General features: G+C 71.0%; 53 protein-coding genes (2 of these 53 cut by a window edge). 29 read left to right on the forward strand and 24 right to left on the reverse strand.

Annotation, left to right across the window (positions count from 1 at the left end; translation table 11 throughout):
• Positions 1 to 560 carry the 3' portion of a phosphodiesterase gene (locus tag ABZU91_RS19060; RefSeq protein WP_355241797.1) on the forward strand. The gene continues 199 nt to the left of window position 1, outside the view, so the window shows 560 of its 759 coding nt (coding positions 200-759); the start codon falls outside the window, past its left edge; its stop codon occupies positions 558 to 560.
• Here ABZU91_RS19060 and ABZU91_RS19065 read toward each other — a convergent pair.
• Complete coding sequence (locus ABZU91_RS19065; RefSeq protein ID WP_355052232.1) at positions 527 to 745, reverse strand: hypothetical protein; 219 nt, start codon at positions 743 to 745, stop codon at positions 527 to 529. The genes ABZU91_RS19060 and ABZU91_RS19065 overlap by 34 nt on opposite strands.
• Before the next feature lie 271 nt (positions 746 to 1,016).
• Here ABZU91_RS19065 and ABZU91_RS19070 point away from each other — a divergent pair, with 271 nt between their 5' ends.
• The 3 genes from ABZU91_RS19070 to ABZU91_RS19080 all read left to right on the forward strand — a co-directional run bounded on the left by ABZU91_RS19070 (position 1,017) and on the right by ABZU91_RS19080 (position 2,886).
• A complete protein-coding gene (locus tag ABZU91_RS19070) occupies positions 1,017 to 2,120 on the forward strand; it encodes a 3-deoxy-7-phosphoheptulonate synthase (RefSeq protein ID WP_355241800.1) in 1,104 nt (367 codons plus the stop codon).
• A 296-nt stretch (positions 2,121 to 2,416) separates the two neighbouring features.
• Positions 2,417 to 2,641 carry a hypothetical protein gene (locus ABZU91_RS19075; protein ID WP_355241802.1) on the forward strand — a complete coding sequence of 75 codons (225 nt, stop codon included), beginning with the start codon at positions 2,417 to 2,419 and terminating at the stop codon, positions 2,639 to 2,641.
• Positions 2,642 to 2,691: 50 nt separating this feature from the next.
• Positions 2,692 to 2,886, forward strand: coding sequence for a hypothetical protein (locus ABZU91_RS19080; RefSeq protein WP_355052229.1), 195 nt, complete (start codon positions 2,692 to 2,694; stop codon positions 2,884 to 2,886).
• Positions 2,887 to 2,948: 62 nt separating this feature from the next.
• Here the strand turns inward: ABZU91_RS19080 and ABZU91_RS19085 are convergent, their stop codons facing one another.
• Genes ABZU91_RS19085 through ABZU91_RS19095 form a run of 3 tightly spaced genes read right to left on the reverse strand, consistent with a single transcriptional unit; the run spans position 2,949 to position 4,199 of the window.
• Positions 2,949 to 3,485: a DUF1360 domain-containing protein gene (locus ABZU91_RS19085; RefSeq protein ID WP_355241805.1), complete on the reverse strand. Its 537-nt coding sequence runs from the start codon at positions 3,483 to 3,485 to the stop codon at positions 2,949 to 2,951.
• Between the two features lie 49 nt (positions 3,486 to 3,534).
• Positions 3,535 to 3,861 carry a hypothetical protein gene (locus ABZU91_RS19090; protein ID WP_355241808.1) on the reverse strand — a complete coding sequence of 109 codons (327 nt, stop codon included), beginning with the start codon at positions 3,859 to 3,861 and terminating at the stop codon, positions 3,535 to 3,537.
• Complete coding sequence (locus ABZU91_RS19095; protein ID WP_355241811.1) at positions 3,861 to 4,199, reverse strand: DUF6158 family protein; 339 nt, start codon at positions 4,197 to 4,199, stop codon at positions 3,861 to 3,863. Before ABZU91_RS19095 ends, ABZU91_RS19090 begins: the two co-directional genes overlap by 1 nt.
• A gap of 130 nt (positions 4,200 to 4,329) precedes the next feature.
• On the opposite strand from ABZU91_RS19095, the gene ABZU91_RS19100 reads away from it, so the two are divergent.
• Together ABZU91_RS19100 and ABZU91_RS19105 are read left to right on the forward strand one after the other, a co-directional pair.
• Positions 4,330 to 4,752, forward strand: a complete 423-nt coding sequence (locus tag ABZU91_RS19100) for a hypothetical protein (RefSeq protein WP_355241814.1) — start codon at positions 4,330 to 4,332, stop codon at positions 4,750 to 4,752.
• Between the two features lie 26 nt (positions 4,753 to 4,778).
• The gene (locus tag ABZU91_RS19105) at positions 4,779 to 5,105 is read left to right on the forward strand and encodes a DUF3817 domain-containing protein (RefSeq protein WP_355241817.1); all 327 of its coding nucleotides are present in this window, start codon (positions 4,779 to 4,781) and stop codon (positions 5,103 to 5,105) included.
• A gap of 23 nt (positions 5,106 to 5,128) precedes the next feature.
• On the opposite strand, the gene ABZU91_RS19110 is transcribed toward ABZU91_RS19105, so the two are convergent.
• Positions 5,129 to 5,650, reverse strand: coding sequence for a DUF6232 family protein (locus ABZU91_RS19110; RefSeq protein ID WP_355241820.1), 522 nt, complete (start codon positions 5,648 to 5,650; stop codon positions 5,129 to 5,131).
• Between the two features lie 501 nt (positions 5,651 to 6,151).
• On the opposite strand from ABZU91_RS19110, the gene ABZU91_RS19115 reads away from it, so the two are divergent.
• Positions 6,152 to 7,129 (forward strand): NlpC/P60 family protein, encoded by a 978-nt coding sequence (locus ABZU91_RS19115; protein ID WP_355241822.1) that lies wholly within the window; start codon positions 6,152 to 6,154, stop codon positions 7,127 to 7,129.
• 71 nt (positions 7,130 to 7,200) lie between these two features.
• Here ABZU91_RS19115 and ABZU91_RS19120 read toward each other — a convergent pair whose 3' ends face one another.
• The 5 genes from ABZU91_RS19120 to ABZU91_RS19140 all read right to left on the reverse strand — a co-directional run bounded on the left by ABZU91_RS19120 (position 7,201) and on the right by ABZU91_RS19140 (position 12,531).
• A complete protein-coding gene (locus ABZU91_RS19120) occupies positions 7,201 to 8,190 on the reverse strand; it encodes a sigma-70 family RNA polymerase sigma factor (RefSeq protein WP_355241825.1) in 990 nt (329 codons plus the stop codon).
• Positions 8,191 to 8,589: 399 nt separating this feature from the next.
• The gene (locus ABZU91_RS19125; RefSeq protein ID WP_355241828.1) at positions 8,590 to 9,546 is read right to left on the reverse strand and encodes an N-acetylmuramic acid 6-phosphate etherase; all 957 of its coding nucleotides are present in this window, start codon (positions 9,544 to 9,546) and stop codon (positions 8,590 to 8,592) included.
• Positions 9,543 to 10,457 carry a MurR/RpiR family transcriptional regulator gene (locus ABZU91_RS19130; RefSeq protein WP_355241831.1) on the reverse strand — a complete coding sequence of 305 codons (915 nt, stop codon included), beginning with the start codon at positions 10,455 to 10,457 and terminating at the stop codon, positions 9,543 to 9,545. The genes ABZU91_RS19125 and ABZU91_RS19130 overlap by 4 nt, the downstream gene beginning before the upstream one ends.
• Positions 10,458 to 10,532: 75 nt before the next feature.
• On the reverse strand, positions 10,533 to 11,549 hold the full coding sequence (locus tag ABZU91_RS19135; RefSeq protein ID WP_355241834.1) for an NAD-dependent epimerase/dehydratase family protein: 1,017 nt from the start codon (positions 11,547 to 11,549) through the stop codon (positions 10,533 to 10,535).
• Positions 11,550 to 11,790: 241 nt separating this feature from the next.
• Positions 11,791 to 12,531, reverse strand: coding sequence for a thymidylate kinase (locus ABZU91_RS19140; protein WP_355241970.1), 741 nt, complete (start codon positions 12,529 to 12,531; stop codon positions 11,791 to 11,793).
• A 118-nt stretch (positions 12,532 to 12,649) separates the two neighbouring features.
• Between ABZU91_RS19140 and ABZU91_RS19145 the strand changes: the two genes are divergently transcribed.
• The 5 genes from ABZU91_RS19145 (at position 12,650) to ABZU91_RS19165 (ending at position 15,136) form a co-directional block, all read left to right on the forward strand.
• Complete coding sequence (locus tag ABZU91_RS19145; RefSeq protein WP_355241973.1) at positions 12,650 to 13,297, forward strand: nucleotidyltransferase; 648 nt, start codon at positions 12,650 to 12,652, stop codon at positions 13,295 to 13,297.
• Positions 13,294 to 13,569: a hypothetical protein gene (locus ABZU91_RS19150; protein WP_355241837.1), complete on the forward strand. Its 276-nt coding sequence runs from the start codon at positions 13,294 to 13,296 to the stop codon at positions 13,567 to 13,569. The genes ABZU91_RS19145 and ABZU91_RS19150 overlap by 4 nt, the downstream gene beginning before the upstream one ends.
• Before the next feature lie 10 nt (positions 13,570 to 13,579).
• Positions 13,580 to 14,356: a metallophosphoesterase gene (locus tag ABZU91_RS19155; protein ID WP_355241839.1), complete on the forward strand. Its 777-nt coding sequence runs from the start codon at positions 13,580 to 13,582 to the stop codon at positions 14,354 to 14,356.
• Positions 14,347 to 14,490 (forward strand): GPGG-motif small membrane protein, encoded by a 144-nt coding sequence (locus ABZU91_RS19160; protein ID WP_007464364.1) that lies wholly within the window; start codon positions 14,347 to 14,349, stop codon positions 14,488 to 14,490. Before ABZU91_RS19155 ends, ABZU91_RS19160 begins: the two co-directional genes overlap by 10 nt.
• Before the next feature lie 151 nt (positions 14,491 to 14,641).
• A complete protein-coding gene (locus ABZU91_RS19165; protein WP_355241842.1) occupies positions 14,642 to 15,136 on the forward strand; it encodes a TspO/MBR family protein in 495 nt (164 codons plus the stop codon).
• A gap of 48 nt (positions 15,137 to 15,184) precedes the next feature.
• Here the strand turns inward: ABZU91_RS19165 and ABZU91_RS19170 are convergent, their stop codons facing one another.
• Positions 15,185 to 15,958, reverse strand: a complete 774-nt coding sequence (locus tag ABZU91_RS19170; protein WP_355241845.1) for a peptidoglycan DD-metalloendopeptidase family protein — start codon at positions 15,956 to 15,958, stop codon at positions 15,185 to 15,187.
• Positions 15,959 to 16,207: 249 nt separating this feature from the next.
• Here ABZU91_RS19170 and ABZU91_RS19175 point away from each other — a divergent pair, with 249 nt between their 5' ends.
• The 5 genes from ABZU91_RS19175 (at position 16,208) to ABZU91_RS19195 (ending at position 22,441) form a co-directional block, all read left to right on the forward strand.
• Entirely contained in the window at positions 16,208 to 17,554 is a 1,347-nt protein-coding gene (locus tag ABZU91_RS19175) for an ABC transporter substrate-binding protein (RefSeq protein WP_355241848.1), read from the forward strand.
• Positions 17,555 to 17,624: 70 nt separating this feature from the next.
• Positions 17,625 to 18,671, forward strand: a complete 1,047-nt coding sequence (locus ABZU91_RS19180; RefSeq protein ID WP_355241851.1) for a sugar ABC transporter permease — start codon at positions 17,625 to 17,627, stop codon at positions 18,669 to 18,671.
• A gap of 1 nt (position 18,672) precedes the next feature.
• Positions 18,673 to 19,638, forward strand: coding sequence for a carbohydrate ABC transporter permease (locus tag ABZU91_RS19185; protein ID WP_355241854.1), 966 nt, complete (start codon positions 18,673 to 18,675; stop codon positions 19,636 to 19,638).
• Between the two features lie 67 nt (positions 19,639 to 19,705).
• The gene (locus tag ABZU91_RS19190; protein ID WP_355241857.1) at positions 19,706 to 20,752 is read left to right on the forward strand and encodes a LacI family DNA-binding transcriptional regulator; all 1,047 of its coding nucleotides are present in this window, start codon (positions 19,706 to 19,708) and stop codon (positions 20,750 to 20,752) included.
• Positions 20,753 to 20,785: 33 nt separating this feature from the next.
• Complete coding sequence (locus ABZU91_RS19195; protein ID WP_355241976.1) at positions 20,786 to 22,441, forward strand: glycoside hydrolase family 13 protein; 1,656 nt, start codon at positions 20,786 to 20,788, stop codon at positions 22,439 to 22,441.
• A 133-nt stretch (positions 22,442 to 22,574) separates the two neighbouring features.
• Here ABZU91_RS19195 and ABZU91_RS19200 read toward each other — a convergent pair whose 3' ends face one another.
• The 3 genes from ABZU91_RS19200 to xylA form a co-directional block, all read right to left on the reverse strand.
• Positions 22,575 to 24,008: an MFS transporter gene (locus ABZU91_RS19200; protein WP_355241860.1), complete on the reverse strand. Its 1,434-nt coding sequence runs from the start codon at positions 24,006 to 24,008 to the stop codon at positions 22,575 to 22,577.
• A gap of 91 nt (positions 24,009 to 24,099) precedes the next feature.
• Positions 24,100 to 25,518, reverse strand: coding sequence for a xylulokinase (gene xylB, locus ABZU91_RS19205; RefSeq protein ID WP_355241863.1), 1,419 nt, complete (start codon positions 25,516 to 25,518; stop codon positions 24,100 to 24,102).
• Between the two features lie 9 nt (positions 25,519 to 25,527).
• A complete protein-coding gene (gene xylA, locus ABZU91_RS19210; RefSeq protein WP_355241866.1) occupies positions 25,528 to 26,715 on the reverse strand; it encodes a xylose isomerase in 1,188 nt (395 codons plus the stop codon).
• A 78-nt stretch (positions 26,716 to 26,793) separates the two neighbouring features.
• Between xylA and ABZU91_RS19215 the strand changes: the two genes are divergently transcribed.
• Positions 26,794 to 28,032, forward strand: a complete 1,239-nt coding sequence (locus ABZU91_RS19215; protein ID WP_355241869.1) for an ROK family transcriptional regulator — start codon at positions 26,794 to 26,796, stop codon at positions 28,030 to 28,032.
• A 126-nt stretch (positions 28,033 to 28,158) separates the two neighbouring features.
• Complete coding sequence (locus tag ABZU91_RS19220) at positions 28,159 to 29,832, forward strand: PP2C family protein-serine/threonine phosphatase (RefSeq protein ID WP_355241872.1); 1,674 nt, start codon at positions 28,159 to 28,161, stop codon at positions 29,830 to 29,832.
• Between the two features lie 17 nt (positions 29,833 to 29,849).
• Here ABZU91_RS19220 and ABZU91_RS19225 read toward each other — a convergent pair whose 3' ends face one another.
• The gene (locus ABZU91_RS19225; protein ID WP_355241875.1) at positions 29,850 to 30,515 is read right to left on the reverse strand and encodes a MarR family transcriptional regulator; all 666 of its coding nucleotides are present in this window, start codon (positions 30,513 to 30,515) and stop codon (positions 29,850 to 29,852) included.
• Between the two features lie 57 nt (positions 30,516 to 30,572).
• Here ABZU91_RS19225 and ABZU91_RS19230 point away from each other — a divergent pair, with 57 nt between their 5' ends.
• Positions 30,573 to 31,703, forward strand: coding sequence for a PP2C family protein-serine/threonine phosphatase (locus ABZU91_RS19230; protein WP_355241878.1), 1,131 nt, complete (start codon positions 30,573 to 30,575; stop codon positions 31,701 to 31,703).
• Between the two features lie 10 nt (positions 31,704 to 31,713).
• Here ABZU91_RS19230 and ABZU91_RS19235 read toward each other — a convergent pair whose 3' ends face one another.
• From ABZU91_RS19235 to ABZU91_RS19265, 7 genes are all read right to left on the reverse strand, one after another.
• Entirely contained in the window at positions 31,714 to 33,198 is a 1,485-nt protein-coding gene (locus tag ABZU91_RS19235) for a sugar transferase (protein WP_355241881.1), read from the reverse strand.
• Between the two features lie 212 nt (positions 33,199 to 33,410).
• On the reverse strand, positions 33,411 to 35,144 hold the full coding sequence (locus ABZU91_RS19240) for a substrate-binding domain-containing protein (protein WP_355241884.1): 1,734 nt from the start codon (positions 35,142 to 35,144) through the stop codon (positions 33,411 to 33,413).
• A gap of 183 nt (positions 35,145 to 35,327) precedes the next feature.
• Positions 35,328 to 36,365 carry a lactonase family protein gene (locus ABZU91_RS19245; RefSeq protein ID WP_355241887.1) on the reverse strand — a complete coding sequence of 346 codons (1,038 nt, stop codon included), beginning with the start codon at positions 36,363 to 36,365 and terminating at the stop codon, positions 35,328 to 35,330.
• A gap of 113 nt (positions 36,366 to 36,478) precedes the next feature.
• A complete protein-coding gene (locus tag ABZU91_RS19250; protein WP_355241890.1) occupies positions 36,479 to 37,081 on the reverse strand; it encodes an ATP/GTP-binding protein in 603 nt (200 codons plus the stop codon).
• Entirely contained in the window at positions 37,062 to 37,448 is a 387-nt protein-coding gene (locus ABZU91_RS19255; protein WP_355241893.1) for a DUF742 domain-containing protein, read from the reverse strand. Before ABZU91_RS19255 ends, ABZU91_RS19250 begins: the two co-directional genes overlap by 20 nt.
• Complete coding sequence (locus tag ABZU91_RS19260; protein WP_355241896.1) at positions 37,438 to 37,860, reverse strand: roadblock/LC7 domain-containing protein; 423 nt, start codon at positions 37,858 to 37,860, stop codon at positions 37,438 to 37,440. Before ABZU91_RS19260 ends, ABZU91_RS19255 begins: the two co-directional genes overlap by 11 nt.
• Positions 37,860 to 40,277, reverse strand: coding sequence for a nitrate- and nitrite sensing domain-containing protein (locus ABZU91_RS19265; protein ID WP_355241899.1), 2,418 nt, complete (start codon positions 40,275 to 40,277; stop codon positions 37,860 to 37,862). The genes ABZU91_RS19260 and ABZU91_RS19265 overlap by 1 nt, the downstream gene beginning before the upstream one ends.
• Before the next feature lie 132 nt (positions 40,278 to 40,409).
• On the opposite strand from ABZU91_RS19265, the gene ABZU91_RS19270 reads away from it, so the two are divergent.
• The 6 genes from ABZU91_RS19270 to ABZU91_RS19295 all read left to right on the forward strand — a co-directional run bounded on the left by ABZU91_RS19270 (position 40,410) and on the right by ABZU91_RS19295 (position 45,163).
• A complete protein-coding gene (locus tag ABZU91_RS19270; RefSeq protein WP_355241902.1) occupies positions 40,410 to 40,583 on the forward strand; it encodes a hypothetical protein in 174 nt (57 codons plus the stop codon).
• Between the two features lie 114 nt (positions 40,584 to 40,697).
• Positions 40,698 to 41,297, forward strand: a complete 600-nt coding sequence (locus tag ABZU91_RS19275; RefSeq protein ID WP_355241979.1) for a hypothetical protein — start codon at positions 40,698 to 40,700, stop codon at positions 41,295 to 41,297.
• Between the two features lie 11 nt (positions 41,298 to 41,308).
• Positions 41,309 to 42,241, forward strand: a complete 933-nt coding sequence (locus ABZU91_RS19280; RefSeq protein ID WP_355241905.1) for a hypothetical protein — start codon at positions 41,309 to 41,311, stop codon at positions 42,239 to 42,241.
• Between the two features lie 432 nt (positions 42,242 to 42,673).
• Positions 42,674 to 44,332: a sodium:solute symporter family protein gene (locus ABZU91_RS19285; RefSeq protein ID WP_355241908.1), complete on the forward strand. Its 1,659-nt coding sequence runs from the start codon at positions 42,674 to 42,676 to the stop codon at positions 44,330 to 44,332.
• A gap of 15 nt (positions 44,333 to 44,347) precedes the next feature.
• The gene (locus ABZU91_RS19290; protein ID WP_355241911.1) at positions 44,348 to 44,656 is read left to right on the forward strand and encodes a hypothetical protein; all 309 of its coding nucleotides are present in this window, start codon (positions 44,348 to 44,350) and stop codon (positions 44,654 to 44,656) included.
• Positions 44,657 to 44,776: 120 nt separating this feature from the next.
• Positions 44,777 to 45,163, forward strand: coding sequence for a hypothetical protein (locus tag ABZU91_RS19295; RefSeq protein WP_355241914.1), 387 nt, complete (start codon positions 44,777 to 44,779; stop codon positions 45,161 to 45,163).
• A 127-nt stretch (positions 45,164 to 45,290) separates the two neighbouring features.
• Here ABZU91_RS19295 and ABZU91_RS19300 read toward each other — a convergent pair whose 3' ends face one another.
• Entirely contained in the window at positions 45,291 to 47,099 is a 1,809-nt protein-coding gene (locus ABZU91_RS19300; RefSeq protein WP_355241917.1) for a glycoside hydrolase family 6 protein, read from the reverse strand.
• Positions 47,100 to 47,678: 579 nt separating this feature from the next.
• On the opposite strand from ABZU91_RS19300, the gene ABZU91_RS19305 reads away from it, so the two are divergent.
• Both ABZU91_RS19305 and ABZU91_RS19310 read left to right on the forward strand, forming a co-directional pair.
• A complete protein-coding gene (locus ABZU91_RS19305; RefSeq protein WP_355241920.1) occupies positions 47,679 to 49,004 on the forward strand; it encodes a hypothetical protein in 1,326 nt (441 codons plus the stop codon).
• A 1-nt stretch (position 49,005) separates the two neighbouring features.
• The gene (locus tag ABZU91_RS19310) at positions 49,006 to 49,692 is read left to right on the forward strand and encodes a class F sortase (RefSeq protein ID WP_355241923.1); all 687 of its coding nucleotides are present in this window, start codon (positions 49,006 to 49,008) and stop codon (positions 49,690 to 49,692) included.
• Between the two features lie 72 nt (positions 49,693 to 49,764).
• Here the strand turns inward: ABZU91_RS19310 and ABZU91_RS19315 are convergent, their stop codons facing one another.
• A complete protein-coding gene (locus tag ABZU91_RS19315; RefSeq protein WP_355241926.1) occupies positions 49,765 to 54,846 on the reverse strand; it encodes an NAD-glutamate dehydrogenase in 5,082 nt (1,693 codons plus the stop codon).
• Positions 54,847 to 55,131: 285 nt separating this feature from the next.
• Between ABZU91_RS19315 and ABZU91_RS19320 the strand changes: the two genes are divergently transcribed.
• Positions 55,132 to 56,212, forward strand: partial view of a penicillin-binding transpeptidase domain-containing protein gene (locus ABZU91_RS19320; RefSeq protein ID WP_355241929.1) — the 5' portion only. It continues 884 nt past the right edge of the window; the window shows 1,081 of its 1,965 coding nt (coding positions 1-1,081); its start codon is at positions 55,132 to 55,134; its stop codon lies off the right edge, out of view.

Consider the following 56,212-nt stretch of genomic DNA (forward strand, 5'->3'; position numbering starts at 1 on the left):
GTGAGTACGCGGGCACGGTCCGCCTGTCCCGTGGGACGCCCACACCGGGCGGGTGGCCGGACGTGCTGGGCCTGGCGCTGCGCGTGCACTCCGGGGCGGGGCATCCGTTCGACCTGCTGGTCAGCTCCAGCGGGGCGCCTCCGGTGCTGCGGAATCTGCCCCTGCCCCGCCGCGGCTTCTCCGGGACGTACAGCACGATCATGGGCTATCGCACGGACCGACGCCGACTCTGGTTGGCCGCGTTGGCCGACCCGGAGTCGGTCGACCTCGGCCGCACCCTGGCCGCCGTCACGGCCGCGGCCCGGGCGGACGCGCCGCGCCTGGTGCTCGCGGTCGCGTCCGCCGTCGGGCCGTGGCGGCCGGTCGGCCAGGTCGGCATCGGCGTCCCGCTCGACGCCCGTCAGGACGCCGCGCTCGCGTTCGACCCCGTGCGCAACCTGCCGGCCGGGCTGCGGGCGGCAGGCCCCCTCACCTGGCTGCGCGAGCAGACCTACCGGGGATCACGCCGGGCCCGTGGTGCGACGGTTCAGTCCGGCGGTTCGACCGCGACCACGGTCTGATCGGAGGTACGCCGTTCCAGCACCGTGTCCGGGGCCGCGTTCTGGTCCGCCTCGCGGAGGTCCGACTCGGCGAGGATGGCCTCCGCCTGCGCCTGCGGATCGTCGCTGCCTGCCGCCACCTCCTCGGGAAGGAGGTGGTGCGCGCGGGACTCCGCCCGCTCCTGATCGCTCTGCTCGTCAGTCATGGCACCCCTGTTACCCCGGGCCCGGCCTCGGCACGCGACGTTCCCCCCGCATCTTGGGACGAGGGGCGGGGGACGTCCGCCCGGTCGGGTACGCTGGCCCGGTGATGAGGACGTATCGATGGTTTAGACAGCCGGCTCACGCCGGTGACTTCACCATGATCTGACGTCACCAAGGACCGAGCCGGCCGGGCAGGAGCTGTCGTTCCCGCCCCTCTGCGTACGAGCAGCCGGCTCGTCCCGGGCACCGGCCCCGGGCACGGTCGGCGAAAGGATGCCCACCGTGACGACCCCGGAGACCGATCGGGTCAGCGACCAGCGGATCGACCGCGTCGTGCCGCTGACCACACCCGCCCTGCTGCACCACGAGTTGCCCCTTCAAGCCCCACTCGCCGCGGCCGTGCTGAAGCACCGCCGCGCGGTGAGCCGCGTTCTCGACCGCGAGGACGACCGCCTGCTGGTGGTGGTCGGCCCGTGCTCGGTGCACGACCCGGCCGCCGCGCTGGAGTACGCCGAGCGCCTGCGCGCCGCCGCCGACCGGCTCGCCGACGACCTGCTCATCGTCATGCGGGTCTACTTCGAGAAGCCCCGCTCGACGGTCGGCTGGAAGGGCCTGATCAACGACCCCGGGCTGGACGGCAGCGGCGACGTCAACACCGGTCTGCGCCGGGCCCGGGCGCTGCTGCTCGACGTCCTGCGCCTCGGCCTGCCGGTGGGCTGCGAGTTCCTCGACCCGATCACCCCGCAGTACATCGCCGACACAGTCGGCTGGGGCGCGATCGGTGCCCGCACCGTGGAGAGCCAGGTGCACCGGCAGCTCGCCTCCGGCCTGTCCATGCCGATCGGCATGAAGAACCGCCCCGACGGCAGCATCGGCACGGCCGTGGACGCGATCCGCGCCGCCGGGGTGCCGCACGTCTTCCCGGGCATCGACTTCTCGGGTACCCCGGCGATCATGCACACGCGTGGCAACACCGACGGTCACCTGGTGCTGCGCGGCGGTGGCGGTCGGCCCAACTACGACGCCGAGTCGGTGGCCGGTGCGCTCGACCTGCTTCGGGCTGCCGGGCTGCCCGAGCGTCTGGTGATCGACGCCAGCCACGCCAACAGCGGCAAGGACCACCGCAACCAGCCACTGGTCGCCGCCGACGTGGCCGCCCAACTGGCCGCCGGCCAGCGCGGGATCACCGGTGTGATGCTGGAGTCGTTCCTCCTGCCCGGCCGGCAGGACCTCGATCCCACCCGCGAGCTGGTGTACGGCCGTTCGGTGACGGACGCCTGCCTCGGCTGGGATGACACCGCCGAGGTGCTCGACGGGCTGGCCGCCGCCGTCCGCGCCCGCCGGGCCGCCCTGCCCACCCCCGCCGCGGGGGTGTGACGGTCGGCACTGCGGTGCACGGAACACGAACGGGTGGGGCCTGGTTAACTGAGGTGTCGGTGTGTTCAGTGTCCCCGGGCCTCACCTAAATAGCCCTCGCGGAATACCGTTCGGCTGGAGCCGCGTCGCGCCACTCGCCGAGAGGCGACCTACACACCGACACCAGCGCCGCCCCCGGCTCACGAGGCCGGGGGCGGCGCTGTCTCTGCTTGCCCAGGTCATCGGCTTGCGGCCGGCTTGCCCGTCGGGCGACGGGCGTGACGTTTGACCGATTCCGGCCCGGGTAGCTGATCAGCGTGACCGACGACGCATCCGTGGCCGACGAGCCGGACACCCGCGACCTCGACGACCTGCTCGACGACCTCTACCGGGGCCAGGAGCGCATCACCCAGGGCGAGATCTATCGCCGTGCCGTCGCCGCCGAACTCCCGCCGGACCTGCTCGCGCGCATCGACGCGCTGCCCGAGGGCGAGTACGCGGTCGACGAGGCCAGCGACCTGCTGGGCGGCAACATCGGGTGAGCGGTAGGAGCGCAGTCAGCGAGCCCGGCGACCCGAAGGGACGACACACCATGACGCACCACGAGGACCACGACGAGAAGGTCCCGGCGCTGGGCCAGCCGCCGGAGGGCAGGGACACCACGCCCGAGCCGGACTTCGCCAACGAGCACGACCGCACGGCGGTGGATCGCGACATCATCACCGGCGCGGACGAGGACGAACGCGAGCCGGAGTCGCCGCACGGCTGGTCCGGTATGCAGCGTTGACACCTGCACGACAGCGGGGGCCGGCGGTTCGCCGGCCCCCGCTCTCCGTCCTCGTCGTCGGCTCAGTCGTCGTGACCGCCCTCGGCGGCCTGCTGCGCCGAGGCGTACGCCATCTGGAGGAAGTCGGACGCGGCCACGGCGGTGAGCGCCGTGGCCACCAGGCGCGTGAGCCGGGGGGCGAGCACCAGACCTCCGGTGAGCCCCGTGGCCACCCAGACCGCCAGGCAGAACGGGCAGCTCAGCAGCTCGCCGATGGCGTGCCGCGTGGAGCTGCCCGAGTCGCGGACCTGCTCCATCACCTCGCCGCTGCCGATCGGCCGGTCGTAGCGGGTGAACGGGGCTCGCAGCGGGCTGGTCACGGCGTCCTTGGTCAGAAGCCGGCTGAGCTTGTGGGTGGCGATGGACAGCAGCACGACGTCGGCCGTGGCGGGGCGCTCGGGAACCGGCCGGCCGGTCACCTTGACCAGACCGGCGAGCGCAGCGGTCACGCCCGCGTAGGTGCCCATCGCCGCCAGGTAGCCACCGAGCGGTCGGTGCTCGTGCGGCGCGTACGCCCGGCGTAGCCGCGCCACCTTTTGTCGCAGGCCAGTCTCGGTCACCGGTCTCCTTCCATGCCGTCGTGGTGTGAACGTTCCGAGTGGCCGCGTCTCAGCCGGCCTGGAGGTTGTCGGCGACCTCACGGGCGAGGTTGGTCAGCGCCTCGTCGGCCAACTGGTCCGGGTCGGCGCCCGAGCCGTCGGTCAGGTCGAGCTGGATCCGCGCGCCGCCCGAGTCGGCCGGATCCACCCGGATCTCGGCGGCCCAGCCGGCCTCGCCCCACCGGGCCCGCAACTCCTCGCCGCTGACCTCGGCGGGAGGGCTCCCGTCGCTGCGCAGCGGCGCCGGCAACCAGGCCGAGGCGCGGGCCGGGTCGGTGGCCGTGTTGAAGACCACCTCGGGCGGCGCGGACATGCCGCGTACGGCTCGCGCCGCCATCAGGCGTCCCGCAGGCGGCTCGGGTCGACCTCCCGGCCGGGATGGCGGGCCAGGTACTCGGTCTCCAGTTCCGCGGTGCGCCGCAGGTGGTTGGCGAGCGCGGAGTCCGCCGCGTGCCTGAGGGTGTCCAGCCGGGTCCGGTGCAGGCTGTGCATCTCGCGGATCAGGTCGTCGTCGGTCAGTTCCGTCGGGTCCACGCCGACCGCGTCGCCGTCGAGGTCGACGCCCCCGGGGTCGGCGAGGTGGTCGCCGCCCCACTCGGGCACCCGCTGCTCCGGACTCATCTCCGTGCCGCCGCTGGACGCAAAGCCGTCCTCGCGTACCGATCCGGTCATCATCGCCCCCCTGGTCTCGTTTGGGCTGGCGTCTAGACGGATGCCCACACCGGGTGACGCCAAACCATCCCGCCCGCGCGGCAGCTACGACGCCGCGTCGGAGAGCGCCGCCGTTCCCGGTACCCTCGACACCATGAGGTGGCTCTGGACCCCGGCGTGGATCGCACGTCACGTGGCCATGGTCGTGCTGGTCGGGAGCTTCCTCGGGCTGGGCTGGTGGCAGATCAGCCGGGCCACGGCCGGCAACAACCTCAGCTGGGGGTACGCCGTCGAGTGGCCGATCTTCGCCGGCTTCGTGGTCTACGTCTGGTGGCGCGAGGTGCGCCTGGCCCGCCGCGCCGCGCAGGGAGGCACCGAGCCACCCGCGGAGCCGGCCGTCGAGCCGCCGCCGGCCGCGACCGCCGGTTCCCGACCGGCGGTACGCCGACCGGTGCGGGTGACGAGGGTTCCGGTCAACGCGTCGCCCGGTGACGACGCGACCCTGGCCGCGTACAACGACTACCTGTCATGGTTGAACGCCAATCCGGGCGCCCGGCCCGGTGACTACCCCGGCTGAGCCGGGCTTCGGAAGGACGGACGAAGGTGGGCGCAGCCCTTACCCGGTACCGCGTGATCGCCTGGATCGTGGGCGTGGTGCTGATCGTGCTGGTCGTGATCGGCATGCCGCTGAAGTACGCGTTCGACAACCCGGTCGTCGTGGAGACGGTCGGCCCGGCGCACGGCTTCCTCTACATGATCTACCTGGTCGCCGCGTTCGACCTGAGCCGCCGGGCCGACTGGCCGCTGAAGCGGATGCTCCTGGTGATGCTCGCCGGCACCGTGCCGTTCGTCTCGTTCTACGCCGAGCGCCGCGTCACCGCCTGGCTCGAGCGTCCCACCGCCCGTACCCCGGAGCCGGTCGCCGGCTGAACGGCGACGCCCGGGACGGGCGGTCAGCGGTCGGGCCGCCACGGGTCGGCCGACGCGATCGGGTCGACCCAGTCGCCGTACCGGTTGACCTCCCGGGCGCGCAGCAGCGCCCGGGTGACCTGGCCGAACTGCTGCTCGTCGTCGGCGCTGAACAGCAGCACCTCCGCGCCGCGGTGCCAACCCCACAGCTCGTACGGGGGGGGCCGCCAGCGGTCTCCGACCAGGGCGAGCGCGGCCGGCAGCAGGAGGACCGCTCCGAGGATGAGGTACGCCTCGGCGGTCAGCCGTTGCAGGCCACCGCTGAACCCGAGGAGCAGGCCGACCATGCCGATCATGGAGCCGGTGGCCACGACGGCCCGGACGGCGATCCGGTCGTGCGGGCCCCGGGTGGTACGCAGGTGGGTCAGGTCGAGGATGCGGTAGCTGGTACGGCCGACGGTGAACCTGTCGACGGTGACGATGATGCCGGGTCGCGCGTAGAGCAGCGTGGACCTGGCGCCGGGCACCGATCGCTGCGGTCGCGTCGTTGCGCCTTCACGATTCACGGTTCCTCCCGCTGGGCGGTCTGCCGGGCTGGGTCCGTGGCTACGGGTGTGACGTGTCCGACGACGGGATTCCCGGCTCCGGGCTCCATTGTGTTGGGGCACCGCCACTCCACCTGGGCATTTACGTGAGCGGCCCGCGCACCCGTCCGGGCGACATCGCCAGGAAACAGCATCCATTTCAGGTTTTATCGGTTATGGCGGACGGCTAACCGGCGGCATACGCCGGGAACGACGAAAGTCGCATATCAGTCATTAGCTGCAAAACGGACCGCTTTGCCCTTCGCTCCCGTGTCGGTAGCCCCGTTGACGCTGTCTTCCCGCAGCGGCCCTACCTGCCACTTGGTCAACATTTGCCCCTGCTTCAACTGCGCAGCACAACCGTCCCGGGTTAGGTTGAGCAGGCCGGTCCGGTCCAGTGCCGTCCACCCGGACGACCCCGGCCGGTGTCGCCGAGGGCGTCAGCAGCCCCGTCGGCGGCCGTGGGAGAGGAGCCTCTCGCTCTTGTCATCCCTGAGAACCCTGCTGCGTACCGTGGCGCTGGTCGGCCTGTCGGCCGCCCTGATCGCCCCGACGGCGGCGGCGCACGCCGAGCCGTCCCCCGCCGACCTGACCCGCCGGATCGAGACGTCCTCGGCCGAGCTGGAGCGGGTCGTGGAGTCGTACAACAAGCTCACGGAGGACATCAAGGTCAACAAAACCGCAGCGGCCCGATTACAGGCCCGCATCGGCCCCCTCGAAGAGCAGGCCGAGCAGAGCCGGGCGGACGTCACCGCACTCGCCAACAGCGCGTACAGGAGCGGGGGTCTGCGTACCGCCGACGCTCTGCTACGGCCCGGCGGCGCCGCGGCCCTGATGGATCGGCTCGGCACCCTCGACCAGCTGACCCGACAGCGCCAGGAGCGCATCTCCGGCTTCACCGACAACCAGCGGCGACTCCTCGACGAGAAGACGCGGCTGGACGCCACGCTCGCCCGGCAGGCCGCACAGGCCCGCGAGCTGGCGGCCGGCAAGAAGCGCATCGAGAAGGACCTGGCCGAGCTGTACGAGCTGCGCCGGCAGGCGTACGGGGCGGCCACCGAGCGTCCGGCGCCCACGACGGCGAAGACCGAGGCCCGGAACGTACCGGCCGTCGCCGGTGATGCCGGCGCGGCCGTGCGCTACGCCTTCGGGGCGATCGGCAAGCCGTACGTCTGGGCGGGTGAAGGGCCCAACGGCTACGACTGCTCCGGCCTCACCCTGGCGGCCTGGCGGGCGGCCGGAAGGTCGCTGCCGCACAGCGCACGGATGCAGTGGGGCGCGGTCGCGCACATCGACCGAGGCGACCTGCGGCCCGGAGACCTCGTCTTCTACAGCGGTCTCGGGCACGTCGCCCTGTACGTGGGCGACGGACAGGTCATCGACGCGCCGAGCGCGGGTCGCAACGTGCTCAAGCGTGGCATGAACCTCATGTCGATCCACGGTTACGGCCGGGTCCGCTAGCGGACCCCGAGACGGCGAACGGCCGGCGTCCCCCTATCGGACGCCGGCCGTTCGCCGTCATTACTACCAGGTCAGGCTGCCTGCAGCCCCTCCGCGCGAGCCAGCTCGCGGAGCCGGCCGAGGGCCTGGATCTCCAGCTGCCGGATCCGCTCGCGGGACAGCGAGAAGCGCGACGCGACCTCGGTCAACGAGTGCTCGCGGCCGTCCTCCAGCCCGTAGCGGGCCCGCATGATGCCCGCCGAACGGTCGTCGAGGTGGTTGAGCAGTCCCTCGATGCGCTGCCGCTCCAGGCCGCTGAGGACGATGTCCTCCGGCGACGGCGCGTCGCTGTCGGCGACCAGGTCACCGAGGTTGGTGTCGCCGTCGTCGCCGACCGGGGTGTCCAGCGACACGGTGTCCTGCGACCAACGACGCAGCTCGTTGACCCGCTCGACGGTCACGCCGAGCGACGCCGCGATCTGCTCCGGCTCCGGGTCGCTGCCCAGCTCACGGGTGAGCTGCCGGATCACGTTGCGCATCCGGTTGACGTCCTCGACCAGGTGCACCGGCAGACGCACGGTGCGCTCCTGCTGGGCGATCGCCCGGCTGATGGCCTGGCGGATCCACCACGTGGCGTAGGTGGAGAACTTGTAACCACGCTCGTAGTCGAACTTCTCGACCGCCCGGACGAGGCCGGTGTTGCCCTCCTGGATCAGGTCCAGCATGGGCATCCCCGAGCGCACGTACCGACGCGCGATCGACACGACCAGTCGCAGGTTGGCGCGGATGAAGAGGTCCTTCGCGCGCTCACCCTCGACGACCAGCCGATCCAGGTCATCTCGGTCGACACCCTCGGGAACGGCATCCTCACCGAGCAGGTGCTCGGCGTAGAGGCCGGCCTCGATCGCCTTGGAGAGATCGACCTCCTTGGCGGCGTCCAGCAGTGGCGTCCGGGAGATCTCGTGCAGGTAGACGCCGACCAGGTCGCGCTCCTCGGCAACCTCGTCGGTCCGCATGCCGATGTTCTTGTCCACGTTGCCCACGGTCCCCTCGCTCGCGCCGGTTGCCCGGTTCCTTGCCATTCCCCACGTCCGGTCAGCCCCTGGTAACTTCTGCTGTGCCCACCGGTGCTGACACCTACACAACAGATGAGACGTGTCAGGGATTCCATTCCGTGAGTCGAAAGTGTCACGAATGCCTGAGTAATTGCTGAGAGCACGGTCCATGTTTGCTGTCAGCACCCGTCAGGTGGCACGTCGCTGGGCACCTCGAACGGGCTGGTGGATCGACGGATCACCATCGCCCGCACCATAGGCAACACCGCCCGCCGTGCTGACACAGCGACCCGGGTCACCACCCTGCTGCGATCCTGGTCACTGCCAGATACGCAGCGGCGGACCGGTCGGTTCATCCACGGGGTGTTATTACCCTCCGCTCCGATGAACAATCCGGAGCCTCATTCGCTTCCCGGGTGGGCGGGCTCAGGAGGCGAGTAGTGCGAGGGCTCCGCGTACCTGGTCCGCTGAGCGGGCGAGGGCGGCTCGCGCGGCGGGCACCTCGGCACCGGACACCAGGGTGACGAGTGCCGTCTTCAGGTCACCCCCGGCCTCGCCGAGGGCCCGCCGGGAGACCTCCTCGGAGCAGCCCGTGGCCTCGACCAGGATCGAGATCATTCGGCCTCGAAGCTTGGCGTTGGTGGCAACCATATCGATCATGAGGTTCGAGTAGACCCGACCCAGGCGCACCATGACGGCGGTCGAGAACGCGTTCAGCACCAACTTCTGCGCTGTGCCCGCCTTCATCCGGGTCGACCCGGTGACCACCTCGGGTCCGGTGTCCACCCCGATGAACACGTCGACCGACCGGGCAGCCTCCGCCTCCGGATTGGCGCAGAGCAGCACGGTCGAGGCACCCGTGGCGCGGGACGCGGCGAGCGCCCCGAGGACGTACGGGGTGCGCCCGCTGGCTGCCAGACCGACCACGAGATCACCAGCGCGCACACATCCGGCCGCTTCGAGGGCGCCGCCCTGGTCGTCGTCCTCGGCGTCCTCCACGGCGCGCACCATGGCGTCCGGGCCGCCGGCGAGGTGGGCGCAGAACCAGTCCCGGGGCGAGTTGAAGGTGGGGGCCAGCTCGGCCGCGTCGAGCACACCCAGCCGGCCGGAGGTGCCGGCACCGAAGTAGTGCACCCGGTGGCCGCCACGCAGGGCCGCGACGGCCAGGTCGACCGTGGCGGCGATCTCGTCAAGCACGGTGGCGACCGCCGCCGGCACCCGTCGGTCGGCCTCGTTGATCACGGTGAGGACGTCCCGGGTCGACATCAGGTCGAGGTCGACGCTGAGCGGGTTGCGCCGTTCGGTCGGCGCGCCCACCCGGACCGCCGGTCGGGCGGGCGGTGCTGGCATGTCCTTGTCCGGCTCCACCGAACCGGGCGTCATGCCCGCCTCCGGCTCGCGCCCACCCGGTGCGACTGGACCGCCTCGGCGGTCGCCTCGAGGGCCTTGCGGGCGCGGGACCGGTTACGGGCGGCCACCCCGACGAACAGGCAGTCGACGACGGTCAGCTGCGCCAGCCGGCTGGCCGTGGCACCCGAACGGTAGGTCGTCTCGCGGGCCGCGGTCGTCAGCACGAAGTCGGCGACCTCGGTGATCGGCGAGCGTGGGAAGTTGGTCAACGCCACGGTGGACGCGCCGCGCGTCCGAGCCTGCTCCAGCACCTCGATCACGTCGGAGGTGGTGCCGGTGTGTGAGATGCCGATCGCGACGTCGCCGCGACCGAGCAGGGCCGCCGAGGTCAGCGCGGTGTGCACGTCCGGGAAGTAGAAGGCGATCCGGCCGATGCGGTGCAGCTTCTGCTGGAAGTCGGAGGCGACGAAACCACTGGCCCCGGCACCGTAGATGTCGATCCGGCCGGCACCGGCGATCGCCTCGACGACCTGCTCGCAGACGGCCGGGTCGAGCTGTTCGGCGGTCTCCTCGACGGCCCGCGCGTCGTTGAACGCGATGGTGGCGATGATCTGGGCGAGGTCGGCGCCGGGCGGGATGTCGCCGCCGACGACCCGGGCGTCCGGGGGCTCGATGCGGCGGGCAGCCTCGGCGGCGAGCCGGATGCGCAGCTGCGGGTAGCCGTCCATCCCGACCGACCGGCAGAACCGGATGACCGTCGCCTCGGATGTCTCCGCTGCGGTGGCGAGGTCTGTGATGGTCCTGCGGGAGGCGGCGGCCGGGTCGGACACGACCAGCCGGGCGACCCGCTGCTCGGCGGGCGACAGCGACGGCAGAAGCCCGCTGATGTGGACGATCAGCCCACCAGGCTCGTGACTCGCAGAAATCTTCGGACTCTTCGCCACGGGTGAAACTTACTTTCACCAAGCGTGACCGTCAACCATCACCGTCTGTGGTGGGACGCGTGTCGACGGTCCGGCTCACGCGTTCCGCTCAGCCTCCCACGTACCCAGGATCGCCGCCTCATCCGCCGGGTCGAGTCCACCCTGCGGTACGTCGCCCGGGTGAGCGCTCATCCACGAGGCCGTCGCCCGAACAGTGTCGGCAACCGGACGAACGACCAACCCGGCGGCCAGGGACGCGGAGACGTCCCGGTCCATCAGGCCGGCGGACTCCGGCAGCCGCACCCAGAGCGGCAGCGCCCGCTCCCCCCACCACTCGCGTACGTCGTGTGCCCGCAGGAAGTCCTGGTCGATCCAGGTGAGACGGGGATCGGCGACACCCAGACCGGCGGCCACTCCGGCCAGCATCTCCGCCCGGGACATCGTCGGCCCGATGCCGTCGTACGTGCCGCCGAGCCGGGTGCCTGCGGCGTGCAGCAGCCAGCCGGCCAGATCCTCGACGTCCACGAACTGCACCCGGTCGGTCGGCCGCCCCGGCGCGAGAACCTCGCCTCCACGAGCCAGCCGTCGCACCCAGTACGGGAAGCGGTTGCTCGAATCCTCCGCGCCGACGATCAGCCCGGCCCGGCAGATGAACGACCTGTCCTCACCCACCCGCTCGCGTACCAGCCGCTCGATGACGACCTTGCACTCGCCGTACCAGCGGAAACCCGGGCCCGGCCCGTCCACGTCCGACGGCGGGGGCGGCAACAGCGGAGTGTTCGCCGCGGAGAGACCCGGGGTCGCGTAGTCCGCGTACACCGAGATCGTCGAGACGAACGACCAGTGACCGACGTGATCGGCCAGCGCGGCGAGCGCGTGCCGGGCGTGGCCGATCACGCGGGTCACGTCCACCACCGCGTCGAAACCCTGGCCGGCGAGCGGCGTCAGCGCCGCAGGGTCGTCGCGGTCGACCGGCACGAACCGCACCCCCTCCGGCACCGCGCCGGACACGCCCCGGGCCGCGCAGGTCACGTCGTGCCCCCGCGCGACGGCCAGCCGAGCGACAGCCCGACCGAGAAAACGAGTGCCGCCAAGAACCAGAATCCGCGCCATCCCCAGATCCTGCGCCAGAGCCATCCAAGAAGACGAACCCCTCTGCTCTCAGCAGACACCACCCCGCCCGACGGCCGGTCGATCATGAAGTTGTTGCCACGACACGCCGACCCGACAGGCAACAACTTCATGATCGACGAGGTGGAGGGCGGGGCAGGGTCACCCCGGCCGAGATCGCGCCGGTGATCCGCTTCCTCGCCTCGAGCGACTTCGCGCCGACCACCGGGGTCACCGTCCCGGTCTACGGACGCGCCTGAACCAGCGACGGTCCGCCGCCGCGCCCGTCCCTGTCCCGGGCCGCGGTGGCCGGCGGTGACTGCGCCGGCGGCGCCACGGTCGAGGGCCGCGCCCGGTCGGGGCCGGCGTCCGACGGCAGCCAGGAGGACAGGTGCGCCTGGATCTGCTCGGTCACCTCCTCGGCCGAACGACCCGCGTCGACCAGGACGAAGCTCGGGTACTCGGGCAGGGTCCGGTAGGCGGTGTCCGCTGCGGTCAGCCAGCCCATCGACTCGTGGTCGGTGCCGCGCTCCTCGATGCGCCGGTACGCCTCGGCCGGGTCGACGGCGAGCAGAAAGGTGACCTGCGGCGTCGGGAACAGTCGGTAGCCGGCCCGGGCCAGGCGCTCCCAGCGGTGCCCGCCGTGAGCGCGGATGCTGGCGTACTGGCAGGCCGAATAGCGGTCCATGACGGCCGTCCGACCGGTGAGCAGGCAGCTCAGCAGGGCCACGGCGATGGCCAACCAGCGCAGCACGGACTCCACCGCCAGGACGCCGTCACGCCCGACGAGACGCTGCGCGTCGGAGAGGCCGAGACGGTGGGCGAGCCGGCCGAGCCAGCGACGCCCACTGGCGTTGCGGCGGTACGTGGCGGGACGGCCGGCGGCGGTCAGCGCGTCGGCCAGTCGGTGTGCCTGTGTGGTCTTGCCCGAGCCGTCGATGCCGATGAGTGCGACGGTGCGCAACCGGGTCGTGTCGCGTCGCATCCCCGATGGTCTGGCCACCCTCGACAGGTTATCCGACCTACGCTTGCGGCCTGCGTGGTTAATACCGTTTGTTCCGGTTGGCACCCGACCGCGACCAGAGCAGGTGTGGGCGACCGGAATGCCGGGTACGGGGGTTCGAATCCAACCGCCTGTCCACCCACACGACCGACGGGAGATCCAGATGGCTGAGCGCGGAGACGAGAGTCTGGTGCACACCCTGAAGAAGGTCGCCGCCGTGCTCAAGCAGTCCGAGATCCCGTTCGCCCTCGGCGGCAGCTTCGCCGTCTACGCGCACGGCGGCCACTCCAGCGACCACGACGTCGACTTCCTGATTCGCGAGGCCGACGTCGAACGGTCACTGGAGGCGCTGGTGGCCGCCGGCTTCCGCGCCGAGCGACCGCCGGAGGACTGGCTGGTCAAGGTCTTCGACGAAGAGCGGATGGTGGACCTGATCCACCGGCCGATCGAGACGCCGGTGACCGAGGAGACGTTCGCCGACACCGTCGTACGCCCGGTGGACGCCATCCAGATGCCGGTCCTGTCCGCCAGCCAGCTCATGGTGCACAAGCTGCTCAGCTTCTCCCAGCACTACTGCGACTTCGCCCGCGGTCTCCCCCTGGCCCGGTCGCTGCGGGAGCAGATCGACTGGGAACGGGTACGCAAGGAGACGCAGCACTCGCCGTACGCCGAGGCGTTCCTGGTGCTGCTGGACCGGCTGGAGGTGGTGCCGGAGCCCGGCACCCCGGCAGGAGAGGAGACACCGTGACGAACGATCAGGCCGGTGGCGCGGCGCCACCCGACGAGTACGTCGAAGCGGAGATCCAACGGCTGCTCACCGAGGATCCGGCCGTCGCCGAGCAGGGGATCACAGTGATCCGGCGGGAGGACGCCCTCGTGCTCTACGGCGAGGTGGAGAGCCCGCACCGGCGGGAGGAGATCCTGCGTCTCGTGTCCGAGCGTTTCCCGGACGTGCCGATCACCAGCGACATCGGTGTGATCCGCGTCCAGGCGCCCACGGAGATCGAGCAACTGCCCTGAGGGAGGTTTCATGGTGATCCGGATCGCCGCCGTGGGCGACGTGCATCTGGACGAGGACGTGGTCGGCCGGTTCCGCCCGGCGCTGGAGGAGCTGCCGGAGTGCGCCGACGTGCTGCTGCTGGCCGGCGACCTGACCCGGCACGGCACCGAGGCCGAGGCGCGCTGCGTGGCAGAGGAGTTCGGTGGGTTGGCCGTACCGGTGGTCACCGTGCTGGGCAACCACGACCACCAGTGTGACCAGGTGCCACAGGTGGTGAAGGTGCTGGAGGACGCGGGCATCACCGTGTTGGAGGGCAACGGCGTCGTGCTGGACTGCGCGGGCGGCCGGCTCGGCATCGCCGGGGTCAAGGGCTTCGGCGGGGGGTTCGCCGGCCGATGCGCGAGCGACTTCGGCGAGCCGGAGATGAAGGCGTTCGTCCGGACCACCAACGAGAGCGCGGACCGCCTCGGCACGGCCCTGCGCTCGCTGGACTGCGACATGCTGGTGGCGCTCACGCACTACGCCCCGGTCCCGGACACGCTGCTCGGTGAGCCGTTGGAGATCTACCCGTTCCTGGGCTCGTACCAGTTGGGACAGGCGATCGACTCGGCCCCCACCGCCCTCGCCCTGCACGGGCACGCGCACGCCGGCACCGAGCGCGGCACCACCCCGGGAGGGGTACGCGTGCGCAACGTGGCGCACCCGGTGATCAAGCAGGCGTACAGCGTCTTTCATGTCGGGGATCAACTCGACACGGACCAGGTTTCCCCGCTCGGCGGGTCGGGTAGTCAGAGGTCATGGAGCTGATTCTCTGGATTCTCGCAGTCGTACTCGTGGTCGCCGGCATCCTCGCGCTGTTCCGCCGGCAGATCCTGTGGGGCATCGTCCTCATCGTTGTCGGGCTGTTGGTCGGCCCGGGTGGTGTCAGCATCTTCAATTGACGCTCGTCCTTCCAACCACACTCTTCACGAAAACCGGGACCCGTCGGGGTCGCCGCGACCGGAGCTTCGTCCTCCCGACAGAAGCACCGGCCGCAGCGGCCCCGGCGCTTTTTTGGTGTTTGACCTGACGCTCGGTGGAAATATCTCGACCATGGAGATATCTCGCGAGGCACGGCCCGCCTCCGGCCGGCGGTCGCGCTGGGCGCTCGCCGGCTTCGCGGCGGCGGTCTTCGTCGCGGCCGCGATCGGCGGGCTCGGAGTGCGGGGCACCACCGACGAGTACGCGAGCCTGCGCCAGCCGGACTGGGCACCGCCGTCGTGGCTCTTCGGCCCGGTATGGACGGTTCTCTACGCGCTGATCGCCGTCGCCGGCTGGCTGGTCTGGCGCAGGGTCGGCTTCTCCCCCGCCCTGTGGGCGTGGACCGCCCAACTCGTGCTCAACGCCATCTGGACGCCACTGTTCTTCGGCGCGGGGCGGTACGGGTTGGCGTTCGCCGAGATCGTCGTGATGTGGCTGGCGATCGGCCTCACCGTGGTGCTCTTCGCCCGGGTGTCCCGGGTCGCGGCGGCGCTGCTGCTGCCGTACTGGGCGTGGGTCACCTTCGCCGCCGCGCTGAACCTGTCGATCTGGCGGCTGAACGTCTGACGGACCGGCAGGTCTCCGGCGGGTCACCCCGCCGGAGACCACAGGGGGTCAGCAGCGGGGGATGCCCGGGATGTAGCCGTCGTAGCCGGTGTAGACGTACGCGTCCGCGATGTAGCGACCGCTGCCGATACGGTCCCAGATCGAGCTGGTGCCGTAGGTACCGGTGACCGTGGTGCCGCTGGTCTGGCAGGCGATGGTCACCCGGGTGCCGTCGGCGACGGTGCCCACCGACGCGTAGCCCGTGCCGGGGCCGGAGCGGACGGTCAGCGGCGTGCCACTGGTGTCGACAGTGGCGTTGCCGGTGCCCGAGGAGCAGCCGTTGTTGCTGGTGTAGCTCTTGCTGCCCCAGTACAGCGCGAGGGTGCCGTTGAACCTGACCTGGATGTCACTGCCGTTGAGGCGCTGCTCGTAGTGCAGGTGGGGTCCGGTGGATCCGCCGGTGCTGCCGACCCAGCCGAGCACCTTGCCGTAGCCGACGGTCTGCCCGACCGAGACGTTGAAGCCGTTGAGGTGGGCGTAGTAGGTCGTGTAGCCGCCACCGTGGTCGATCCGGACGTACTTGCCGTAGCTGGTGCCGCCGAGGTCGGTGACCCGGTCGACAGTGCCGGGGGCGCTGGCCACCACGGGGTCGCCGAGGTCGTCGGTGCGGTTGAAGTCGACGGCGTACGCCGGGCTGTGGTCCGACCGCGTCTGCCCGGACCAGGACTGGCCGCACGGGAACGGCACCTTGAAGGTCGGCGCGGCCAGCGCCGGGGTCGCCGGCACCAGCGCTCCCCCGACGAGCAGACCCGTCACCAGCAGGCTCATCCACCGCTTGCGCATACAGCTCCTCCTATGTCGAAAACCTTCGATGAGGTGGCCCTAGCCTGACAGATATCGTCAATCTTCGAAAGAGTCCCCAGCCTGTCCCCGCAGCGCGCCCACCAGGCAACTCGAAGGTTTCCGGATTGTTACTCGCTCGTGTCTGGCAGGGGGTGGACCAGACCCGATGCAAGCGCTTACATGTGTGCACGCCCAATCGGACCGGCGCGGGTCGTCAGCGAGACCACGCCGGCTAGGAAGGAGGACGGCATGGCGGTCTTTACCAGACCACGCCAGGCCTTCGTGATCGCCGGTGTACTCGGGCTGGCGCTCAGCGCCACCGCTTGCGGTACCGGCGATGACAAGAAGAGCGACAAAGCAGGATCTGCCGAGTGTGCCCCGTACGAGAAGTACCAGGGCAACGACGGCAAGAAGGTCTCCATCTACGCGTCCATCCGTGACGCCGAGGCCGACCTGCTGGAGCGGTCCTGGTCGCAGTTCACCGACTGCACCGGCATCGAGATCGCCTACGAGGGCAGCGGCGAGTTCGAGGCGCAGCTCCCCGTCCGCGTCGACGGCGGCAACGCCCCCGACATCGCCTTCGTGCCCCAGCCGGGCCTCGTGAAGCGGTTCGCGGACGCCGGCAAGCTGAAGTCCCTCAGCGCCGACACCAAGGCCCTGGCCGAGCAGAACATGCCGGCCGACTGGCTGAAGTACGGCACCGTCAACGGGACGCTCTACGGCGTGCCGCTCGGCGCCAACGTCAAGTCCTTCGTCTGGTACTCGCCCAAGACCTTCAAGGAGAAGGGCTGGGAGGTTCCGACCACCTGGGACCAGCTCATCGCGCTGAGCGACAAGATCGCCGCCAGCGGCATGAAGCCCTGGTGCGTGGGCGTCGAGTCCGGTGACGCCACCGGCTGGCCGGCCACCGACTGGATCGAGGACGTGATCCTGCGGACGCAGGGCCCCGAGGTCTACGACCAGTGGACCACCCACGCCATCCCCTTCAACGACCCGAAGATCGTCGACGCGGTCGACCGCGCCGGCAGCATCCTCAAGAACGAGAAGTACGTCAACGGCGGCTTCGGCGGGGTCAAGAGCATCACCACCACCGCCTTCCAGGAGGCCGGTCTGCCGGTGACCACCGGCAAGTGCGCCATGCACCGGCAGGCGTCGTTCTACGCCAACCAGTTCCCCGAGGGCACCAAGGTGGCCCAGGACGGTGACGCGTTCGCGTTCTACTTCCCGGCCATCGACCCGGCCAAGGGCAAGCCGGTCCTCGGCGCTGGCGAGTTCGTCGTCGCGTACGCCGACCGTCCGGAGGTGCAGGCGGTGCAGACCTACCTCGCCTCCGCCGAGTACGTGAACAGCCGCGCGAAGCTCGGTAACTGGGTCACGGCGAACAACAAGCTGGACATCGCCAACGTGGCCAGCCCGATCGACAAGCTCTCCGTTGAGATCCTCCAGGACAAGACGGGCACCTTCCGCTTCGACGGATCCGACCTGATGCCGGCCGCCGTCGGCGCGGGAACGTTCTGGAAGGGCATGGTCGACTGGCTGAACGGCAAGCAGACCGCCCCGGTGCTCCAGGGCATCGAGAGCAGCTGGCCGAAGTGATCACGGCGGTGGCCCGGTTCGCGTCCGCGAGCCGGGCCACCGGCCAATTTGGACCCGAGAGGGAGGGTTGATGGAGTTCGACTTCGCCGATGAGCAGCCGAAGCTCCTCATGCTGATGTACGGGCTGGTCGCTTTCGTGCTGGTGGTGGGCGGTCTGCTCCTGCTGCTCGATGTCGTACCGGCCTGGTTCGCCCGACGGCGGGAAGCTCAGCTCGTCGCCGCTTCCGTCAGTGGCACGCCACTGACCCGGCGGCCCAAGCAGCGGGAAGGGCTCTTCGCGCTGTTCTTCCTGCTGCCGACGCTGCTGCTGCTCACCATCGGTCTTGTCGTGCCGGCCATCCGCACCATGCTGCTCTCCCTGATGAACGGGGGCAGCACCGAATGGGTCGGGCTGCGCAACTACGGCTGGATGTTCTCCGACAGCTCGATGCTCCGGGTCCTGATCAACACCCTGGTCTGGGTGCTCCTGGTCCCGCTGGTGGCAACCGCCTTCGGCCTCATCTACGCCGTGCTGGTGGACAAGGCCCGCTTCGAGGCGGTCGCCAAGTCACTGATCTTCCTACCGATGGCCATCTCGTTCGTCGGCGCCAGCATCATCTGGAAGTTCGTCTACGCGTACCGCGGCGAGGGCGACCAGATCGGCCTGCTCAACCAGATCGTCGTCAGCCTCGGCGGTGAGCCGAAGCAGTGGCTGCTCGAATCACCCCTGAACACGCTGCTGCTGATCGTCATCATGGTCTGGATCCAGGCCGGCTTCGCCATGGTGGTGCTCTCCGCCGCTATCAAGGCCATCCCCGGTGACATCGTCGAAGCCGCCCGGCTCGACGGTGTCAGCCCGTGGCAGATGTTCTGGCAGATCACCATGCCGAGCATCCGGCCGGCACTGATCGTCGTGGTGGTGACGCTCACGATCGCCACGCTCAAGGTCTTCGACATCGTCCGGACCTCGACCAACGGCAACTACGACACGAGCGTGATCGCCAGCGAGATGTACAACCAGGCCTTCCGGTACGGCCAGAACGGGCAGGGCTCCGCGCTCGCGGTCTTCCTCTTCATCCTGGTCATCCCGGTCGTGATCTACCAGATCCGCAACCTCCGTCAGCAGCGGGAGGGCTGAGATGACGACCGCAACGCCCACCGTCGCCGCCGGCACCCAGAAGACCGCCGACGCCACGTCCACCGCCAGGCGGGTTCGCAAGCGGTTGAACAGCCGTACGGCGACGCTCGTCTCGATCGTCATCGCGGTCGTCTGGACGATTCCGACCTTCGGCCTGCTGATCTCCTCACTCCGGCCGGAGGACGAGATCAAGACGACCGGCTGGTGGACGGCGTTCACCAACCCGCAGTTCACCCTCGAGAACTACCAACAGGTCCTCTTCGGGCGGTCGGCGTCGTCGGGCCAGCTCGCCAGCTACTTCATCAACTCGCTGGCGATCACCATCCCGTCGGTGCTCTTTCCGCTGGCCTTCGCGTCCCTCGCCGCGTACGCGCTGGCGTGGATCAACTTCCGCGGGCGGGACTGGCTCTACATCGCGATCTTCGCGTTGCAGATCGTTCCCCTGCAGATGGCCCTGGTGCCGCTACTGAAGTTCTTCTCCACCGGCGTCACCCTCGGCGGCGTCACCCTGATGCCGGCCTGGGGCCTGGTCGACGAACAGAAGTTCGCCCAGGTGTGGTTCGCGCACACCTGTTTCGCGCTCCCGTTCGCGGTCTTCCTGCTGCACAACTTCATCTCGCAGCTCCCCGGAGACCTGATGGAGGCGGCCCGGGTCGACGGGGCCACCCACCCGAAGATCTTCCGCACCATCGTGTTGCCGCTGATCACCCCGGCGCTGGCCGCGTTCGGCATCTTCCAGTTCCTCTGGGTCTGGAACGACCTGCTGGTCGCGCTGATCTTCGCCGGTGGCGGCAACGAAACCGCCCCGCTCACGGTCCGGCTCGCCGAGATGGCCGGCACGCGGGGCAACGAGTGGCAACGGCTCACCGCTGGCGCGTTCGTCTCGATCGTTGTACCGCTCGTCGTATTCCTGTCCCTGCAACGCTTCTTCGTGCGAGGTCTGCTCGCCGGCAGCGTCAAGGGCTGACCCGCCTGCCCGCCGCCGCCCGACCCCTGAGGGCGGCGGCGGGCAACGGGTACCGAGCGGGGGAACCATGACGAAGATAGATGACGTCGCCCGGCTGGCCGGGGTCTCGACGGCCACCGTCTCGCGGGCGCTGCGCGGGCTGCCGACGGTCTCGGCCGCCACCCGACGCCGCGTACTCGCTGCCGCCGAGCAGTTGGACTACGCGGTCTCGCCGAGCGCGTCCCGGCTCGCCGGTGGTCGCACCGGCACCGTCGCGGTGGTGGTACCCCGGATCACCCGCTGGTTCTTCAGTACCGTCGTCGAGGCCGTCGAGGAGTACCTTCACCACTCCGGCTACGACCTGCTGCTCTACAACCTCGGCGGTCGGGAGCAGATCCGCCAGCGGGTGCTGCGCACCGCCAACCTGCACAAGCGGGTCGATGCCATCATGCTGGTCGCCACGCCGTTGCGCCCGTCCGACCGGACCGCGCTGGCCGCCCTGGACCTGCCCGGGGTGACCATCAGCTCCGGAAGCAGGGTACCCAACTGGCCCTGCGTACGGATCGACGACGTGGCCGCCGCGCGGATGGCCACCCGCCACCTGATCGACCTCGGCCACCACCGGATCGCGCACATCTCCGGGGACCCCGACGACGAGCTGGCGTACACCACCCACCTCGACCGACGCAGGGGCTACCAGGCCGAGCTGCGGGCCGCCGGCCTGCGACCCGACCCGGGCCTGGACGTCGAGTCGTCGTTCACGATCGACGGCGGCAACCGGGCCGCCGCCGAACTACTGGCGCGCGGTGAACCGCCGACGGCGATCGTCGCCGCGTGCGACGAGATGGCGATGGGCGCGATGACGGCCCTGCGCGATGCCGGGCTGCGCGTACCGCAGGACGTCAGCGTGGTCGGCATCGACGACCACGACCTCGCCGGCGTGCTGGGTCTGAGCACCATCGCGCAGCCCGCCGCGGAGCAGGGGCGGCTGGCCGCCCGGATGCTGCTCGATCCGCTCGCGGACCGCAACCTGGGCCCGGTCGTCGGTCAACGCACCGCCGACGGCGACTCGCCGGTGATCCTGCCCACTCGGCTGGTCGTCCGGGAGTCCACCGCACCACCCCGGGCACACTGACACATCAACCACGGCACGACACGGGAGACGACCCTGAACACCGACCCGACTCAGCAGACCCCCACCGGCTGGTGGACCGAGGCCGCCATCTACCAGATCTACCCACGCTCGTTCGCCGACTCCGACGGCGACGGGGTCGGCGACCTGCCGGGCATCACCGCCCGTCTCGACCACCTGGTCGAGCTGGGGGTGGACGCGGTGTGGCTGTCCCCCTTCTATCCGTCCCCACAGGCTGACGCGGGGTACGACGTGGCCGACTACCGGAACGTCGACCAACTGTTCGGCACCCTCGCCGACGCGGACAAGCTCCTCACCGAGGCCCGCTCCCGCGGCCTGCGGGTGATCGTCGACCTGGTGCCCAACCACACCTCGTCGGCGCACCGCTGGTTCCAGGAGGCGCTGGCCGCCAGCCCGGGCAGCCTCCCGAGGTCCCGGTACATCTTCCGGGACGGCCTCGGCCCGGCCGGGGACCAGCCGCCGAACGACTGGCAGAGCGTCTTCGGGGGCCCGGCCTGGACCCGGACGGTCGATCCGGACGGGCAGCCCGGCCAGTGGTACCTGCACCTGTTCGACACCGGCCAGCCGGACCTCAACTGGGACAACCCGGAGGTACACGAGGAGTTCCTGGATGTCCTGCGGTTCTGGCTGGACCGCGGGGTGGACGGGTTCCGGGTCGACGTCGCGCACGGCCTCATCAAGCAGGCCAACCTGCCCGACTGGCAGGAGCCCCAGGAGATCCTCTCCGGCAACGAGATCGACAAGCCGCGGCCGCCGATGTGGGACCAGGAGGGCGTGCACGAGATCTACCGGCAGTGGCGGCAGGTCCTCGACAGCTACCCGGGCGACCGGGTACTGGTCGCCGAGGCGTGGGTGGAGCCGGCCGAGCGCCTGGCCCGCTACGTCCGCCCGGACGAGATGCACCAGGCGTTCAACTTCGAGTACCTGCTCGCCGCGTGGACCGCTCCGGCCCAGTACGCGGTGATCACCCGGTCCCTGGAGGCGACCGACTCGGTCGGCGCGCCGACGACCTGGGTGCTGTCGAACCACGACGTGGTGCGGCACGCCTCCCGGCTCGGTCTGGCGATCGGTGGTGGCCGGCCCAACGGCATCGGTATCGGTGACCCGCAGCCGGACGCCGCGCTCGGTCTGCGCCGGGCGCGGGCGGCTACCCTGCTGATGCTCGCCCTGCCCGGCTCCGCGTACCTCTACCAAGGCGAGGAGCTGGGCCTGCCCGAGCACACCACGATGCCGGACGAGGCCCGACAGGACCCGACCTGGGCACGCAGCGGGCACACCCAGCGGGGCCGCGACGGCTGCCGGGTGCCGATCCCGTGGGAGGCCGACGCCCCGTCGTACGGCTTCGGGCCCACCGACGCGAGCTGGCTGCCGCAGCCGCCGTCCTGGGCGGAGTACGCGCTGGACCGGCAGCGCGACGTGCCCGGCTCGACGTACGAGCTGTACCGCGAGGCGCTGCGGCTGCGCCGTGCCCACGGTCTGGGCCGGGGCACGCTCGAGTGGCTGTCCTCCGATGACGAGACGTTGGTGTTCCGCAACGGTGAGCTGACCGTGCTGACCAACTTTGGCGACGCCCCCGTGCCGCTCCCGCCCAACGCCGAGGTACTAGCCACCAGCGCACCCCTGACCGAAGGCACGATCCCCACCGACGTGACGGTCTGGCTCCGAGGCTGATCCACACCCCACCGCAACAGCGCCGATCTTGCACTTTCTGTCGCCGAGGTAAGCCTGTATGGGCGCTTTGTCGCGACAGAAAGTGCAAGATCGCGGGGTGGGGAGGGGGGAGGGTGGGGAGGGAGGGGGTGGGTCAGAGACGCGTGGCGCGGGTTTCCAGGAGGCCGTGCACGTTCTTGATGTCCGTTGGTGAGCTGCGGGACGCGAGCCAGTACATGACGCCCGTCGGGATGAAGAAGAGTTGGAACGCGGCCAGCCCGACGGCGAAGTTCAGTGGTGGAGGGAATGCCGTTCGCAGCGCTTGGAAGGCCACCCCGACCAGCCCGTTGCCGGCCGCGCGACCGACCCCGTTGACCAGGTTGCCAAGGCTGTAGACGGTCCCCCGGTGCTCCGGCGGGTTCACGTCGGCGATCAGCGCGAACCAGTTCGGCGAGTTGGCCGAGGTCAACGCGAGCGCCACCACGGCGGTGAGCAGGCTCAGCCCGACCGACGGCTCGGTGATCACGCTTGCCAGCACCGCGCCGACGACCGCGCCGCCGCCCGCGCCGTCCGGCACGTCGATGGTCACCGGCACGAAGAACAACACCAGGTAGAACGGCAGCGCGGCGAGGATGCCGACCGCCGCGACCAGGGCCCGACCCCGAGGGGTACGTCGCTGCACCGCGTCGCCGATCAGACCACCCACGATGGACAGCACACCGCCGAGCTGGAACAGGGTGGCGAACACGCTGCCGACCACCACCGCCGTGGACTCGGAGTAGCCCTGGGCCTCGGCCCGCTCGGCGAAGAGCCTCGGCAGCCACACCAGCGAGCCGAAGGCGGCCTGCGCGGTCAGACCCTGCAGGATCAGCCACCGGTTGGTCCGCCGGTCCAGGATGCGTGGCAGATCGGCCCGGCTGATCCGGTAGTCGTACTCGGCGCCGGCATCCAGCGCGCCAGCAAGCTCCGGCTGGCTCTGGCCGCGTCGGATGTCGTAGGTGAACAGGTACGCCAGGGTCGCGGCGACGCCCACCCCGGTCAGCAACAGGAACGGCCGCCGCCAGTCGTTCGCCCCGAGCAGCCCGCCGACAAGCGTGCCGGCGAGCGTGCCGACACCCTGGGAGAGCCCCCAGAAACTCATCACCAGCCCGCGCCGGGCCGGTGAGATCAGGTCGGTGACCACCGAGAAGCCGACCGAGCCCACCGCGCCGAGGCCGATCGCCGCGACGAGCTGAGTGGCCAGGAACGTGAGGTACCCGCCGGCGAGCGCGCTGCCGCCGGTGCCCGCCGCCCAGAGCAGCGTGCCCACCATGAGCAGGGGCTTGCGGTTGCTGCGGTCGCCGACGTACGCCCAGCCGACCGCGGCGACCGCGCTGACCAGGAAACTGACGGCGGTGACCAGGCCCAGCAGCCCGGCCGAGACGTCGAACGTCCGGGCGATCGGCCCGTACAGCGGGGGGACGAGCCCGATCGCCACGTTGTCCAGCGAGGCGAGCACCACGAACACCACGACGCTGTACAGCCGGTGCACCGGGCCGCCGCCCCGGCCGTGCGAGCGTTGCTCCCGCCCGCCACTGGTCACCGTCATGACCAGCAGCCAATCAGACTCGGCCGAGCCGGTTGGCACGCGGGTGGACGTCGATCACCGTTGACCGACGCCCACCCGGTCGATCCGACGCTCAGCGCCGGTCGAGCACCAGTCCGCTGGCTGCTGCGTACTGCTCACGGACGGCGGGGACGGGCTCCGCCGCGTACTCCTCGGTGCCCTTGACCTCCCACTGCGGTGGTGTCGCACCGCCCAGGGCGACCCAGGCGGCCTGGCGGGCGGCCCCGTCGGCGACGTACTCCCCGGCGGGTGGGACGACGACCGGGCAGCCGAAGACCTGCGGTGCGATGCGGCGGACCGCTGCCGACCGTGCCCCACCGCCGACCAGGATGACCCGGCGGACGGTGGCACCCTGCGCGGTCAGCGCGTCCAGACCGTCGGCGAGGGCGCAGAGCATGCCCTCCACGGCGGCCCGGGCCAGGTGCGCGGGGGTCGAGGTGCGCAGGGTCAGGCCGTGCACCGCGCCGGTGGCCAGCGGACGGTTGGGCGTGCGCTCACCCTCCAGGTAGGGCACCATGACCAGCCCGTCCGCTCCAGCGGGTGCGGACAGGGCCAGCTCGGCGAGCGCGTCCAGGTCGACGCCGAGCATCGTGGCGGCGGCGTCCAGCACGCGCGCGGCGTTGAGCGTGCAGACCAGCGGCAGGAAGCGGCCGGACGCGTCGGCGAAGCCGGCCACCGCACCGCTGTCGTCGGCCGCCGACACGTCGGCCACGCTGAACACCGTGCCGGACGTGCCGATCGAGACGACCACGTCGCCGGGCCCGGCGCCGACGCCGAACGCGGCGGCGGCGTTGTCGCCCGTGCCCGCGCCCAGCACCGCGCTGCCCAGGTCATCGCTCAGCCGGCCGGCCGAGTCGGCCGGGCCCAGCACCTCGGGCACCACGAGCTGCCGACCGAAAGCCCGTTCCAGCAGGTCCGGGCGATAGGAGCCGGTGGCCGGGGACCAGTAGCCGGTGCCGCTGGCGTCACCCCGGTCGGTCCGCAGCGCCGACAGACCGGGCGCGCCGGCCAGCCGCCAGGTCAGCCAGTCGTGCGGCAGGCACACGGCGGCCACCCGGGCGGCCTGCTCCGGCTCGTGACGGGCCAGCCAGCGCAGCTTGGTGATGGTGAAGCTCGCCACCGGCACGCTGCCGGTGGCGTCGGCCCAGAAACGACGCCCCGCCTCGCCGCCGCCGGCCTCCTCGACGAGGTCGGCGGCGGCGTCGGCGGAGCGGGTGTCGTTCCACAGCAGGGCCGGACGGACCACCCCGCCCGCCTCGTCGAGGCAGACCATGCCGTGCTGCTGGCCGGCGACCGATACCGCGGCGACGTCGGCCAACCCACCGGCCTCGTCGACGGCGCTGCGCAGCGCCTTCCACCAGGCTTCCGGGTCGACCTCGGTGCCGTCCGGGTGCGGCGCCCGGCCCTGCCGGAGCAGGGCGCCGGTCTCCGCGTCCCGGATGACCACCTTGCAGGACTGTGTGGACGAGTCAACGCCCGCGACCAGCGGCATGGCGGGGCCTCAGCGAGCGCCGAGCAGGTGCTCGACGGCGAGCTGGTTGAGCCGGACGAAGCCGAAGCCCCGGGCGGCGACCGCGTCGACGTCGACGTCCTCGAACGCGGACCGGTCGGCGAGGAACTCCTCGTAGCCCTCGCCGTCGCCGAGCGTCGGCGTGCTCAGCTCGCCGACCTTGCTGGCGGCCAGCGCCTCGACGACCTCCGGGTCGGCGCGGAACGCCGCCGCGCGCTCCTTGAGCAGCAGGTAGGTGCTCATGTTCGCCGCGGCCGACGCCCAGACACCGTCCATGTCCTCGGTACGCGAGGGCTTGTAGTCGAAGTGCCGGGGACCGTCGTAGGTCGGCCCGCCGTTCGGGCCGCCGTTCTCCAGGAGGTCCACCAGGGCGAACGCGTTCATCAGGTCACCGTGACCGAAGACCAGGTCCTGGTCGTACTTGATGCCACGTTGGCCGTTGAGGTCCAGGTGGAAGAGCTTGCCCTGCCAGAGCGCCTGGGCGATGCCGTGGGCGTAGTTGAGCCCGGCCATCTGCTCGTGCCCGACCTCCGGGTTGAGGCCGACCAGCTCCGGGTGCTCCAACTGGGAGATGAAGCCGAGGGCGTGCCCGATGGTGGGCAGCAGGATGTCGCCGCGCGGCTCGTTGGGCTTGGGCTCCAGCGCGAAGCGCAGGTTGTAGCCCTTGTCGATGGAGTACTGGGTGAGCAGGTTGACGGCCTCGCGGTACCGGTCCAGGGCGGCCTGGACGTCCTTGGCGAGGTCGTACTCGGAACCCTCGCGGCCACCCCACATGACGAAGGTGCTCGCGCCCAGCTCGGCGGCCAGGTCGACCTGGCGCAGCACCTTACGCAGCGCGAAGCGGCGGACCTCGCGGTCGTTGCTGGTGAAGCCGCCGTCCTTGAAGATCGGGTGGGTGAAGAGGTTGGTGGTGACCATGGGCACCACCAGGCCGGTCTCGTCGAGGGCCTTGCGGAACCGCGCGATGTGCTGGTCGCGGGTCGCGGCGTCCGCGCCGAACGGGATCAGGTCGTCGTCGTGGAAGGTGATGCCGTACGCGCCCAGCTCGGCGAGACGGTGCACGGCCTCGACGGCGTCCAGCTCGGGGCGGGTCGCGTCGCCGAACGGGTCGCGGGCCTGCCAGCCCACGGTCCAGAGCCCGAAGGAGAACTTGTCGGCGGGGGTGGGACGAGGTGCCATGGGTGACCTCCGGGATGGTGGTGTCAGGTATTTGTTCAGCGATTGAATTATTTGCCCGCCCTATGGCAGTGTCAAGGGGTGAGCCCCACCCACGCCCCGGCCGGCGCGGCCCGTCAGGGCAGCCTGCGCGAGCTCAACCTCGCCCTGGTCCTCGGCCGGATCGCCGCCGCCGACCGCCCCCCGTCCCGGGCCGACCTGGCCACGGCCACCGGCCTGACCCGGGCCACCGTCTCCGCGGTCGTCGAGGACCTGCTCGCGGGCCAACTGGTCAGCGAGGCCGACCCGGCGCCCCGGGCCGGGGCCGGCCGTCCGGCGCGTGGACTCGTCCTGGCCGACACGGGTCCGGCCGGGCTCGGTCTCGAGGTCAACGTCGACTATCTGACGGTGTGCGTCGTCGACCTCGCCGGTCAGGTCCGCCACCGCACCGTGCACCGGGCCGACCTGCGCCCCGTCGCGCCCGAGGACGCCCTGGCCCGACTCGTCGACCTCGCCGGGCACGCCCGCGCCGACGCGGCCCGACAGGGCCTCACCCTCGCCGGGGCCGCGCTCGCCGTACCCGGCCTGATCGACGACTCCGGGCAGGTCCGGCTCGCGCCGAACCTCGGCTGGCGGGACGTGCCGGTGCCCGAGCTGCTCAGCGCGCACCCGGCCCTGACCGACCAGGTGCCGGGCGTACCGGCGCTGATGGTGGACAACGAGGCCAACCTCGCGGCGCTCGGCGAGCTGCACTCCCGGCCACCCGGCCCGGCCAGCTTCCTGCACATCTCCGGCGAGGTCGGCATCGGCGCGGGGATCGTCCTGGACGGCGCGCTGTTCCGCGGCGTACGCGGCTGGAGTGGCGAGATCGGGCACTTCCCCGTGCATCCGCAGGGGCGGCCCTGCCGCTGCGGAGGACGCGGCTGCCTGGAGCAGTACGCCGGCCAGGAGGCGATCGTCACCGCCGCCGGGCTGGTGCGGGCCGAGCTTCCCGCCGACACCGCCACGGCCCGGCTGGCCGAGCTGGCCGAGGCCGGTGACCCGGACGCGCTGCGCGCGCTGCACGACGCCGGCACGGCCCTCGGGGTGGCGGTCGCCAGTGTCGTGAACCTGCTGGACCTGGACACCGTGGTCCTCGGCGGCGGGTACGCCCCGCTGGCACCCTGGCTCTGCCCGCCGGTGCTCGCCGAGATCGGGGCCCGGGTACTCACCGCCGCCTGGTCGCCGGTCTCGGTCCGCCCCTCGACCCTCGGGCCGGAGGCCGCCGCCGTGGGCGCGGCCGGCTCGGTGGTACGGCGGATCGTCGCCCGCCCCGCCGGTTGGCTGGGTCGCGCCGGCTGACCGGAGGCGACGACCTCCGGTCGTGTCGGTGCGCCTCGGTACGCTTGCCATCGAGCAACGACCGGCAGGTGAGGAGCCGAGGAGCAGCATGCGCACAGGTCGTCGGACGCGGGCCGGCGTCGGGCGGTGACCACGATCCGACGGGGCGGCATCGCCGGTCCGGTCGGCGGTGACGAGCCCGCGTCGCGCCGTCCGACCTGCCACGCCGGAAGCCCGCTGTCGGCCGACTCGCCATTGGCCCGCGAGCTGCTCGACGGGCTCGCCGAGGCGGTGCTGACGACCGACGAGACCGGCCGGGTGACCCTGGTCAACGCCCGGGCGGCGGCCCTGCTCCCGGAGCTCGTCCCGGGCGTCGAGCTGTCCCGGTGCCCGGTGGTGGCGCTGGCCCGGGCCGTACACGACGGCACCGGCGCCTTCGAGGCCGAGCACCACGGCCGCCACCTGCACGGCGCCCGGCGGCAGCTCGCGGGCAACCGGTACGCCTGGTACGTCCGCGACGTCACCGAGGAGCACGCCCGCACCGACGCCCTGCTGGCCGAGCGCTCCCGGACGGCCTTCCTCGCCCAGGCCGGCAGCCGGCTCGGGCTCGCACTGCACCGGGACCAGACACTCCGTACCACCGTGACCCTCGCCGTGCCGTACCTGGCCGATGCCGCCGTGGCCCTGCTCCGTCCCGCCGCGCCGGCCGAGCCGCGCCCTCGCTTCACGCGGTACGCCGACGACGAGCCGGGCCCGGTGACCGGGGTGACCGGACCGGAGCTGACCGACCTCGTCCCGGGCCTGGGCGCGGCGCTCGACGGCGAAACCACCGAGCCGACACCCGGGCTGGACGCCGACGACGTCACCGACCTGGCCGTCCTGCTCCCGCCCGGTTTCGGCCGGCCGGGCGCGGTGCTGGTCAGCCCGATGCGCGGCCCCGGCGGTCCGGCCGGCGCTCTGCTGCTCGTCCGCCGAGCCGGGCGGGCCGACTTCGACACCCGCGACCGCGAGCTGGCCCGCGAGTTCGCCGCTCGGGCCGGCGCGGCGCTGGCCGCCGCCGAGCTGTACGGCGAGCAGGCCCACCTGGCCCGGGTGTTGCAGACCAGCCTGCTCCCGCCGGACCTGCCGACGGTGCCGGGCGTGCGGATGGGCGGCGGCTACCGGTCCGCAGGCGACACGATGCGCATCGGCGGGGACTTCTACGAGGTGTTCCCGCAGCCGCGGGGAGCGCTGTTCGCGCTGGGTGACGTGTCCGGTAGGGGCGTCGGAGCGGCGGTGCTGACCGGCCGGGTCCGTCAGTCGCTACAGACGTTACGACTCGTCGAGCAGCGACCGCTGGCGCTGATCGAGCTGCTCAACCGCACCCTTTTCGACGCGCCCGACGCGGCACGGCGCAGCCAGCTCACCACCCTGCTGCTCGGGTCGCTGGAGCACGGGCCGACGGGGGTGGACCTGCGGATCGCCGGCGGCGGCCACCCCGCGCCGCTGCTGGTCACCGCCTCGGGTTCCGTCGCCGGAGTCCCGGTCGGCGGGATGCCGGTCGGCGCGCTGGCCGACGCCCGGTTCACCGAGGTGCGGGTACACCTCGACCCGGGCGACCTGCTCCTCGCGTACACCGACGGGGTGACCGAGGCGAACGGCGGCCCGGCGCACGTGGAGAAGTTCGGTGAGCACCGGCTGCGCGCCGCGCTCGCCGCGGCAGCCGATCTGCCGCCGGCCGCCCTGGTCGACAGGCTGCTCCAGGTGGTCGACGAGTGGGTGGGCGGGCAGGCTCACGACGACATCGCCATGCTGGCGATGTGCGCGTCGACACCAGGCTGACCCGCGTACCGGACCCTTCAGGCGGTCCGCGCCACGGGCGGTTCTCCGGTGGGCCATTCGCGCGGCGTACCCGTCATCCGCTCTGGACCCGCCGGCCCGCTCTGCCACACCTGTCGGGTCGGCCGGTCCGGCTGCTCCGGCGACTCCCGCACCGGCCCGTCGGGCCGGTCCGGGTCGTGCGGCCAGTCCCCTCGCCCACCCGGCCGGTCGTCGTCCGGCGTGCTCCGCGCCTGCTGCCGACGCGCGACCTCGTCGAACTCCCGCACCCCGCTCACCAGCGCGGCACGGCCGGCCGGGGTCATCGCCGCCAGCACGGCGGCGAGCCGCTCCTGGCGGTCGGTGCGCAACTCCGCGAGGAGCCGGCGGGCCTCGGGAGTGAGGTGCAGGGAGATCTCCCGCCGGTCGAAGCGGCCCGGCTCGCGCTCCAGCATGCCGGCCGCGACCAACCGGTCGCAGAGCCGGCTGGCGGAACTCAGCAACATGTCCAGTCGGGTCGCGAGCCGGCGTAGGTTGATCCCGTCGTACTGCTCCACGACCATCACCGCCCGAAGTTGGGCACCGGAGACTCGGCTGGCGGTCGCCTCGCGGGCGGAGTCCCAGACGCCCAACAGGGCACCCGCCGCCGCGTCCAGGGCGGCGGCCATACTCGTCGCAGGGTCCGGTGGACCGTTGTGTTCGGCCATGGTGGCCCGAGACTACTCCGAACCCGCTGGTGGTCGAGCTCTGATCAAGGAGGCCTGATGAGCGAACCGGTCGATCGGGCACGCCGCACCCTGAACGAGACACCCGCCGACCGCCTCGTGGGTGGTGTCGGCCGGGTCCTCGACCAGGCGTACGGGATCAGCGAGACCGAGCTGTACCAGGTCGACTACCGCCTCGCGGAGCTGCTGCCGCTCAGCGAGGGTGACGCTCTCCGGGGTGCGGGGCACCCCGCCTGGCGCGCGTTCGACCACCAGTCACCCATCGTGGTCGACGGTGTCGCCTGGTTGCCGGTCACCATGCGCGGCGAACGCCGGGGCGTCCTGCGGCTCGCGCCGGTGGCCGACGACGCAGGGGTGCTCGGCGAGCTGGCGGACATCGCCACCTCGCTCGCACACGAGCTGGCCGCAGTCTCCCCCGGCACCGACGTCTACAGCGTCGCGCGGCGCAGTCAGCGGCTCACGCTGGCCGCCGAGATGCAGTGGGACCTGCTGCCCGGCCGCAGCCGGGTCCGGACGTCGTTCAGCCTGGCCGGGCAGCTCGAACCGGCGTACGCCGTGCGCGGTGACAGCTTCGACTGGTCCGACGACGGGGAACGGCTCTGGCTCTCGACGGTCAACGGCAGCGGTGAGGGTGTCGCGGCAGCACTGCTCACGTCGCTGGCCACCCACGCGCTGCGCAACGCCCGCCGGGCCGGCCTCGGTCTGGGCGACCAGGCTGCCCTCGCCGACCAGGCCGTCTACGACGAGTACCGGGGCAAGCGGCACCTCTCGGCGCTACTGATGGAGTTGGACCTGCGCTCGGGGACGATGACGGTGGTGGACGCCGGCTCGCCACGGCTCGTCCTCCTGCGCCGCGGCGAGGTCACCGAGCAGCCGTTGGAGGCGCAGTTCCCGCTCGGCATGTTCGAGGCGACCGACTACCACGAGCAGACGTTCACGCTGGAACGCGGCGACCGGTTGTTCGTCGTCAGCGACGGCGTCGTGGAGGCCACTGGGCGGAACGTGCGCTACGGCGAGACGGCGCTGGACCGGTTCCTGCGACGGACCGGCCCGATGGAACCGCTGGACGCCGTCCGGTCGCTGCTCGGTGACCTGCGCGCCTTCGTGGCCGGCGACCTGGTCGACGACGCCGTGGTGGTCTGCCTGGACTGGACCGGGCCGCAGTTCTGAGCGGCGCCGGTCAGTAGGCGCCGCGGCTGTTCAGCACCGCGCCGGCGGTCTTCCACAGAATGGTGAGGTCGGCGGCGAGCGACCAGTTCTCCACGTAGTAGAGATCGAGTCGGATGCCGTCCTCCCAACTCAGGTCGGACCGGCCACTGACCTGCCACAACCCGGTCATGCCGGGCTTGACCAGCAGTCGCCGAGCCACGTCGCCGTCGTAGCGGGCCACCTCGGACGGCAGCGGCGGACGCGGCCCGACGAGGCTCATCTGGCCCAACAGCACGTTGACCAGCTGCGGCAGCTCGTCCAGCGACCACTTGCGCAGCAGCCGACCGACCCGGGTCACCCGGGGGTCGTCACGCATCTTGAACATCAGGCCGTCGGTCTCGTTGCGGATCGCCAACTCGGCGAGCAGCGCGTCGGCGTTGACCACCATCGTCCGGAACTTGAACACCCCGAACTCCTGCCCACCCCGGCCCACCCGGACCTGCCGGAACAACACCGGCCCCCGGCTGTCCAGTTTGATGGCCAACGCGATGACCGCGATCAGCGGCAGGAGCAGCGCCAGGGCGATCGACGACATCGACCGGTCGACGAAGCCCTTGACCAGCTTGCGCGCGCCGCGGAACTCGGGTGCCTCGACGTGGATCAGGGGCAGTCCGGCGACCGGGCGGGTGTGGATCCGCGGGCCCGCCACGTCGGTGAGCGCGGGGGCCACCACGAGGTCGACGCCGGTCCCCTCCAGCTGCCAACCGAGCCGGCGCAGTCGGGCCGCGGTCAGCTCGCCGGAGGCGGTCACCGCCACCGTGTCCGCGCCGATCGCGGTCGCGGCCTCCGGGATGCCCCGGAACGACCCCACCACCGGCACGTCGCCGAGCCGCTGCGCCACCGGCGCGAGCAACGCGTCGGGGATGCACGCGCCGACCACCTGGTAGCCGGCGTACGGCTCGCGCCGCAGGGTGTGCACGAGTTCCAGGACGTGCGCGGTGTCGCCGACGACGAGCACCCGACGGGACCAGCCGGCACCCTTCGAACGGGCCCGGTGCAGGCGTTTGCGCGCCGCGAACCGGGTCATCTCCAGCCCGACGGTGCCCACCGCGAAGGAGATGCCGAGGAAGCCACGGGAGACGCCGACGTCGGCGATGTAACCGGCGATGGCGATCGCTCCGGCCAGTCGTAGGCTCGCCGAGCTGACCCGCCGGTACTCGTCCGCCCCGTAGCCGACCACCCGGTCGTCGTAGCACCCCAGCGCCTTGAGGGAGATCAGCCAGGCCAGGACCAGACCGGGCGCCACCAGCACGTACGGGATCTTGGAGCCGACCGGCTCCTCGTCACCGAACCGGCCGACGTAGCCGACGAACAACGCGATGATGAGGATGGTGGTGTCCAGCACCACCAGGACGCGAATGTAGGAACGTTCGTCGGCCCGGGCCACCAGGCCGCTCGGACGGTCCTTTGACGTCGCCGAGCTGTCGGCGGGGGTCAACAGTGTCGCCGCGGTCACCGGCCCTCCCACTCTGCTCAGGACGGCCCCGGCCGACAGGTCGGGCCAGAGGCGGACCGACATTGCCGGAACACGTCGACATCCTGCCCTGACAACTATGACTGCCGATTGCTTCCGACGTATTGCCGTCACTTTTCCTCAATCCCGCAGCCATAAAAGGAACCCGCCGTACCGGCTCGGCGGTACGACGGGTTCCTGTGCTGTGCGGCGGGTCAGCGCGGTGCTGGTGGGCGCCGTGCGATGGCGGTGAGGAAGATGCTGCCGATCTCGCTCGGGTCCTTGGTCACGAAGACGTCGCCGCCGGTCACCTTGGTGATCGACTCCAGCTCGGCCTTGCTGACACCCTCGCCGATACCGATCATGATGACCTGGACCGGCCGCTCCGGGTCGGCGATCTGCTTGAGCTTGGCGAGCAGCTGCTGCTGGTTGATGCCGTTGTCGTCCTCGTTCTTGCCGTCGGTGAACAGCACGATCGAGTTGACCCGGCCGGGCTGCCAGTCCTCCTGCACCGCCTGGTACGCGGCCAGCATCGTGTCGTAGAGGCCGGTGTCACCGCTGGACGGCTTGACGGTGGCGAGCGCGCCCTCCAACTGGGCCCGCTGGCCGGAGAGCGGCCCGATCGGCACCAGCTCGCGGTAGTCCCGGTTGCCGACGAGCTTGGTGGAGAAGGTCCACAGGCCGATGGACCAGGAGTCGTCGAAGAGCCCGAGGCCGCGGCGGGCCGCGTCCACGGTGACCTCCTCGCGGCTGCGGTTGTTGGCGCTGGGCACCTCGTCCTTCATCGAGCCGGAGACGTCGATGACGGCGAGCATCCGGCCGGACTGGGTGGCGATCGACCAACTGGACACGACACGCTGTATCGCGGCTGGGTCCAACCCGCCCGCCGCCGTGCCGCCGGTCGCCGGGGCGCTCGACGCGCCACCGGCCGGGCTCGGGGCGCCCTGCGGCGCGTTGAAGCCGGCACCCCAACTGCCGTCCGGCCCGCGCAGCGACTGTGCCGCCAGGCGGTCACGGAACTTCGGGGCGGTGAGCAGCTCGTACAGCACCTTCGCCGCCGCCGCCTTGGTCGGCTCGATACCGGGCAGCACCGCGTACGGGTAGTCCAGCGGCATCGGGGCCGGCTCCATGTAGAGCGCGGCGAGCGGCACCGGGGGCTTCTTGTTGTTGTACGCGATCACGTCTTCCTCGGACAGCGCAGCCGCACCGAGAGCGCTGGCGATCGAGGTCGGGTCCGTGGCGGTCGGGAAGCGGGCCAGCAGGTCGTTGCGGAGCGAGGAGCGGCCGGTGGCCAGCGCCCGCAGCGCCCCGACGGTGTTGCGCTGGGCGTCGCCGCCGGCGCCGCTGGCGGCCGTGGTCAGCGAGAGCAGGCCGGACAGGCCCGCCGCGTCCCGGGTCGGCTCGACGATTCCGGTACGCAGTGGTTTGCTGCTGTTGACCTGCTTGAGCAGATCAGTCCAGGTGAACTTGGCGTTGGGCCAGCCGAGCCTCGTGGCAACCGGCTCGGGCATCGCCACGACGACCGGGCTGCGCGCGATGGAGGCGCCGTTGGTCGGCGCGAACGCCGTCGCGTCCTTCTTGAGGCGCAGCAGCCAGGTCGAGGAGTCCGGCACCCAGACGTCCGGGGTGACGGCCGTGCCACTGGCCTGCCCGACGCCGGCGAGCACCGCGCCGTGCTTCGCGGCCACCACGGCAGCCACGTCGACCGGATCGGACGCCGAGACATCGACACGGATGCAGGTCGGGCCGACCGCTGCACCGTCCTTGACCCACTGGGAGGCGGCGGCGTCCACCGCGGGGGCCAGCTCGGAGGCGACCGCCACGGCGAGCCGGATCTCCCCTGAACAGCTGGGCTGGATCAGCTCCTTGTAGCCGAACCAGACGCCGGTGGTGACGACGAGAACCGTCGCCGTCGCGGCGGCGGCTGCTAGATGGAGTTTCGAACGCATTCGATGGCGGCCAGACACGCTGACCATCTTGCGTATTAGGTGCCGTCTCTGCCACATCCGTTCGGACTAAAGTTACGCAGGAGAAACAGTTGATCACCATTTAGCGACAGAGAGTGATGAATCCGCCCCACGGCGTTGCCAAACCGGTCCGGCTTTCGCATTCACGTCCGTCGAACGTCCGCCTCACGGAAGGACGCACGTCGGGCTCGCCACCGGAACGGGCTCGCCGACCGGGGTCGGGGTGCCGGTGCTCGCGTCCCGCCGGAACACCCGCACCATGTCCGCCCGCTCGTCGGCGACGTAGAGGTGCTCCCCGATCAGCGCGAAGTGTCGCGGCCACTCTCCACCGGTGTCCACTTCGGACACCAGCGCGGGAAGCTCACCGGCCAGGTCGAACACGGCAATGGTGCCGACACCCCGGTTCGCGACGTACAGGAAACGCCCGTCCTCGTCCACCGCGACCTCCGACGGCTGCACGTGACCGGTCCGGCCGCTCGCGTCGACCCGACCCCGTTGGTGCAACGCGCCATCGTCGGACAACCCGTACGCGGTGACCGAAGCATCCAGCTCGCCGACCAGGTAGCAGCGCTGGCCGTCGGGATGACGGGCCAGGTGCCGGGGTCCGGTGCCGGGCACCGTGCGCATCCGCGGACCGCGCGGCACCAGCCGCCCGCTCGCGGTGTCCAGGTCGTACCGGTAGACCGAGTCGGTGCCGAGATCCACCGCCAGCAGCGGCCCCCCGCCGCGGTCCGGATTGACCATGTGGGCGTGCGCCCGGTCCTGGCGTTCCGGGTCGGCGCCGTGGCCCTCGTGCACCACGAGATCGGTGCGCTCACCGGGCGCACCCTGGGCGTCGAGCGGGAAGACCGCGACACTCCCACTGCCGTAGTTGGCGGCCACCAGGTGCCCCCCGTCGGACAGCACCGCCAGGTGGCAGGGCTCGGCACCGCCGGTCGAGAAGCTGCCGAGCGCGTCCAGCGCGCCGTCCGCCCCGACCCGCCAGGCGCTGACCTGGCCGTCGGTCAACTCGTTGACCGCGTAGAGCACCGGCTGGGTGGGGTGCCGCACGAGGAACGACGGCGACGGCGTGACCGCCACCGTGCCGATAGGGGTCAGAGCCCCGGTGGCCGGGTCCCGGTGGGCGGCGACGATGCCGCTGGCCCGCCCGCCGCTCCGCGCGGTGTAACCCCCGATATGGACGATCTCGTGCTGACCAGTCACGCTGCACCCCTTCGCGCCGACATCTCCGTAGATCCAACCAGAGCTGCCCACGACGCCGACCGGCTAACCGGCTTTCCGACGCCCGGTCGCTCCGCCGGACGCCCGACGACGGCTCAGGTCGCCGGCACCGGCTCGCCGCGCTGCCGGGCCACGTGCTCGACCAGCGAGATCAATACCAGCTTGCCGGACTGCCGGTCCCGGGCGTCGCAGAGCACCATCGGCACGTCCGGGTCCAGGTCGAGCGCTCGGCGTACGGTCTCCAGATCGAAGCGACGGGTGTCCTCGAAACAGTTCACCCCCACCACGAACGGGATGCCACGCTGCTCGAAGTAGTCGATGGAGGGGAAGCAGTCGGCCAGCCGTCGGGTGTCGGCGAGCACCACCGCGCCGAGCGCACCGAAGGCCAGCTCGTCCCAGAGGAACCAGAACCGGTCCTGGCCGGGCGTGCCGAACAGGTACACCTGCAGGTCGTCGTTGATGGTGATCCGGCCGAAGTCCATCGCCACGGTGGTGGTCGTCTTGCCCTCCACCCCCGAGAGGTCGTCGGTGCCGATTCCGGCGTCGGTCAGCACCTCCTCGGTCTGCAACGGCCGGACCTCGCTCAACGCACTCACCAGTGTCGTCTTGCCGGCACCGAAGCCCCCGGCGATGAGGATCTTCAGTGCCAGCGGGACGGTGACAGCTGAGCCCGCATGGTCATAGCGCACGGAGTCCACTGACCACCGCCTTGAGGATGTCGTCGTTCGGAATGTCGCCACCGGTCGGCGGTTCGTGCACCGCGACCAGTCCCTGCGCCAGGAGGTCGCCGAGCAGCACCCGGATCACGCCGACCGCGAGGTCCAGCTCGGCCGCCAGCTCGGCCACCGACACGGGGTGACCGGCCAACGCGACCAGCCGCCGGTGCTCCGGCGGCAACTGCGGGTGGGCCGCAGCGTCGTGGCCCGCGCCGGCCAGCACGAACGCGACCAGGTCGAACCCGGCGGCGGAACGCACCCGACCGCCGGTGAGCGTGTACGGGCGGACCACCGGGCCCGCGTCGCCGTCCAGCCACTCGTGCTGGGGGCCGGGCGGCTCAGTCCGCATCACCGGCATCCGCGGACTGTCGGGCCGACGCGGTCAGGTTCTCCCCCACCCGGATGACAAGCATCGCCATCTCGTACGCGACCAGGCCGATGTCCGCGTCCGCGTCGCTCACCACGGCCAGGCAGGTGCCCTGCCCGGCGGTGGTGACGAAGAGGTACGCCGACTCCATCTCCACCACGGTCTGCCGGACGGGACCGCCGTCCACGTGGTGACTCGCGCCCCGCGCCAGGCTGGAGAAGCCGGCGGCGAGCGCGCAGAGGTGCTCGGCGTCGGAGCGCTCCAACTCGGCCGACGAGCCGAGCAGCAGTCCGTCGGCGGAGAGCACCACCGCCTCCCGGGCGGCCGGTACCCGTTGCACCAGCTCGTCGAGCAACCAGTCGAGGCCGGGGCTCTGCTTCGTCGTTTCCCGCACTAGGCGTCCCTCTCAGTCGCGGTCGGTTCGGAGGCCGTCGGGGGCGCGTCGGCGGCGGGCACCGCATCGGGGGCCACCGTGGGCGCAGCGGCCGGGATCACCGGCGCTGCGGAGGGCGGAGGCGCGGGCGTACCGCGCCGCGCCGTCGTACCCGGGGCGACGACGGTAGCCCGACCTCGGGCGGTACCCGCCTGCAGGGCCGCCATCACCCGGCGTACCTCCTCCGGCGACCGGGGCGACGGCATGTCGGCGGCGGTGGACCGGGTCAGGGCGTTGGGCGTGCGCCGGCGTACCCGGCGGGGCAGCCCATCGAGATCGTCCGCCGTCGCGTCCGAGGACGGCTCGCTGTTCCCGTCCGAACCATCGGACGTCGAGCCGGTGGGCAGGGTCACGGTGGGCGGGTCGCTGGTGACGACCGAGGACGAGTCGGTACGGCCGGCGCGCGGCCGGGGAGCTGTGCCTCGGCGTACGGGTCGGATCAGCCGGCGATCACCCGGCGCGGCCGGCAGCGAGGCCGGATCGGGGCCGGCCGGCGGCTCGGCGGTGACCAGGTCCGTGGGAATCAGCACCACCGCGGTGACGCCGCCGTCCTCGGGGGACCGCAGTCGTACGCGTACGGAGTGCCGCGCCGCCAAGCGGGCCACCACGAACAGGCCGAGGCGGGCACTCTGCGCCGGGTCGAACTCCGGTGAGCTCGTCAGCCGCGTGTTGGCGTTCTCCAGCGCGGCGGCGGACATGCCCAGCCCCTGATCGGTGACCGACAGGACGTACCCCTCGGGGGTCTGCTCACCGCTGATGGTCACCCGGGTGTCCGGCGGGGAGAAGGCGGTGGCGTTCTCGACCAGTTCGGCGAGCAGGTGGATGATGTCGCCGACCGCTCGGCCCAGCACGCCGGCCGACTGCACGGCGGTGAAGTCCACCCGGTCGTACGCCTCGACCTCGCTGATCGCGCCGCGGACCAGGTCGACCATCGCGACCGGGTTGCGCCACCCCCGGCCCGGCGCGGAGCCGGCCAGGATGACCAGGTCCTCGGCGTGCCGGCGGAGCCGGGTGGCCAGGTGGTCCACCTGGAACAGTTCGGCCAACTCGTCCGGGTCCTCGGCGCGTCGCTCCATCCGGTCCAGCAGGTGCAACTGCCGATGCACCAGGCCCTGACTGCGGCGGGCGATGTTGAGGAACACCTCGTTGAGCCCTCGGCGCAGGGTGACCTCGTCCACGGCGGCCTGGACGGCGGTGCGCTGCACCTCGGTGAAGGCCCGCCCGACCTCGCCGATCTCGTCGTGACCGTACTCCAGGGGTGGCGCCTCGCGGGCGACGTCGACCTGCTCGCCGCGACGCAGCCGGGTCACCACGTCGGGCAGTCGGTGCTCGGCCAGTTCCAGGGCGGCGGTACGGACGCCGCTGAGCCGCCGGACCAGGGTGCGGCCGACCCGCAGCGCGACCAGCACCGACACCACCACGGCGACGAGACCGAGAATCCCGGCGGCGGCGAGCCGGACCAGGATCCCGACGGCCATCGGCACCGAGCGGTCGGTGAGGTTGTCGGCCTCGGCCAGCTCGAAGTCGCGCAACTGCTGCTGTACGGCGTCGTGGCTGGCCTGCCACGACGCGGCGTCGACCGGTGGCCGGCCGGACCTGTTGGCCCCGATCAGCGCGTCCTGCATGGCCCGCAGGCTGGTGAAGTCGCGGCTCTCGCTGAGCCGCTGGAACGCGGTGCGGGCGGCCTCGGGCAGGTCGGCCACCGCGCTCTCGGTGAGCCACCGCTGGTTGCCGATGGTCTGTACGAGCAGCGCGTGCTCGGAGTTGGCGAACTTCCCGGCGGTCAGCACCCCGGCCAGCATGGCGTCGGTCTGGCCGAGCAGCTCCCGGGAGCGGCCCAGCGTGGTGAGGGCCAGCGCCTGTCGGTTGATGGCGGGATCGCTCAGATTCGCCATCGCGGAGAATGCCTGGAAGGCCGCCGAGACCATGCCGCTGTAGAGGCCGATGGCGCCCGCCCGGTCCATCATCCCGTCGTCGATGAAGTCCCGCCCCGTCGGCAGCGCCGCCAGAGCGGTGACCAGCCGGTCGACGCGGTCCTGAAGCAGGTCGTCGGCGGCGTCGCGCAACGCCTCCCCCTCGACGCGGCGACGCAGCTCGGCGACCGCCCGGTCCGTACGCTGCCGCTGCTCGGCCAACGCGGGCAGTTCGGTGTCCCCCGCGAGTTGCACCACCGACAGTCGACGCTCGCGTTGCAGCTCGGTCACCACCGCCTCGCCGGGGCGACCCAGGTCGTACAGCAGCGTGCGCGCGGAGAGCAGGTTCAGAGCGGGACCGAAGGTCAACGTCGTCGCGAAGATCCACAGCGCGAGGAGCGCCGTCACGGGCGCGACGACCAACGCGGTCAGCTTCGAGCGGATCGGCCAGTCGCGGGTTCTCATCGGACCTCGCCCGGAAAGGGGTGGCAGGAGGGGCGCCGGCACCGCCGGGCAGCGCGCTCGCCGATCGCGTACCCGGCCGTCGGGCCGGGCACCGGCGCGCGCGCCTTGGGCAGGATACGTAATCACGCCCGGTTGCACTACCGCCGTGGCGGCGACGTCGGTGCTGCGGAGCGCGCTCCCGCCGTTCCGTCGAACGCCGCGCCGCCGCACTTCCCGGGGCGCTGGTGCTGGGCGGGAAGGGATCGGACGTTGCCGGCGATGTCGTACGCCGGCGCACAGCCCACCAACACCGTCTATCTGGAATGAGTCAGGTTTCTGTCAGCTACGGCGACCCGGGACCGCGATCGGCGAGGAAAGTCCCTCGGATCGGGATTGGCGATCAGTACGCGGAGGGAATACCAGATGACGAAGGAGGAGCTTATGTCGCCCACGCAGATAATCGTCATCGTGCTCGTCGTGCTGGTGATCATCGCGGCGATCGCCGTTGCCGTCCGGACGATCGGTCGCCGCCGTGCGCTGCGCAGCCGGTTCGGGCCGGAGTACGACCGGGTGGTCCAGGAGCAGGAGAGCCGGTCCGCCGCGGAGCGCGAGCTACGCGACCGGGAACGCCGGCACGCCGAGCTCACGCTCACCCCGCTCAGCCCGGAATCCCGGGCCCGTTACGCCGCCGCTTGGGAAGAGCTCCAGATCCGCTTCATCGACTCGCCGGGCGAGACCGTGGGCGACGCGGACGAACTGGTCACCCGGCTCATCGAGGAGCGGGGCTACCCGACGGGGGACTTCTCCGACCAGATCGCCCACCTCTCCGTGGAGCACGCCCGCACGCTGACCAACTACCGGGACGCGCACGAGATCCACCTGCGGAACTCCCGGGGCGAGGCGAGCACCGAGGAGCTGCGCCAGGCGGTCGTGCACTACCGGGCGCTCTTCGCCGACCTGCTCGGCGAGGAGCCCGTCGGTCAGCGCACGCCCGAACAGCGTTCCCACCCGGACACTCCGCACGACGCCACGAGCCGCTGAGGAGGCCACCGATGCGCCACGAAGAGCAGCAGGTGAGTAACGACCATCCAGAGGCCGTCCGGTCCGCGCCGGTTCCGGTCCCGCCGTCCGACGACCGGGCCGCCCGCTCCGACGTACCCGAGGACACCCTGGACGACCGCGGCACCTTCGACGATCCGAGGGTTGACGACGAGGGTGGCTTCCACGAGCCGGGCCCGCTGCCGACCGCATTCGGTGCGACAACTGTCGCCGACGCGGTGGCCGCGTCCGCCCTGGCCAGCCCGCGTCCGCAGGACCAGCCCGACCCGCGGGCCGAGCGGACCGCCGCGCCCGGCGACGGCGCCGAGGACGGCGAGCGGGAGGGGTTGCGTGCCGACCCCACCGCCGAACTGCACCGCCGGGACGACTTCGCGGAGGTCGACGGTGACACCACGCCCGAGACCGACCTCGACGTCGAGGACCGACGTACCGTCGTCGTCCCGGGAAGCACGGACGGCGCGCCGGAGCGCCGCAGTGACCTGACCGACTGGGCCGGCGATCCGGACGCGGCGACCGCGGGCGCGGCCGGGTACGGCAGCGCCTCGCCGGAGATGGTCGACCCGGACGCGGACGCCGAACCGGTCGCCACCGAGGGCACCGGCGCCTCGCTGGAGTCGGCCGGCACGTCGCGGCCCGCTGGTTCGACCGTCGCCACCGACGCGGCCACACTCCTCGACGGGGACACCGCGCAGGGCTTCCGGGACCGCTGGCGGGACGTGCAGCTACGTTTCGTCGACGATCCGCAGGCCGCCGCCGGCGAGGCGCAGGCGCTGGTCGAGGAAGCCATCCAGGCTCTCGCCTCGGCGCTGGCCGCGCAGAAGAACACGCTGGGTGGATGGCAGGACACCGGCTCGGCGGACACCGAGCAGCTGCGGATGGCAGTCCGCAACTACCGGGACTTCCTGGACCGCGTCCTGGGTCGTTGACCGACCAAACCCACGGGGCGTCCGGCCGACAACGGCCGGGCGCCCCGTTTCGCGTCCGCGCCGACAAGCTGGGCGCTGGTCGAGCGGGGTGGGTGCCGGCCGGGTGCCAGGCGAGCGCGCCGAGAGCTGGGCGAGCGCGCCGGATGCCGAGCAGCCCCTTTGCTCTGCTTCACCACAGGCAACACCCGGTGTCCGGATAACGGACGCGCGCTGTTTCCTCGGCTGAAGCAGAGCAAAGGGCCCGCACCGAGGCCTCGCACCGCCGCTGCCGCCGCCGCGGCGGCGGCGGCGGCGCCAATGGGGTACGCCACGAAAGACCGCGCGGACGGGCCGGAACCACACGGAACAGACAGGCAGGCGTGAAAGTCTGTCTACGGGGTAATAGGGCGCGCGCATCAAATCTGGTGCCAACGTCGGACGAGGGGTGACGAGATGGACGGTGGCGGCCTCCGGCTCAACATGAACGGGCTGGACTACCTGATTCTCGCGCTGTACTTCGTCACCGTCCTCGGGGTCGGCTTCGCCGCCCGTAGGGCGATCCGGACCAGCGTCGACTTCTTCCTCTCCGGCCGCTCCCTGCCCGCCTGGGTGACCGGCCTCGCGTTCGTCTCCGCGAACCTGGGGGCGCTGGAGATCATCGGCATGGCGGCCAACGGCGCCCAGTACGGCGTCATGACGGTCCACTACTACTGGATCGGCGCGGTGCCGGCGATGGTCTTCCTGGGCATCGTGATGATGCCCTTCTACTACGGGTCGAAGGTCCGCAGCGTGCCCGAGTACCTGCGGCTGCGCTTCAACCGACCGACGCACCTGCTGAACGCGCTCAGCTTCGCCGTCGCCCAGGTGCTGATCGCCGGCGTGAACCTCTACGCGCTGGCCCTGGTCATGCAGGCGCTGCTCGGCTGGCCGCTCTGGACGGCGATCGTGGTCGGGGCGGCGATCGTGCTGGCGTACATCACCATCGGTGGCCTGTCCGGCGCGATCTACAACGAGGTGCTCCAGTTCTTCGTCATCCTGGCCGGCCTCATTCCGGTCACCGTGATCGGTCTGGTCAAGGTCGGCGGGGTCGGCGGGCTGATGGACGCGGTCCGGGACTCGAAGCTCGGCGAGGCGGGTCTGCACGCCTGGCAGGACACCGGCAGCACCGACAACCCGCTCGGCGCGCAGTGGATCGGCATCGTCTTCGGTCTCGGCTTCGTGCTCTCGTTCGGTTACTGGACGACGAACTTCGCCGAGGTGCAGCGGGCGCTGTCGGCGAAGAACATGAGCGCCGCCCGGCGTACGCCGATCATCGCCGCGTACCCGAAGCTGTTCATCCCCCTGGTCACGATCATCCCCGGCCTCGTCGCACTCGTGACGGTGAAGGGGCTCGGCGCGGACAAGGGCGACCTGCAGTACAACAACGCGATTCCGCTGCTCATGCGGGACCTGCTGCCCAACGGCGTCCTCGGGGTAGCGGTCACCGGCCTGCTCGCGTCCTTCATGGCCGGCATGGCGGCCAACGTGAGTGGCTTCAACACCGTCTTCACCTACGACATCTGGCAGTCGTACGTCCGCCGGGATCGATCCGACGAGTACTACCTGCGCATCGGTCGGTGGGCGACGGTCGCCGCCGTGGTGATCGGCATCGGGACGGCGTTCATCGCGTCCGGGTTCAGCAACATCATGAACTACATCCAGGCGCTCTTCTCGCTGTTCAACGCGCCGCTGTTCGCCACGTTCATCATCGGCATGTTCTGGAAGCGGATGAGCGCGCTGGCCGGCTTCTGGTCACTGTTGCTCGGCACCTTGGCGTCGCTGGCAACCTACCTGCTCTACAAGGGCGGCGTGATCGACTTCAACTCCGACCTGGAGGAGAGCTTCTGGGGCGCCGGCATCGCGTTCGTCACCGTGGCGGTGGTCGCCGCGATCCTCACTCCGCTCACGGCCGCCAAGCGCGACGAGGAGCTGCGCGGGCTGGTCTACGGAATGGGCGGCGTCGACCTGAAGGGCGACGTGCTCGCCGGAGACGCCGTCTGGTACCGCTCCCCCGTGCTGCTGGGCGTGATCGCCGTCGCGCTCGCCGCTCTCTTCTACATCCCGGTCTTCTAGGAAAGGAGTCGGCAGATGAGCAACGACGGCCAGCCGGCGCAGGACCCGCTGATCGACGAGACGCAGGCGGAGGAACGCCGCTCCGCCGCCGCCCGCCTGTTCGACATCCGTCGGGTGATCGGTGGCCTCTTCGTGGCGTACGGGGTCATCGTGACGCTGATCGGCGTCTTCGACAGCCGGGCCGAGATCGACAAGGCCGAGGGCGTCCGCATCAACCTGTGGGCCGGGCTCGTGATGCTCGCCTTCGGGCTGCTCATGCTGCTCTGGCAGTGGCTGCGACCAGCCGAGGCGCCGTCCGCGAACGAGCAGCAGTCCGACCACTGAAACAACCCGGTCCGCCGCCGGCGTCGTCCACACGGACGGCGCCGGCGTCGCGCATGGGCGCTCCTGCACCGGGTACGCGAGGGGGGATCAGGCAACCTGTCGGACACAGGAGGCAGCACCATGACCGATCGCGACCGCCGACCGCCGTTGGAGGAGAGCCCGCAGACGGCCGCTGCCGTGGACGACGACAGCACCGTCCTGGAGTTGCGGACCGGGGGCGGCCCCGACAGTGACACGCCGACCTTCACCGAACCCCACGACCGGCCGAAGGACCTCGCCCCGGACACCGACGACCTGATCGGCGACCCGTACGCCGCCGGCACCGGCGCCACCGGAACGGGCACCGGCGCGGGCGGCGACAACATCCGTACCGGCGCCGAGCAGCCCTGGGAGCCGGAGGACCTGGTGATGGCCCGCGGGCAGGACCTCACGCCGGAGAACCTGGAGAAGGCCCGTCGCGACCTGGCCGAGCAGGGTCGTTCGGCGATCGAGCGCACTGTGCCCTGACGCTGGACAAGCACCAAAGGGGGGTCCCCGGCCCGACCGTGATGGTCGGACCGGGGACCCCGGGGAAACCTGCCGCCGGCAGTGCCTCACCTACTGCCGGCGGCGGGTTGGCGCGTGAGCTGTCCGGTCAGAGCGCCGGGTAGGCGTTCTGCATCAGCTCCCGGAACTGGGCCGAGAACCACGCACCGGAGATCGGCGCGTTCGCCAGCGCCCCGGTCGGGTTGTTGCCGTTACGGGCGTTGCCGCCGTACGTCGGGTCGCACATCCGGTCGAAGCCCTTGCCCTCGTTGTTCGGGATCTCCGCGCTGGAGCCGTCCGACTCACCCGGGGGCTTCACCCAGACGTAGGCGTCGATACCCGTGGCCGGGTTCGCCCGAGGCCGCTCGCCGAGACCAGCGCCAGCCTGGTTGCACCAGTTGCCGGCGTGCGCCCGGCGGTCGATCCGGCCACCGTTGACGTACGTGTCGACGCTGGTCGTCGCGCCCGGGCCGGTGGGCCGGTTGGCGCCGCCCCAGCCGTTGCGGGACGTGTCGATCAGCATGCCGATGTTGGAGTTGAAGCCAACCGAGATCAGCTTGGTCCGGAACGCCTGGGCGAAGGACAGCTCGTCGACGTAGTAGTTCCAGTCGACCCACTTGGACTGCCGCACCGTCTGGCCGTTGACGTTGTCGGTGATCTTGAAGTTCGGCTCGACGAGCGCCGAGTAGTTCGCGGTGTTGGTGATGAAGCCGTGCACGTTGTTGACCGTGCTGCCGGAGGCGACGGCGGCGGTCTTCAGGATGTCGGCGGTCGGGCCGAAGTTGCTGTCCCAACCGAGCCAGCCGTGGTGCCCGGCGTCGATGTAGTTGTAGACGTTGCCGATCGCGCCCAGCTTGGCGAGGGCGTAACCGACGCCGTTGACGTACGCGCCGTTGGCCTTGACCGTGTCACACATGACCGTGCCGCCGGCCTGGCCGGACGTGTTGGTCACGAGGTTCGGCAGCGAGTCGATCTCGATGACGTTGATGATCCTGATGTTCCGGTACTTCGAGTCGCTCTGGATCGCGGCGATCGGGTCGATGTACTCGGACTTGTAGCGGGGCAGCTCGTCCGGGCCCAGCTCGCCGTTCGAGGCGAGCGCGGAGCAGTCGCGGCCGGGCAGGTTGTAGATCACGAACTGGATGTAACCGGCACCCTGACGCAGCGCCTCGTCCAGGTGGTCCTTCACTCCGAAGGCACCGTTGGAGCTGCTGTTCGGCGTGCCGTTGATCGCGGCGATCCGGTCCAGCCAGACGGCGGTGGGATTGTTCGAGACGCGGCTACCGCCGGGCTCGGCGTCCGCCTTGGCCTTCCACTCCGGGTTCACGTATCCGGGCACACCGGCGTACGGGTTGTCGACCTTGGTCCCGGGGGGCGGGGTGGTCGGCGGCGGCCCCGTGGTGGGCGGAGGCGTCGTGGGCGGAGGCGTGGTGGGCGGAGGCGTCGTCGGCGGGGGCGTGGTGGGCGGCGGGGTGGTCGGGTTGCCGGTGCCACCGTTGCAGACCACACCGTTCAGGGTGAACGAGGTCGGCTTCGGGTTGCTGCCGCTCCACGCGCCGTTGAACCCGAGAGTCGTCGAAGCGCCCGTCGCGAGGGTGCCGTTGTACGACATGCTGCGCGCGGTGACCTGGCTGCCGGACTGGGTGAAGGTGGCCGACCAGCCCTGCTGCACGCGCTGGCTGGAGTTGGGGAAGGTCCAGCCGAGCGTCCAGCCGTTGACCGGGTCGCCGAGGTTCTTGATGGTGATGTTGGCAGTGAAGCCGCCCTGCCAGTCGTTGGTCGCGTACGCGATGTCGCACTGCGTCGCGGCCTGCGCCGCGGTAACCGGGATTGTCACCAGCCCGCCGGCGACCAGAACGCCCGCGCCGGCGAGCGCTAGGGTCCGGCGTGGGCCGGACAGCCTTCTCCACACATTCATGCCACTGATCTCCTTGGGCGAGACCGGGCTCGCGTACGGCCCGGCGAGACGGCCCGGCGGGCGTCCTGCACGGACGGCCTCCGGCGCCACGGGATTCATTGGGGGGTGCCCGACCCGGACGGGCGGTGGTGGTGGTGGTGGTGGTGGTGATTGGCCGGCGTGTGGCCGACCGCTTGGCGGCCGGTTGTCGTCCGGCTAACCGGATGCCCTCGACGCCCTGCCTGCGCGGTGTGGCTCCCCGAACCGCGTGCGCCGATTCTTGCATGGGAGCGCTTCCATGGCAATGCCTCGATGCGCGACCCGCCCTCAACTCGGACGATACCCCCGAGTGACGCGAGCGGCACAGATCGCCGGCTACGGACGTGCGTGGGCGGTAGCGCGCTGCGTGTCAGCAACAGGCCGGTCGGCCCGGGCGGGCGAGGAGCACCCGGGGTGGCAGTGCGAGCGGTGAAAGCCACGTATCACTCCTTTGACGCTTACTATCAGCAAAGGTCGAAACGCGAATCTTTCCCTTCATAGGTCATGAAAACGTCTAACGTCGGTCTTAGCTCGGTTGTCGCCGAGCTCAGGACAACAGGGATGGAGTTGACGCAGGTCATGGCTAAGAAGATGCTCGGGAAGGTCGTTGCGGGCGCCGCCCTCGGTGGCGCGTCGCTCCTGGTGTTTGCGCCGGGGATCGCGTTCGCTGACGGGCACCACGACGAGGACGGCAAGGTCTACGCCAAGCCGCACGTCGTGAAGGCTGGCGACGAGGTCAAGCTCCTCGAGATCTGCCCGGATCGGCAGGAGCACGCGTACGTGTGGTCCAAGGTCACCGGCAAGGTCAAGCTCAAGCCGGCGCGGGACGACCGGGGTGAGGACCGCGGCGAGTGGAGCGAGGAGGAGGACTCCTACGACCACGACGACAAGGGCAAGGACGAGCACGGCAAGGACGACGACAAGGGCAAGGACGAGCACGGCAAGGACGACGACAAGGGCAAGGACGACAAGGGCAAGGACCACGAGGGCAAGGACGGCGACAAGGGCAAGGACGGCGACAAGGGCGACAACGGCGACGACAAGTCGCAGCCGCCCGCCGACGCCCAGCCCGGTGGCCAGGGCGGCGGCGCTGCCGCCGACGCCTACGAGGACGAGGACAGCAAGGACTGGAAGGGCGAGGAGCACGGCCAGGACGCGGATGACAGCCGCGACAAGAAGGACTGGGAGTCCAAGGACGAAGGCAAGAAGGACTGGGAGTCCAAGGACGAGGACAAGAAGGACTGGGAGTCCAAGGACGAGGACAAGAAGGACTGGGAGTCCAAGGGCCACGAGTACGGCTCGGACGACGAGTACGGCTCCGACGACGAGTACGGCTCCGACGACGAGTACGGCTCGGACAAGAGCTGGGAGTCCAAGGGCCACGAGTCCAAGGGCCACGAATACGGCTCCGACGACGAGTACGGCTCGGACAAGGGCCACGAGTACGGCTCGGACGACGAGTACGGCTCCGACGACGAGTACGGCTCGGACAAGAGCTGGGAGTCCAAGGGCCACGAGTCCAAGGGCCACGAGTCCGGCTCGGACGACGAGTACGGCTCCGACAAGGGCCGGGACTCCGAGGACCGCGAGTACGGCTCCGACCACGGCCGTGGCGGGGACAGCCGGGACGACGAGCGCGAGTTCGTGTACTACGGCGAGGCCAAGGTCGACAAGGACGCCAAGCCGGGTCGCTACGAGCTCAAGGGCTCGTGCGGCGAAGGCGAACTGGTCGTCCTGCCCCACGGTGGTGTCGACGGTGGTGACGGCGGCGCCAGCACCGGCACCGACCGTGGCCTGGCCACCGGTGGCGCGAGCCTGCTCGGCGCTGCCGCGCTCGGCGGGATCGTGCTGATGCGTCGTCGGCGGACCGATGGTTCGCTCGTCTGACGTGACGACGACACGGGCCGGCGGCCGTCACGGGAGACCGTGGCGTGCCGCCGGCGCGGCCGTCGTCGTCACCCTTGCCATGATCGGCGCCGGCATGATCGGCGCCTCGTTGCAGACTTCGCCCGCTCCCCGACCCCCGCAGCCGCTGGCCCAGGCCGGTCCCCAGGTCACCGGTCCGGCGGTCGCCGACAGCGACGTCCCATCCGTCGACGGGGCAGCCCCGGCAGGGCTCACCCGATCCGCCCCGACCACCATCGAGATCCCCCGGATCGGCGTCGACGCGACGATCATGTCGCTCGGCACCAACCCGGACGGCACCGTCCAGGTCCCCCCGCTGGAGCAGGCCGACCAGGCTGGTTGGTACGAGCCGGGGGCGAGCCCCGGTGAGACCGGTAACGCGGTCATCGTCGGGCACGTGGACTCGGCGAAGCTCGGCCCGGCCGTCTTCTTCGACCTCGGCTCGCTCGTGCCCGGTGACACGATCACCGTGCGGCGGGCGGACGGTCAGCCGGCGACGTTCCGGGTCGACTCGGTGAAGTCGTACCCGAAGACGTCCTTTCCCACCGAGTTGGTGTACGGGCCGAACGACCGGCCCGGGCTGCGGGTGGTGACGTGCGGCGGCCAGTTCGACGAGACCGTGCGCAGCTACCGCGACAACGTGGTCGTCTTCGCCACTCTGGCGGCGTGACCCGGCGTACACGAAAAGGTCCGGCCGGTCGGGGGGTGACCCGACCGGCCGGACCGTGTCCGGCGTAGCGACTCAGGCGGCGGCCGAGGTCCGCACCAGGGTGCGGATCTGGCGCAGCAGCACGGACAGCGCGGCGAGGTCCGCCCGCGACTCGTCGAACTCCCCCATCGCCCGCTGGGCCCGGTGGATCGACGTCGCGTTGGACTGTTCCCACTGCTGCACCCGCTCGTGCGGCGGCAACTCCTCCGGAGTGGAGTCGAGCACCTCCGCGGTGAGCGCCGCCAACGCCGCGTACAGGTCGTAGCGCAGCGCCATCCGCGCGAGGGTCTGCCAGCGGTCCTCACGCGGCAGCAGGGAGATCTTCGACAGCAGCGAGTCCACCCGGAACAGGTCGGAGAGCACGAAGTAGACCGAGGCCACCTCGCCGACGTCCCGCCCGCTGCGGGTCGCGGTCTCGACCACGTCCAACAGGCCGAAGCTGTACATCAGCCGGGTCGCCCGCTCCGCCAGGTCGCGGGGCAGCCCACGCCCGGTCATCGAGTCGATGTGCGCCACGATGCCCTGCCGCTCGCTGCCGTAGAACAGCTCCTCCATCCCCGGCAGCAGCCGAGCCACCCCGTCCCGCAGGCGGGCGATCTCGGTCGGCACGTCGATCGGCGAACGCCGGTTGGTGACCAGCCAGCGCACCGCACGGTCGAGCAGCCGACGGGTGTCCAGGTAGACGCTGGTCTGCAACTCCGGAGACACCTTGTTGTCCAGCGCCTCCACCGCGTCCCACAGGTCACGCAGCCCGAACACCTCGCGGACCACCACGTACGCCCGGATCACGTCCGCGGCGCTGGCCGCGGTCTCCTCGACGACCCGGAAGACGAACGAGATGCCGCCCCGGTTGATCGCCTCGTTGACCAGCACGGTGGTCACGATGTCGCGGCGCAGTCGGTGCCGGCCCATCCGGTCGGCGAACCGCTCGCGCATCGGCGTCGGGAAGTAGTTGACCAGGACCTCGGACGTCCACTCCTCGTCGGCCAGCCCGTCGGTGAGGATCTCCCGTTCAAGGACGATCTTCACGTACGCGAGCAGTACCGCGAACTCCGGCGCGGTGAGGCCCGACTCGCTGCGGACCGCCAGTTCCTCGTCCGGCGGTAGCGCCTCCAGCGACCTGTCCAACGCGCCGGACCGCTCCAACTCGTTGATCATCCGACGGTGCACCGGGAGCAGCGACGCGGCCTGGGCCTGGGCGTTGTTGATCGCCCGAGCCTGGTCGTAGTTGTCCCGCAGCACCAGCTCGGCGACCTCGTCGGTCATCGTGGCCAGCAGCTCGTCCCGGTCGGCCGTGGTCAACTCGCCGTCGGCCACCGCGGTGTTCAGCAGGATCTTGATGTTCACCTCGTGGTCGGAGGTGTCCACACCTGCCGCGTTGTCGATGAAGTCCGAGAAGATCCGGCCACCGGTCAACGCGTACTCGATCCGGCCGAGCTGGGTCCAGCCCAGGTTGCCGCCCTCGCCCGCCACCCGGCAGCGCAGGTTGCGCCCGTCCACCCGGATCGCGTCGTTGGACTTGTCGCCCACCTCGGCGTTGGTCTGGGTGGACGCCTTGACGTACGTGCCGATGCCGCCGTTCCAGAACAGGTCCACCGGAGCGGTGACGATCGCCTTCATCAACTCCTGCGGCGACAGCTGCGTCACGTCGTCGTCGAGGCCGATCGCCGCCCGGACCTGCGGCGTGAGCGGGATCGACTTCGCGGTACGCGGGAAGATGCCACCCCCGGCCGAGATCAGCTCCGGGTTGTAGTCCTCCCAGGAGGATCGGGGCAGGTCGAACAGCCGCCGACGCTCCGCGTACGAGGTCGCTGCGTCCGGGTCGGGGTCGAGGAAGATGTGCCGGTGGTCGAACGCGGCCACCAACCGGATGTGCTCGGAGAGCAGCATCCCGTTGCCGAACACGTCGCCGGACATGTCCCCGACGCCCACCACCGTGAAGTCCTGGGTCTGGGTGTCCAGGCCCAGCTCCCGGAAGTGCCGCTTCACGGACTCCCAGGCGCCCCGGGCGGTGATGCCCATCTTCTTGTGGTCGTACCCGGCCGAACCACCGGAGGCGAACGCGTCGCCCATCCAGAAGTTGTGCGCCACGGAGATCTCGTTGGCGATGTCGGAGAACGTGGCGGTGCCCTTGTCCGCGGCGACCACCAGGTACGGGTCGTCGCCGTCGTGCCGGACCACGTCGTCGGGCGGCACGATCTGCCCGCTGACGATGTTGTCGGTGACGTCCAGCATCGCGCCGACGAACTCCTGGTAGCAGGCGACCGCCTCGTCCCGGTCCCCCGGCTTCTGCTTCAGCACGAAGCCGCCCTTGGCACCCACCGGCACGATGACCGTGTTCTTTACCATCTGCGCCTTGACCAGGCCGAGCACCTCGGTCCGGAAGTCCTCCCGACGGTCGGACCAGCGCAACCCGCCCCGGGCCACCGGCCCGAACCGCAGGTGCACGCCCTCGAACCGGGGCGAGTAGACGAAGATCTCGAACTTGGGGCGGGGCGCCGGCAGGTCCGGGATGGCCTGCGGGTCCAGCTTGAACGCCACGTACGCCTTCGGCCGCCCGCCGACCGGCTTCTGGTAGAAGCTGGTCCGCAGGGTCGCCTCGATCAACGTGAGGTACGAACGCAGGATGCGATCCTGGTCGAGGCTGGCCACGTCGTCCAGCGCGCCCCGGATCGTCTCCACCAGTTCGCCGCTGCGCTGCTGCCGCTGCTCGGCAGTCAGCTCACCCGGCGCGAACCGCGTCTCGAACAGCTCCACCAACAGGCTGGCGAGCTTCGGGTACGCGATGAAGGTCTGCTCCATGTAGTCCTGCGAGAAGACCGTGCCGGCCTGCCGCAGGTACTTGGCGTACGCCCGCAGCACCACCACCTGCCGCCAGGTGAGACCGGCGCGCAGCACCAGCTCGTTGAACCGGTCCACCTCGGCCTCGCCGCGCCAGGCCGCCGCGAACGCGTTCTCCACGTGCGGGCGTACCTCGGCCAGCTCGTGGTGCCCCTCGGGCAGCATCAGGCCGAAGTCGTACAGGTAGACCCGACCGTCGATCCGGTCCACCTCGTACGGGTGCTCGTCGACCACCCGTACGCCGAGCGAGTGCAGCACGGGCAGCACGGCGGAGAGCATCATCGGCTCGCCGTACCGGTAGACCTTGAACCGCACGTTCATCTCGTCGGCCAGGTCGGCGCCGGGCACGCGGGTGCCCGGCCGGGGCGCGAGCTGCTTGCGGAACAGGTGCATCTCGAGCTGGCCGGGCTCCTCCAGCAGCTCCAGCTTGGCCAGGTCCTTCATCGCCTCGTACGGCGTGTGCCCGTCCTTGTAGCCCTCCGGGAACGCGTCGGCGTACCGGGCGAACAGGTGCTTGGCCTGCTCGTCGCCGAGCTTGCGCTCCAGCACCAGCCGGTAGTCGTCGTCCCAGAGTCGGGTGGCGTCGGCCAGTTCCTCGGCCAGCAGGTCGGCGTCGATCTCACCGGGCGGCCGGGTCGGGTCGGTACGGACGATGTAGTGGATCCGGGCGAGCATCGACTCGGTGACCCGGGTCGTGTAGTCCACCCCGACGCCGTTCAGCTCCCGCAGCAGGATCTCCTGCATGCGCAGCCGGTTCTGCGTCGTGAACCGGTCGCGGGGAAGGTAGATCAGGCAGGAGATGAACCGCCCGTACGCGTCGCGCCGCAGGAACACCCGCAGCTGCCGCCGGCCCGCCATCCGCAGCACACCGACCACCGCGTGGTACAGGTCGTCGGTCTTGATCTGGAACAGCTCGTCACGCGGATAGGTCTCCAGGATCTGGAGCAGGTCCTTGCCGGAGTGGCTGCGCCGACTCAGTCCGGAGCGGTCGAGGACCTCGGCGACCTTGCGGCGCACCACCGGCAGCTCCCGGACGCTGGTCCGGTACGCGGCGGTGGAGAACAGGCCCAGGAAGCGCCGCTCACCGATGACCTCGCCGAACTCGTTGAAGATCTTGAAGCCGATGTAGTCCAGGTACGCCGAACGGTGCACGGTGGCCCGTGAGTTGGCCTTGGTGATGATGAGAAGGCGCTTCTCCAGCACCTTCTCGTGCGCTTCGGACGTCATCGACGACAGCGACCGGGCGTCCGGTGAGTCCGAGCGCAGGATGCCCAGCCCGGTGCCGAGCACCGCTTCGAGGGCCTTGCCGTCCACCGGGTCGGAGGGGGTCCCGTCCCGGGCGTCCACCAGGCGGTACTCGCGGTAACCGAGGAACGTGAAGTGGTCGTGCGCGAGCCAGCGCAGCAGCTCCACCGAGTCGGTGATGTCCTTCTCCGGCACCGGCGGGCGGTTGTCCGAGGTGCGGGCCGAGGCCAGCTCGTCGGCGAGCGCGAGGGCCCGCTGGCGCATCTTCGGCCAGTCCTCCACGGCCTCCCGTACGTCGGTCAGCACCCGTTGCAGCTCACCGACCAACCGCTCCCGCTCGGTCGCGTCCCGGACCGGGTCGATCTCGATCCGCATCCAGCTCTCGACGATGTCGCCGGCGATCGCGTCGTCCGGTTCCACATCCGCCGAGACCTCGGTGAGACGGCCCAACGGCTCGCGCCGGACCACCACCAGCGGATGCACCAGCAGGTGGACGTCCAGGTGGTACGAGTTGAGAAGCGCGGTCACCGAGTCGACCAGGAACGGCATGTCGTCGGTGACGATCTCGACAACCGTGTGGTGCTGGTCGGCGTGCGGCTCGTGGATGCGGAGCTTCAACTCGCCGGGCACCCGCTGCTGCGCGAGGTCCCGGTGCGCCCGGGCCGCGTCGAGCATCTCCTCCGCCGTGAACCCGACCAGCTCCTCGTCCGGGGCGAACCGCCAGAAGCGGCCGACCAGGGTCGCCGCGTCGTGGTCGTCCCCGGCGAGCGCGACGGCCTGGGCCACCAGCCGCTCCGCGTTGGGGACGGGCTCGTCGAGCTCGGCGTCCTCCACGTCGTCTGCCAACGCCTCGGTCGGCAGACCCAGATCGTAGATGGTGTCGATGCTCGACCCGGTCAGCCCTGTGACGCCCGTGTCGAGCCGGCCGTAGCCGTCCCCGTCGGTCGCCGAATCGAAGCTGTCGTCGTCCCGGCCGGTGTCATCCTGCCGGAGGTCGGGTTCCGGTTTGATCGCCGGACGCCGGTCCATCGGTGCCACTCCCCTCGACCCACCGCGTTGTGGGTCACTCTGCCGCCCAGCCTAGGCCTGCCGGGTGCCGCCTCCGTCAGCGGACCGCTAGCCGGACGTCGGATCGGGACTTCGTCCTTTCACCCGTTGCGGGTCCGAGGTTGGCCGGTTGCGGGTTACCCCGCCGCGCGATGTTCATCACACCGGCTCGGTCCGTCTTTCCGTACGTAGAGGGCTTCACGGGACGTTGCGGACAGCGTTCGCGTACTACCGTGCAGAGCAGCGCGAGATCGGAAGGACCGCTTCATGACCTTGTTCTACCCCCACCCCCATCGGCCGAACCGCAGACGGCGGTTAGCCGCGCTCACCGCGTCCCTGCTCACCGCCGGTGTCCTGGCGGCGTGCTCCGGCGACGACGGGCCGGACAAGACCGCGGACGCCTTCCTCGCCGGCTGGCGCAGCGGCGACCTGCAGGCGGTCGCAATGGTCGACACGACCGGCGCCAAGGTGCCGGCGGCCGAGGTGAGCAAGGAGATCAAGGAGCTGTCCGGCGAGCTGGCAGCCACCCCGCCCGCGCTGACTCGGCAGGGCGAGCCGAAGATCACCAAGAACATCGCGACCACCACCGTCCGGGTGGACTGGTCGCTGCCGGGCCAGACCCATTGGACGTACGACCGGGAGCTACGGCTCGTCCAGGGCGACGACGACCAGTGGCAGGTGATGTGGGAGCCGCGGGTGCTCCACGAGAAGCTCGTCAAGGGCGACCGGTTGGGGCTCCGCCGCGACACCGGCCCCCGGGCCGGTGTGCTGGACGGGGCCGGCAAGCCGATCGTGTCGCCGCGCCCGGTGGTGCGGGTGGGCGTGCAGCCCAGTGAGGTCACCGACATCAACAAGCTGGTCAAGGACCTCGACGCTGCCTTGAAGGCGATCCGTCCGGTGCTGGTGCCCGGCGTCGACCTGGCCGATCTGCCCAAGCGGGTCGCCGAGTCGGATCCGAGTGCCTTCGTCGAGGTGGTGACCCTGCGCGAGGACGCGTACAAGCAGATCAAACCCCGCATCTACGACCTGCCCGGCACCAAGTTCGTCTCCGAGAAGCTCGACCTGGCGCCGACGCGGGAGTTCGCCCGCGCCCTGCTCGGTAGCGTCGACCAGGCGCAGGCCGACGACCTCGCCGCCCACCCCGACAGGTACGTCGCCGGCGACCTGGTCGGGCACGGCGGTTTGCAGGGTCGCTACGACGAGCGGCTGCGCGGCGCACCTGGGCTGACCGTCCTGGTCGAGCGGCCCGCCGAGGACGGCAAGCTGGCGCCCACCGGCACCGAGCTGTTCCGCCGCGAGCCGCAACCCGGCCAGGCGCTGAAGACCACCCTGGACGTGGCCACCCAGA

This window comes from Micromonospora sp. NPDC005174, assembly GCF_040608495.1.
Lineage (GTDB): Bacteria > Actinomycetota > Actinomycetes > Mycobacteriales > Micromonosporaceae > Micromonospora.

Bases quoted from the DNA above. Each gene is read 5' to 3' on its own strand.
- ABZU91_RS19065 (WP_355052232.1), bottom strand. From the start codon at position 745: ATGACTGACGAGCAGAGCGATCAGGAGCGGGCGGAGTCCCGCGCGCAC.
- ABZU91_RS19070 (WP_355241800.1), top strand. From the start codon at position 1,017: ATGCCCACCGTGACGACCCCGGAGACCGATCGGGTCAGCGACCAGCGG.
- ABZU91_RS19080 (WP_355052229.1), top strand. From the start codon at position 2,692: ATGACGCACCACGAGGACCACGACGAGAAGGTCCCGGCGCTGGGCCAG.
- ABZU91_RS19090 (WP_355241808.1), bottom strand. From the start codon at position 3,861: ATGGCGGCGCGAGCCGTACGCGGCATGTCCGCGCCGCCCGAGGTGGTC.
- ABZU91_RS19095 (WP_355241811.1), bottom strand. From the start codon at position 4,199: ATGATGACCGGATCGGTACGCGAGGACGGCTTTGCGTCCAGCGGCGGC.
- ABZU91_RS19100 (WP_355241814.1), top strand. From the start codon at position 4,330: ATGAGGTGGCTCTGGACCCCGGCGTGGATCGCACGTCACGTGGCCATG.
- ABZU91_RS19120 (WP_355241825.1), bottom strand. From the start codon at position 8,190: ATGGCAAGGAACCGGGCAACCGGCGCGAGCGAGGGGACCGTGGGCAAC.
- ABZU91_RS19125 (WP_355241828.1), bottom strand. From the start codon at position 9,546: ATGACGCCCGGTTCGGTGGAGCCGGACAAGGACATGCCAGCACCGCCC.
- ABZU91_RS19135 (WP_355241834.1), bottom strand. From the start codon at position 11,549: ATGGCGCGGATTCTGGTTCTTGGCGGCACTCGTTTTCTCGGTCGGGCT.
- ABZU91_RS19140 (WP_355241970.1), bottom strand. From the start codon at position 12,531: ATGCGACGCGACACGACCCGGTTGCGCACCGTCGCACTCATCGGCATC.
- ABZU91_RS19145 (WP_355241973.1), top strand. From the start codon at position 12,650: ATGCCGGGTACGGGGGTTCGAATCCAACCGCCTGTCCACCCACACGAC.
- ABZU91_RS19155 (WP_355241839.1), top strand. From the start codon at position 13,580: ATGGTGATCCGGATCGCCGCCGTGGGCGACGTGCATCTGGACGAGGAC.
- ABZU91_RS19160 (WP_007464364.1), top strand. From the start codon at position 14,347: ATGGAGCTGATTCTCTGGATTCTCGCAGTCGTACTCGTGGTCGCCGGC.
- ABZU91_RS19165 (WP_355241842.1), top strand. From the start codon at position 14,642: ATGGAGATATCTCGCGAGGCACGGCCCGCCTCCGGCCGGCGGTCGCGC.
- ABZU91_RS19170 (WP_355241845.1), bottom strand. From the start codon at position 15,958: ATGCGCAAGCGGTGGATGAGCCTGCTGGTGACGGGTCTGCTCGTCGGG.
- ABZU91_RS19175 (WP_355241848.1), top strand. From the start codon at position 16,208: ATGGCGGTCTTTACCAGACCACGCCAGGCCTTCGTGATCGCCGGTGTA.
- ABZU91_RS19180 (WP_355241851.1), top strand. From the start codon at position 17,625: ATGGAGTTCGACTTCGCCGATGAGCAGCCGAAGCTCCTCATGCTGATG.
- ABZU91_RS19185 (WP_355241854.1), top strand. From the start codon at position 18,673: ATGACGACCGCAACGCCCACCGTCGCCGCCGGCACCCAGAAGACCGCC.
- ABZU91_RS19190 (WP_355241857.1), top strand. From the start codon at position 19,706: ATGACGAAGATAGATGACGTCGCCCGGCTGGCCGGGGTCTCGACGGCC.
- ABZU91_RS19200 (WP_355241860.1), bottom strand. From the start codon at position 24,008: ATGACGGTGACCAGTGGCGGGCGGGAGCAACGCTCGCACGGCCGGGGC.
- xylB (WP_355241863.1), bottom strand. From the start codon at position 25,518: ATGCCGCTGGTCGCGGGCGTTGACTCGTCCACACAGTCCTGCAAGGTG.
- xylA (WP_355241866.1), bottom strand. From the start codon at position 26,715: ATGGCACCTCGTCCCACCCCCGCCGACAAGTTCTCCTTCGGGCTCTGG.
- ABZU91_RS19225 (WP_355241875.1), bottom strand. From the start codon at position 30,515: ATGGCCGAACACAACGGTCCACCGGACCCTGCGACGAGTATGGCCGCC.
- ABZU91_RS19230 (WP_355241878.1), top strand. From the start codon at position 30,573: ATGAGCGAACCGGTCGATCGGGCACGCCGCACCCTGAACGAGACACCC.
- ABZU91_RS19240 (WP_355241884.1), bottom strand. From the start codon at position 35,144: ATGCGTTCGAAACTCCATCTAGCAGCCGCCGCCGCGACGGCGACGGTT.
- ABZU91_RS19255 (WP_355241893.1), bottom strand. From the start codon at position 37,448: ATGCGGACTGAGCCGCCCGGCCCCCAGCACGAGTGGCTGGACGGCGAC.
- ABZU91_RS19265 (WP_355241899.1), bottom strand. From the start codon at position 40,277: ATGAGAACCCGCGACTGGCCGATCCGCTCGAAGCTGACCGCGTTGGTC.
- ABZU91_RS19275 (WP_355241979.1), top strand. From the start codon at position 40,698: ATGTCGCCCACGCAGATAATCGTCATCGTGCTCGTCGTGCTGGTGATC.
- ABZU91_RS19280 (WP_355241905.1), top strand. From the start codon at position 41,309: ATGCGCCACGAAGAGCAGCAGGTGAGTAACGACCATCCAGAGGCCGTC.
- ABZU91_RS19285 (WP_355241908.1), top strand. From the start codon at position 42,674: ATGGACGGTGGCGGCCTCCGGCTCAACATGAACGGGCTGGACTACCTG.
- ABZU91_RS19290 (WP_355241911.1), top strand. From the start codon at position 44,348: ATGAGCAACGACGGCCAGCCGGCGCAGGACCCGCTGATCGACGAGACG.
- ABZU91_RS19295 (WP_355241914.1), top strand. From the start codon at position 44,777: ATGACCGATCGCGACCGCCGACCGCCGTTGGAGGAGAGCCCGCAGACG.
- ABZU91_RS19300 (WP_355241917.1), bottom strand. From the start codon at position 47,099: ATGAATGTGTGGAGAAGGCTGTCCGGCCCACGCCGGACCCTAGCGCTC.
- ABZU91_RS19305 (WP_355241920.1), top strand. From the start codon at position 47,679: ATGGAGTTGACGCAGGTCATGGCTAAGAAGATGCTCGGGAAGGTCGTT.
- ABZU91_RS19315 (WP_355241926.1), bottom strand. From the start codon at position 54,846: ATGGACCGGCGTCCGGCGATCAAACCGGAACCCGACCTCCGGCAGGAT.